The sequence below is a fragment of the Pseudomonas oryzihabitans genome, assembly GCF_001518815.1.
GTDB lineage: Bacteria > Pseudomonadota > Gammaproteobacteria > Pseudomonadales > Pseudomonadaceae > Chryseomonas > Chryseomonas oryzihabitans_E.
Genome location: NZ_CP013987.1, coordinates 3,217,078 through 3,272,611 on the forward strand (window position 1 = coordinate 3,217,078; position 55,534 = coordinate 3,272,611).

General features: G+C 63.1%; 58 protein-coding genes, 1 tRNA gene and 1 pseudogene (2 of these 60 running past the window's edge). 7 read left to right on the top strand and 53 right to left on the bottom strand.

Features of this window, described 5'->3' with window-relative positions; genetic code table 11:
- Position 1, top strand: partial view of an aspartyl/asparaginyl beta-hydroxylase domain-containing protein gene (locus tag APT59_RS14620; protein ID WP_059315531.1) — a 1-nt sliver only. Its footprint begins 923 nt before the window's first position; only 1 of the gene's 924 nt is visible here; its start codon lies off the left edge, out of view; the stop codon is cut by the window's left edge — 1 of its three bases falls inside, at position 1.
- 35 nt (positions 2-36) lie between these two features.
- Here the strand turns inward: APT59_RS14620 and APT59_RS14625 are convergent, their stop codons facing one another.
- The 14 genes from APT59_RS14625 to flhA all read right to left on the bottom strand — a co-directional run bounded on the left by APT59_RS14625 (position 37) and on the right by flhA (position 14,304).
- Positions 37-453, bottom strand: a complete 417-nt coding sequence (locus APT59_RS14625; RefSeq protein ID WP_059315532.1) for a DUF2802 domain-containing protein — start codon at positions 451-453, stop codon at positions 37-39.
- Positions 453-932 carry a chemotaxis protein CheW gene (locus tag APT59_RS14630; RefSeq protein WP_007160357.1) on the bottom strand — a complete coding sequence of 160 codons (480 nt, stop codon included), beginning with the start codon at positions 930-932 and terminating at the stop codon, positions 453-455. The genes APT59_RS14625 and APT59_RS14630 overlap by 1 nt, the downstream gene beginning before the upstream one ends.
- Before the next feature lie 73 nt (positions 933-1,005).
- Complete coding sequence (locus tag APT59_RS14635) at positions 1,006-1,926, bottom strand: chemotaxis protein CheW (protein WP_059315533.1); 921 nt, start codon at positions 1,924-1,926, stop codon at positions 1,006-1,008.
- A gap of 57 nt (positions 1,927-1,983) precedes the next feature.
- On the bottom strand, positions 1,984-2,772 hold the full coding sequence (locus APT59_RS14640; protein WP_059315534.1) for a ParA family protein: 789 nt from the start codon (positions 2,770-2,772) through the stop codon (positions 1,984-1,986).
- Positions 2,773-2,807: 35 nt separating this feature from the next.
- A complete protein-coding gene (motD, locus tag APT59_RS14645; protein WP_059315535.1) occupies positions 2,808-3,668 on the bottom strand; it encodes a flagellar motor protein MotD in 861 nt (286 codons plus the stop codon).
- An 11-nt stretch (positions 3,669-3,679) separates the two neighbouring features.
- A complete protein-coding gene (locus APT59_RS14650) occupies positions 3,680-4,420 on the bottom strand; it encodes a flagellar motor protein (RefSeq protein WP_059316913.1) in 741 nt (246 codons plus the stop codon).
- Between the two features lie 34 nt (positions 4,421-4,454).
- A complete protein-coding gene (locus APT59_RS14655; RefSeq protein WP_059315536.1) occupies positions 4,455-5,576 on the bottom strand; it encodes a protein-glutamate methylesterase/protein-glutamine glutaminase in 1,122 nt (373 codons plus the stop codon).
- 83 nt (positions 5,577-5,659) lie between these two features.
- Positions 5,660-7,909 (bottom strand): chemotaxis protein CheA, encoded by a 2,250-nt coding sequence (locus APT59_RS14660; RefSeq protein ID WP_059315537.1) that lies wholly within the window; start codon positions 7,907-7,909, stop codon positions 5,660-5,662.
- Between the two features lie 26 nt (positions 7,910-7,935).
- Complete coding sequence (locus APT59_RS14665; protein WP_059315538.1) at positions 7,936-8,724, bottom strand: protein phosphatase CheZ; 789 nt, start codon at positions 8,722-8,724, stop codon at positions 7,936-7,938.
- 19 nt (positions 8,725-8,743) lie between these two features.
- Positions 8,744-9,118 carry a chemotaxis response regulator CheY gene (locus APT59_RS14670; protein WP_169853335.1) on the bottom strand — a complete coding sequence of 125 codons (375 nt, stop codon included), beginning with the start codon at positions 9,116-9,118 and terminating at the stop codon, positions 8,744-8,746.
- Positions 9,119-9,205: 87 nt separating this feature from the next.
- Complete coding sequence (fliA, locus tag APT59_RS14675; protein WP_156428962.1) at positions 9,206-9,946, bottom strand: RNA polymerase sigma factor FliA; 741 nt, start codon at positions 9,944-9,946, stop codon at positions 9,206-9,208.
- Positions 9,943-10,773 (bottom strand): flagellar synthesis regulator FleN, encoded by an 831-nt coding sequence (gene fleN, locus APT59_RS14680; protein ID WP_059315540.1) that lies wholly within the window; start codon positions 10,771-10,773, stop codon positions 9,943-9,945. Before fleN ends, fliA begins: the two co-directional genes overlap by 4 nt.
- A gap of 92 nt (positions 10,774-10,865) precedes the next feature.
- Positions 10,866-12,194 (bottom strand): flagellar biosynthesis protein FlhF, encoded by a 1,329-nt coding sequence (flhF, locus tag APT59_RS14685; protein ID WP_059315541.1) that lies wholly within the window; start codon positions 12,192-12,194, stop codon positions 10,866-10,868.
- Between the two features lie 10 nt (positions 12,195-12,204).
- Positions 12,205-14,304 carry a flagellar biosynthesis protein FlhA gene (gene flhA, locus APT59_RS14690; protein ID WP_237140617.1) on the bottom strand — a complete coding sequence of 700 codons (2,100 nt, stop codon included), beginning with the start codon at positions 14,302-14,304 and terminating at the stop codon, positions 12,205-12,207.
- A 251-nt stretch (positions 14,305-14,555) separates the two neighbouring features.
- Here flhA and sodC point away from each other — a divergent pair, with 251 nt between their 5' ends.
- A complete protein-coding gene (gene sodC / locus APT59_RS14695) occupies positions 14,556-15,083 on the top strand; it encodes a superoxide dismutase family protein (protein ID WP_059315543.1) in 528 nt (175 codons plus the stop codon).
- On the opposite strand, the gene flhB is transcribed toward sodC, so the two are convergent.
- The 33 genes and pseudogenes from flhB to uvrB all read right to left on the bottom strand — a co-directional run bounded on the left by flhB (position 15,076) and on the right by uvrB (position 46,353).
- Positions 15,076-16,224 carry a flagellar biosynthesis protein FlhB gene (gene flhB / locus APT59_RS14700; protein WP_059315544.1) on the bottom strand — a complete coding sequence of 383 codons (1,149 nt, stop codon included), beginning with the start codon at positions 16,222-16,224 and terminating at the stop codon, positions 15,076-15,078. The two genes, sodC and flhB, sit on opposite strands and share 8 nt — an antisense overlap.
- Positions 16,225-16,236: 12 nt before the next feature.
- Positions 16,237-17,013: a flagellar biosynthetic protein FliR gene (fliR, locus tag APT59_RS14705; protein WP_059315545.1), complete on the bottom strand. Its 777-nt coding sequence runs from the start codon at positions 17,011-17,013 to the stop codon at positions 16,237-16,239.
- 3 nt (positions 17,014-17,016) lie between these two features.
- Positions 17,017-17,286 (bottom strand): flagellar biosynthesis protein FliQ, encoded by a 270-nt coding sequence (gene fliQ / locus APT59_RS14710; protein WP_027597972.1) that lies wholly within the window; start codon positions 17,284-17,286, stop codon positions 17,017-17,019.
- Positions 17,287-17,313: 27 nt separating this feature from the next.
- On the bottom strand, positions 17,314-18,111 hold the full coding sequence (gene fliP / locus APT59_RS14715; RefSeq protein WP_156428963.1) for a flagellar type III secretion system pore protein FliP: 798 nt from the start codon (positions 18,109-18,111) through the stop codon (positions 17,314-17,316).
- A complete protein-coding gene (gene fliO, locus APT59_RS14720; protein ID WP_059315546.1) occupies positions 18,108-18,521 on the bottom strand; it encodes a flagellar biosynthetic protein FliO in 414 nt (137 codons plus the stop codon). The genes fliP and fliO overlap by 4 nt, the downstream gene beginning before the upstream one ends.
- 3 nt (positions 18,522-18,524) lie before the next feature.
- Positions 18,525-18,980, bottom strand: a complete 456-nt coding sequence (gene fliN / locus APT59_RS14725; RefSeq protein WP_059315547.1) for a flagellar motor switch protein FliN — start codon at positions 18,978-18,980, stop codon at positions 18,525-18,527.
- A gap of 54 nt (positions 18,981-19,034) precedes the next feature.
- Positions 19,035-20,006, bottom strand: coding sequence for a flagellar motor switch protein FliM (gene fliM / locus APT59_RS14730; protein WP_007160377.1), 972 nt, complete (start codon positions 20,004-20,006; stop codon positions 19,035-19,037).
- Between the two features lie 8 nt (positions 20,007-20,014).
- On the bottom strand, positions 20,015-20,536 hold the full coding sequence (gene fliL, locus APT59_RS14735; protein ID WP_059315548.1) for a flagellar basal body-associated protein FliL: 522 nt from the start codon (positions 20,534-20,536) through the stop codon (positions 20,015-20,017).
- A gap of 119 nt (positions 20,537-20,655) precedes the next feature.
- Entirely contained in the window at positions 20,656-22,068 is a 1,413-nt protein-coding gene (locus tag APT59_RS14740; RefSeq protein ID WP_059315549.1) for a flagellar hook-length control protein FliK, read from the bottom strand.
- Positions 22,069-22,145: 77 nt separating this feature from the next.
- Positions 22,146-22,502 carry an Hpt domain-containing protein gene (locus tag APT59_RS14745; protein ID WP_059315550.1) on the bottom strand — a complete coding sequence of 119 codons (357 nt, stop codon included), beginning with the start codon at positions 22,500-22,502 and terminating at the stop codon, positions 22,146-22,148.
- Between the two features lie 66 nt (positions 22,503-22,568).
- The gene (fliJ, locus tag APT59_RS14750) at positions 22,569-23,012 is read right to left on the bottom strand and encodes a flagellar export protein FliJ (protein WP_059315551.1); all 444 of its coding nucleotides are present in this window, start codon (positions 23,010-23,012) and stop codon (positions 22,569-22,571) included.
- 6 nt (positions 23,013-23,018) lie between these two features.
- Positions 23,019-24,365, bottom strand: coding sequence for a flagellar protein export ATPase FliI (fliI, locus tag APT59_RS14755; RefSeq protein WP_059315552.1), 1,347 nt, complete (start codon positions 24,363-24,365; stop codon positions 23,019-23,021).
- Positions 24,355-25,134 (bottom strand): flagellar assembly protein FliH, encoded by a 780-nt coding sequence (fliH, locus tag APT59_RS14760; RefSeq protein WP_059315553.1) that lies wholly within the window; start codon positions 25,132-25,134, stop codon positions 24,355-24,357. The genes fliI and fliH overlap by 11 nt, the downstream gene beginning before the upstream one ends.
- A gap of 67 nt (positions 25,135-25,201) precedes the next feature.
- A complete protein-coding gene (fliG, locus tag APT59_RS14765) occupies positions 25,202-26,212 on the bottom strand; it encodes a flagellar motor switch protein FliG (protein ID WP_059315554.1) in 1,011 nt (336 codons plus the stop codon).
- Positions 26,199-28,007, bottom strand: coding sequence for a flagellar basal-body MS-ring/collar protein FliF (fliF, locus tag APT59_RS14770; protein WP_059315555.1), 1,809 nt, complete (start codon positions 28,005-28,007; stop codon positions 26,199-26,201). The genes fliG and fliF overlap by 14 nt, the downstream gene beginning before the upstream one ends.
- 14 nt (positions 28,008-28,021) lie before the next feature.
- On the bottom strand, positions 28,022-28,363 hold the full coding sequence (gene fliE / locus APT59_RS14775; protein ID WP_059315556.1) for a flagellar hook-basal body complex protein FliE: 342 nt from the start codon (positions 28,361-28,363) through the stop codon (positions 28,022-28,024).
- Between the two features lie 143 nt (positions 28,364-28,506).
- Positions 28,507-28,809 (bottom strand): ComEA family DNA-binding protein, encoded by a 303-nt coding sequence (locus APT59_RS14780; protein WP_059315557.1) that lies wholly within the window; start codon positions 28,807-28,809, stop codon positions 28,507-28,509.
- A gap of 59 nt (positions 28,810-28,868) precedes the next feature.
- Positions 28,869-29,783: a dTDP-4-dehydrorhamnose reductase gene (gene rfbD / locus APT59_RS14785; RefSeq protein WP_059315558.1), complete on the bottom strand. Its 915-nt coding sequence runs from the start codon at positions 29,781-29,783 to the stop codon at positions 28,869-28,871.
- Positions 29,780-30,316 (bottom strand): dTDP-4-dehydrorhamnose 3,5-epimerase, encoded by a 537-nt coding sequence (gene rfbC, locus APT59_RS14790; protein WP_059315559.1) that lies wholly within the window; start codon positions 30,314-30,316, stop codon positions 29,780-29,782. Before rfbC ends, rfbD begins: the two co-directional genes overlap by 4 nt.
- Positions 30,316-31,197 carry a glucose-1-phosphate thymidylyltransferase RfbA gene (gene rfbA, locus APT59_RS14795; RefSeq protein ID WP_059315560.1) on the bottom strand — a complete coding sequence of 294 codons (882 nt, stop codon included), beginning with the start codon at positions 31,195-31,197 and terminating at the stop codon, positions 30,316-30,318. Before rfbA ends, rfbC begins: the two co-directional genes overlap by 1 nt.
- A 72-nt stretch (positions 31,198-31,269) precedes the next feature.
- Complete coding sequence (rfbB, locus tag APT59_RS14800) at positions 31,270-32,334, bottom strand: dTDP-glucose 4,6-dehydratase (protein ID WP_059315561.1); 1,065 nt, start codon at positions 32,332-32,334, stop codon at positions 31,270-31,272.
- Positions 32,335-32,555: 221 nt separating this feature from the next.
- Positions 32,556-34,538 carry a polysaccharide biosynthesis protein gene (locus APT59_RS14805; RefSeq protein ID WP_059315562.1) on the bottom strand — a complete coding sequence of 661 codons (1,983 nt, stop codon included), beginning with the start codon at positions 34,536-34,538 and terminating at the stop codon, positions 32,556-32,558.
- A gap of 10 nt (positions 34,539-34,548) precedes the next feature.
- Entirely contained in the window at positions 34,549-35,598 is a 1,050-nt protein-coding gene (locus APT59_RS14810; RefSeq protein WP_059315563.1) for an MraY family glycosyltransferase, read from the bottom strand.
- Entirely contained in the window at positions 35,598-36,569 is a 972-nt protein-coding gene (locus APT59_RS14815) for an NAD-dependent epimerase/dehydratase family protein (RefSeq protein ID WP_059315564.1), read from the bottom strand. The genes APT59_RS14810 and APT59_RS14815 overlap by 1 nt, the downstream gene beginning before the upstream one ends.
- A gap of 139 nt (positions 36,570-36,708) precedes the next feature.
- On the bottom strand, positions 36,709-36,930 hold the full coding sequence (locus tag APT59_RS14820; RefSeq protein WP_059315565.1) for a hypothetical protein: 222 nt from the start codon (positions 36,928-36,930) through the stop codon (positions 36,709-36,711).
- A 244-nt stretch (positions 36,931-37,174) separates the two neighbouring features.
- A complete protein-coding gene (ihfB, locus tag APT59_RS14825; RefSeq protein ID WP_007160396.1) occupies positions 37,175-37,462 on the bottom strand; it encodes an integration host factor subunit beta in 288 nt (95 codons plus the stop codon).
- 189 nt (positions 37,463-37,651) lie between these two features.
- On the bottom strand, positions 37,652-39,331 hold the full coding sequence (gene rpsA, locus APT59_RS14830; protein WP_059315566.1) for a 30S ribosomal protein S1: 1,680 nt from the start codon (positions 39,329-39,331) through the stop codon (positions 37,652-37,654).
- Positions 39,332-39,471: 140 nt separating this feature from the next.
- Complete coding sequence (cmk, locus tag APT59_RS14835; protein ID WP_007160398.1) at positions 39,472-40,158, bottom strand: (d)CMP kinase; 687 nt, start codon at positions 40,156-40,158, stop codon at positions 39,472-39,474.
- Between the two features lie 20 nt (positions 40,159-40,178).
- Positions 40,179-41,093, bottom strand: a pseudogene (locus APT59_RS14840) (prephenate dehydrogenase/arogenate dehydrogenase family protein); the annotation flags it as partial.
- 1 nt (position 41,094) lies between these two features.
- The gene (hisC, locus tag APT59_RS14845) at positions 41,095-42,207 is read right to left on the bottom strand and encodes a histidinol-phosphate transaminase (protein WP_059315568.1); all 1,113 of its coding nucleotides are present in this window, start codon (positions 42,205-42,207) and stop codon (positions 41,095-41,097) included.
- Between the two features lie 159 nt (positions 42,208-42,366).
- Complete coding sequence (locus APT59_RS14850; protein ID WP_156428964.1) at positions 42,367-42,567, bottom strand: hypothetical protein; 201 nt, start codon at positions 42,565-42,567, stop codon at positions 42,367-42,369.
- 213 nt (positions 42,568-42,780) lie between these two features.
- On the bottom strand, positions 42,781-44,262 hold the full coding sequence (gltX, locus tag APT59_RS14855) for a glutamate--tRNA ligase (protein WP_059315570.1): 1,482 nt from the start codon (positions 44,260-44,262) through the stop codon (positions 42,781-42,783).
- Positions 44,263-44,343: 81 nt separating this feature from the next.
- The gene (gene uvrB / locus APT59_RS14860; RefSeq protein ID WP_059315571.1) at positions 44,344-46,353 is read right to left on the bottom strand and encodes an excinuclease ABC subunit UvrB; all 2,010 of its coding nucleotides are present in this window, start codon (positions 46,351-46,353) and stop codon (positions 44,344-44,346) included.
- Positions 46,354-46,600: 247 nt separating this feature from the next.
- On the opposite strand from uvrB, the gene APT59_RS14865 reads away from it, so the two are divergent.
- Both APT59_RS14865 and APT59_RS14870 read left to right on the top strand, forming a co-directional pair.
- Positions 46,601-47,803, top strand: coding sequence for an amino acid aminotransferase (locus APT59_RS14865; protein ID WP_059315572.1), 1,203 nt, complete (start codon positions 46,601-46,603; stop codon positions 47,801-47,803).
- 82 nt (positions 47,804-47,885) lie between these two features.
- Positions 47,886-47,961: transfer RNA gene (locus tag APT59_RS14870), tRNA-Asn, on the top strand.
- Positions 47,962-48,158: 197 nt separating this feature from the next.
- On the opposite strand, the gene APT59_RS14875 is transcribed toward APT59_RS14870, so the two are convergent.
- Positions 48,159-48,521 (bottom strand): response regulator, encoded by a 363-nt coding sequence (locus APT59_RS14875; protein WP_059315573.1) that lies wholly within the window; start codon positions 48,519-48,521, stop codon positions 48,159-48,161.
- Positions 48,522-48,785: 264 nt separating this feature from the next.
- On the opposite strand from APT59_RS14875, the gene APT59_RS14880 reads away from it, so the two are divergent.
- From APT59_RS14880 to APT59_RS14890, 3 genes are all read left to right on the top strand, one after another.
- Complete coding sequence (locus APT59_RS14880) at positions 48,786-49,799, top strand: sensor histidine kinase (RefSeq protein WP_059315574.1); 1,014 nt, start codon at positions 48,786-48,788, stop codon at positions 49,797-49,799.
- A gap of 78 nt (positions 49,800-49,877) precedes the next feature.
- The gene (locus APT59_RS14885; RefSeq protein WP_059315575.1) at positions 49,878-50,216 is read left to right on the top strand and encodes a zinc ribbon domain-containing protein YjdM; all 339 of its coding nucleotides are present in this window, start codon (positions 49,878-49,880) and stop codon (positions 50,214-50,216) included.
- A 74-nt stretch (positions 50,217-50,290) separates the two neighbouring features.
- Positions 50,291-50,833 carry an invasion associated locus B family protein gene (locus APT59_RS14890; protein ID WP_059315576.1) on the top strand — a complete coding sequence of 181 codons (543 nt, stop codon included), beginning with the start codon at positions 50,291-50,293 and terminating at the stop codon, positions 50,831-50,833.
- Between the two features lie 6 nt (positions 50,834-50,839).
- On the opposite strand, the gene APT59_RS14895 is transcribed toward APT59_RS14890, so the two are convergent.
- From APT59_RS14895 to APT59_RS14915, 5 genes are all read right to left on the bottom strand, one after another.
- A complete protein-coding gene (locus APT59_RS14895; protein ID WP_059315577.1) occupies positions 50,840-51,898 on the bottom strand; it encodes a Gfo/Idh/MocA family protein in 1,059 nt (352 codons plus the stop codon).
- Positions 51,899-51,960: 62 nt separating this feature from the next.
- On the bottom strand, positions 51,961-52,698 hold the full coding sequence (locus tag APT59_RS14900; protein ID WP_059315578.1) for a hypothetical protein: 738 nt from the start codon (positions 52,696-52,698) through the stop codon (positions 51,961-51,963).
- A gap of 158 nt (positions 52,699-52,856) precedes the next feature.
- Positions 52,857-53,615 carry an SDR family NAD(P)-dependent oxidoreductase gene (locus APT59_RS14905; RefSeq protein WP_059315579.1) on the bottom strand — a complete coding sequence of 253 codons (759 nt, stop codon included), beginning with the start codon at positions 53,613-53,615 and terminating at the stop codon, positions 52,857-52,859.
- 232 nt (positions 53,616-53,847) lie between these two features.
- The gene (locus tag APT59_RS14910; RefSeq protein WP_059315580.1) at positions 53,848-55,341 is read right to left on the bottom strand and encodes a CoA-acylating methylmalonate-semialdehyde dehydrogenase; all 1,494 of its coding nucleotides are present in this window, start codon (positions 55,339-55,341) and stop codon (positions 53,848-53,850) included.
- Positions 55,342-55,399: 58 nt separating this feature from the next.
- Positions 55,400-55,534 carry the 3' end of an aspartate aminotransferase family protein gene (locus APT59_RS14915; RefSeq protein WP_059315581.1) on the bottom strand. 1,212 nt of this gene lie beyond the right edge of the window, so only the last 135 of its 1,347 coding nucleotides appear in the window; its start codon lies off the right edge, out of view; the stop codon is at positions 55,400-55,402.

The window sequence follows — 55,534 nt, forward strand, 5'->3', positions numbered from 1 at the left end:
AGGCGGCGATCCTGCGCAGGCGGCGTCAAAGGCAGATTAGCCGGAGCGCTGCTGGCGCTGCCGATGCAGCCGGGCTACCAGCTCGGCTTCGGCCTGGGAGAGGCCACAGGCCTGGGTGAGATCGTCGGCGCTGGCGCCCAATCCCACCAGGCGCGCAGCCTGGGAAAAGGACAGACTGGTAGGGTCGCTCTGCTCGATCTGGGTCAACCGATCAGGCAAGGGCGCCACCACCTTGGCCAGTCCCTGCACCTGCTCACCCATGCGCACCTGCCCGGCCTGGTAGGTTTCCAGGCGCTTGAGCAGAATCTGCATACGCTTGTCGACAAGGGCGTCCCGCTCAACCTGTTTCGCTACCTGCTGCTGCTGGCGTTGCCAGAGCAGCCAGCAGCAACCACCGAGGCCGGCACAGGCCAGCCCCAGCGCGACGCTGAGCAGGATCAGCCCGACGAGCATCAGATGCTTTCCAGCTCCGACCACTCTTCTTCGGTCATCAGCTTGTCGAGCTCGACCAGGATGAGCAGCTCGCCGTTCTTGTTGCACACGCCCTGGATGAACTTGGCGGATTCGTCATTGCCGACGTTCGGTGCGGTCTCGATCTCCGACTGCCGCAGGTAGACCACCTCGGCCACGCTGTCGACCAGAATACCGACGACCTGCTTGTCGGCCTCGATGATGACGATACGGGTGTTGTCGGTCACTTCGGTGGGTAGCAGACCGAAGCGCTGACGGGTGTCGATCACCGTCACCACGTTGCCGCGCAGGTTGATGATGCCCAGCACATAGCTCGGCGCACCGGGGACCGGAGCGATTTCGGTATAGCGCAGGACTTCCTGGACCTGCATCACGTTGATGCCGTAGGTCTCGTTATCCAGGCGGAAGGTAACCCATTGCAGGACCGGATCTTCGGAACCCTGTGCGGACGTTTTTTTCATGTTCCCTAGCCTCGTCAAATACCGCACGTGCGGCGAAGCGGGCGAACCCGCTGGTTAGTTGCGGCGGGCAGCCCTAGCGACGGCCACCCACCACCTGTTCAGCGAGCGCCGCCACATCCAGCAGCGCACACATCTGATCGATCACCGTACCGGCCAGCCAGGGCCGGGTAGCGCGCTGATTCCGCCATTTGACCTCGGCGGGATCCAGTCGTACCGAATGGCTGACGCCATGCACGGCCAGGCCCCAGTCCAGACCTTGCAGCGATATCACGAATTTCAGGCCCTCACGGTAGTCGTCACGGTAACGTTCGGGCATCACCCAGCGCGCCGCATCGAGAACGCGCAGGTTACCTGCCTGGCAGGGTAGCAGGCCCAGGAACCAGTCTGGCTGACCGAACAGCGGCGTCAACTCTTCGTCGGCGAGTGGGTAGATGGAGCCCAGGCAGACCAAAGGCGCGGCCAGGGTCAAACCGGCGACGTCGAACAACAGGCATTCGAAGGGTTCCTCGCCCCATTCGGGCCGGCCCTCCAGCGCTACGCCACCGGGCGGTGCGCCGCCGACCAGCAGTGACGGCGAAGGCACATTGCCCACGGCGATGCCTTCCACGATGGGACGCGGCGGCTCGGCGACCGGGGCCAGTTCAGGGACGCGCCAATCCAACTCGATATCGGTGTCCGGCGCCGCCACGGGCAGGGTCACTGGCAACAGGACCTCCGCCGGGGAGCGCTCGGCCAGCGCAACGCCTGCGCGGCGTGCGGTCAACGGCACGACCCGGGGCTGTCGCGCGGCGTCGCGCTCGAGCTCTTCGCGCACGGCGGCGGCGAACTCGTCTTCGCTGACGCTGGCGATCGGCTCTGCGGGCACGACCACGGGCGCCACGGCAGGCGCGACTTCAGCGGTCGGCAGCTCCAGGAACGCATCCAGCAGCAGGGCATCGAGATAGCCCTGAAGGACACGCTGCGGACGATTGTCGAGGGACGTCGGTTGGCTCATGGCGATCTACGTGGGTGGGTTGTCCAGCCTATCGGCTGGAAGGATGGAAAACTTGAATCAGGCGACCTGGCTACTGGGCGCCCCTTCGAGCAGATGCCGTAGCAGCGCCCGGTAAGCGATGACACCGCGGCTGTTGAGTTCATAGCGTGACGGCACCTGCCCGGAGCGACTGGCATCGCGCAGCCGGGTATCGATGGGAATGAAGGCCTGCCACAACTGCGCGGGATAGGTATTGCGCAATACCTTCAACGTCCCGATGGAGGCCTGGGTACGGCGATCGAACAGGGTCGGCACTATGGTGTAGGGCAGCGCCTGCTTGCGCGAGCGGTTGATCATGGTCAGGGTGTTGACCATGCGCTCCAACCCCTTGAGTGCCAGGAATTCGGTCTGGGTGGGAATCACCAGATGCTGACTGGCCGCCAGAGCGTTGACCATCAACACCCCAAGCAGCGGTGGGCTGTCGATCAGCACGTGGTCGAAGTCGTTCCACAGTTGCGCCAGGCTCTTGGAAATCACCAGGCCCAATCCGCTCTGCCCAGGCGACTGGCGTTCCAAGGTAGCCAGGGCGGTACTGGACGGCAGCATCGACAACTGCGGATGGCTGGTCGGCAGCAGCAGACGCTTCGGCAGGCCTTCCGGGACCTGACCACCGTGTTGGAACAGGTCGAACACGCTGTGCTCGAGACTGTCCGGATCCTGACCGAAATAGCTGGTCAGGGAACCATGGGGATCCAGGTCCACCAGCAAGACGCGCTTGCCTTCATCGCCTAGCAACCCGGCGAGGGCAACGGTGGTGGTGGTCTTGCCCACCCCACCCTTCTGATTGGCGACAGCCCAGACTCTCATGTGCAGACTTCCTCCCGACGACATGACCGACCGGGTCAAGGGGCCGGCACAGAGGCCGGCGACGAAGATTTGACAGGCGCCCCCTTGGGCGTCAGCTCTCCAGGCGATGCTGCAGATTGTGTGCCAGTCGACGAATTTTGCAAGGTGCTCTGTGGCCGGAACAAGTCTAGATTGCGCGAGATCAGCAGAACCACCCGCCGATTGCGGGCTCGGTTGACGTCACTGGTGTTGTCGACCACCGGCTGATAGGCGCCATAGCCCACCACGGCCAAGCGCTGCGGGGCGATGCCATTGCCAATCAGCAGCCGCACGATACTGGCGGCCCGGGCCGCTGATAGTTCCCAGTTGGTGGGATACAGCGCCGTGCTGATGGGACGGTCGTCCGTGTAGCCCTGTACCTGGATTGGATTTTTGAACGGCGCCAGAATCTTGGCCACCTTTTCCATGAGGCCAAAGGCGGGATTGCTCGGCAGAGAGTCACCGCTGGCAAAGAGCAGGTTGGAGCTGAGCTCGATTTCCAGCCACATCTCACTGGCCTTGATGTTCAGTTGGTCGCCGGCGATGAGATCGCCGAAGGTGGATCGCACGCTGTCGGCGATCTGCTGCAGCGGATCGCTAGGCGTGCCCTTGGCGCTCTGGGCGGCGCTGGTGTCCATTACCGCAGGCGTCGTTCCTGCCGGACGCTGATCGCCGAGGGTGATAGGTTTGAGCGACCGCTCTGGCTGGCTGAAGATGCCTGACAGGCTGTCCGAGAGCACCTTGTACTTGCTCTCGTTCAACGAGGAAATGGAATACATGACCACGAAGAAGGCGAACAACAGGGTGATGAAGTCCGCGTAGGAGACCAGCCAGCGTTCGTGGTTCTCGTGCTCTTCGGGACGGCGGCGGCGAGGCATGCGGCGCTCTCCTAGTCCAGGAAACCTTGCAGCTTCATTTCGATGGACCGCGGATTCTCGCCTTCGCCGATGGACATCAGCCCTTCCAGCAGCATTTCCCGGTAGCGGGACTGCTGCTGGGCCAACGCCTTGAGCTTGTTGCCGATGGGCAATAGCAGCAGGTTGGCAAAGGCGACGCCATAGATGGTGGCGACGAAGGCCACCGCGATGCCGCTACCCAGCTGTGAGGGATCGGCGAGATTCTGCATGACGTGGATCAGGCCCATCACCGCACCGATGATGCCGACCGTGGGCGCATAGCCGCCCATGGCTTCATAGACCTTGGCGGCGGCGATGTCACGATCTTCCTGGCCGTAGAGGTCCACTTCCAGAATGCTGCGCAGGGTCTCAGGCTCAGTGCCGTCCACCAGCAGCTGCAGCCCCTTGGCGGCATAGGGATCGGCCTCGCGGGCGACCAGGGGCTCGAGACCCAACAGGCCTTCCTTGCGCGCCACGTTGCTCCAGTTGACCACCTTGCGAATGCCACCGGTGAGGTCCAGCGTTGGCGGCACGAACACCCACCCCAGCATGGTCAGGGCGCGGCGCAGCACCGGTAGCCGGGTCTGCAGCAGCACGGCACCGAGGGTCCCACCCACTACGATCAGCGCCGCCGGACCATTAGCCAGGGCGGCGAAGGAGCCGCCCTCCAGCAGATTGCCGCCCATGATGGCGGTGAATGCCAGCAGGATGCCGATAAGGCTGAGGACGTCCACGCTCAATGCCCTTCTGGCGAATGAACGCCTGCCGTCACGAACAGGCCTCGGTCAGGTGCCTGCCGATGTCTTCCAGGCCGTAGATGGCGTCGGCCAAGTTGGCCTTGGCGATGGCCATCGGCATCCCATAGATGACGCAACTGGCTTCGTCCTGGGCCCACACCTGGCTACCGACCTGCTTGAGCATCCGCGCGCCTTCGCGACCGTCGGCGCCCATGCCGGTCAGGACTACCGCCAGCACCTTGTCGGCGTAGGCCTTGGCGGCGGAGCCGAAGGTCACATCGACACAAGGCTTGTAGTTGAGGCGTTCATCACCGGGCAGGATCTTCACCATGCCGCGGCCGTCCACCATCATCTGCTTGCCCCCGGGCGCCAGCAGCGCCAACCCCGGACGCAGCTGATCGCCGTCCTCGGCTTCCTTGACGCTGATACGGCAGAGCTTGTCCAGACGCTCGGCGAAGGCCTTGGTGAAGGCGGCGGGCATGTGCTGGATCAGCACCAGCGGCGCCGGGAAATTGGCTGGTAGTTGGGTCAGCACTCGCTGCAGGGCCACTGGGCCGCCGGTGGACGTACCGATGGCCACCAGGCGGTAGTGCTTGCGCTTGGGCGGCGGCGAGACCGGAGCGGCGGGCGCATGCGTGGACTGAGCGCTGCTGGGTGCAGCCGGACGCGCTGCAGGCCGAACGGTCGCCGGAGTGGCAGCCGAGGCGCTTGTAGGAGTTGCCGGCGCGACACTGGGCGCCACCGCGAAGCGGCGATTGGAACGGGCGATATGGTGGATCTTCTCGCACAGCAGCTTCTGCACACTCGCCGGATTGCGCGAGATGTCCTCGAAATTCTTCGGCAAGTAGTCGACCGCGCCAGCATCCAGGGCATCCAGGGTGACCCGGGCGCCTTCATGGGTGAGCGAGGAGAACATCAGTACCGGAGTCGGGCACTTCTGCATGATATGGCGGACGGCAGTGATGCCGTCCATCATCGGCATCTCGTAATCCATGGTGATGACATCGGGCCGCAGTGCCAGGGCCTGATCGACCCCCTCACGCCCGTTGCTGGCCGTGCCCACCACCGAGATGTTGGGGTCGGCCGCCAGGATTTCCTTGAGCCGACGCCGGAAGAAGCCGGAATCGTCTACCACCAGTACTTTTACCGGCATACCTTGAAACTCCTAACCTGGGGCGGCTCAGGCCACCCGATGGCGCCGGGCACAGGACCCGACGCCGCTCGTACCTGGCCGACTCAGAGCCCGCGACGGGCGTAGCGCTTGAGCATGCTGGGTACATCGAGGATGAGCGCGATGCGGCCGTCGCCAGTGATGGTCGCCCCCGACATGCCGGGCGTGCCCTGCAGCATCTTGCCGAGTGGCTTGATGACCACCTCTTCCTGGCCCACCAGCTGATCGACCACGAAGCCGATACGCTGGGTGCCGACCGAGAGGATCACCACGTGCCCCTCGCCCTGCTCCACGTGGGCTGCACCAGGTACCAGCCAACGCTTGAGGTAGAAGAGCGGCAGTGCCTTGTCGCGCACCACCACCACTTCCTGGCCATCCACCACGTTGGTGCGGGACAGGTCGAGGTGGAAGATCTCGTTGACGTTGACCAGCGGGAAGGCGAAGGCCTGGTTGCCCAGCATCACCATCAGCGTCGGCATGATCGCCAGGGTCAGGGGTACCTTGATGACGATCTTGGAGCCCTGGCCCTTGGTCGAGAAGACGTTGAGGGTACCGTTGAGCTGGCTGATCTTGGTCTTGACCACGTCCATGCCCACGCCGCGGCCGGAGATGTCGGAGATCTCGGCCTTGGTGGAGAAACCCGGGGCAAAGATCAGGTTGAAGCACTCGGTCTCGGTCAGGCGATCGGCCGCGTCGCGGTCGAGCAGGCCCTTTTCCACCGCCTTGTTACGCAGCAGATCCGCGTCCATGCCCTTGCCGTCGTCGGAAATCGACAGCAGGATATGGTCGCCTTCCTGCTCGGCGGAAAGCACCACGCGTCCGGCGCGGGACTTGCCGTTGCCTTCACGCTCGGCCGGCCCCTCGATGCCATGGTCGACCGCATTGCGCACCAAGTGCACCAGCGGATCGGCCAGGGCCTCGACCAGGTTCTTGTCCAGGTCGGTTTCTTCACCGACCAGCTCCAGATTGATCTCTTTCTTCAGGCTGCGCGCCAGATCGCGGACCAGGCGCGGGAAGCGGCCGAAGACTTTCTTGATCGGCTGCATTCGGGTCTTCATGACCGAGGTCTGCAGATCCGCGGTGACCACGTCGAGGTTGGACACCGCCTTGGCCATGGCCTCGTCGCCGCTGTTCAGGCCCAGGCGTACCAGGCGGTTACGCACCAGCACCAGTTCGCCGACCATGTTCATGATCTCGTCCAGCCGCGCGGTATCGACCCGCACGGTGGTCTCCGCCTCGCTGGTGGGACGCTCGCCTGCCGCGGCAGGTGCCGCCGGCTTGGGCGCAGCGACCTCGGCGGCCGGTTTCGGTGCCGGTGCTGGGGCCGGGGCCGGAACGGGCTGAGGCGCGGCGACCGGTGTCGGCGCAGCGGCAACCGGTGCAGCTACGGGCTCGGCGGGGCCACTGAACCTGCCCTTGCCATGGAGTTCATCGAGCAGGGATTCGAACTCGTCATCGGTGATCTCATCACCACTCGCCGCCGCCGGAGCAGCCGTGACGGGTGCCGATGCGGCCGGCGCAGGAGCCTCGTTCGCGACGAACTTGCCCTTGCCGTGCAGCTCGTCGAGCAGGGCTTCGAATTCGTCATCGGTGATCTCGTCGCCACCCGTGGCGGCTGGCGCAGGTGCCGTGGCAGCCACCGGAGCCGCCGCTGGCGCCTCGTTGAACTTGCCTTTGCCATGCAGCTGATCGAGCAAGGCCTCGAATTCGTCGTCGGTGATGTCCTCGCCACCGGCGGCACTGGCGGTTTCCGCAGTGGCCCCCTGGTCGGCACCCGGCTCGCTGCCTAGGGCATCGAGCAGGTTTTGGAAATCGGCATCGCTCAGTTCCGGCTCGGCAGCCGCCGCGGCGGTCGGAGCGGGCTCTGCGGCAGCGACCGGGGCAGCAGCCACGGGCGCAACCGGAACCGGCGCCGGCTCACTGCCGGCGGGTTCGGCCAGGCGGGCCAGGGCCGCCAGTAATTCAGGCGAGGCCGGGGTCGGCTCTTCGCGTTCACGGACCTGACCGAACATTTCGTTGACGGAATCCAGTGCCTGCAGCACTACATCCATCAGCTCGGCATCCACGCGGCGTTCGCCTTTGCGCAGGATGTCGAACACGTTTTCCGCGATATGGCAGCACTCGACCAGGGTATGGAGCTGCAGGAAACCGGCACCGCCCTTTACGGTATGGAAGCCACGGAAAATGGCATTCAGCAGATCCATGTCATCCGGGCGGCTTTCCAGCTCGACCAATTGTTCGGACAACTGTTCGAGAATCTCGCCGGCCTCTACCAGGAAATCCTGGAGGATTTCTTCATCGGCGTCGAAGCTCATTCCTGCACTCCCCAAGAGGGTCTGGGTCAAAAGCCCAGACTGGATAGAAGATCGTCGACGTCGACCTGAGCGGCCACGACGTCTTCACGCTTATCGGCATGAATCTGCGGACCTTCACCCTTCATCGTCTTTTCTTTTCGATTCTGTTCGATCAGCGCGGTGTGATCGTGACTGAAGCCGGTATAGCGATCGACCTGACTGGCCATCATCACCAGCTTGACGAGGTCTTTCTCGATCTGCCCGACGAGATTGACGACCCGCTTGATCACCTGACCGGTGAGATCCTGGTAGTCCTGCGCGAGGAGAATGTCGTTGAGCTTGGCCGACAGCTGCTCGGCACTGCTCTCGCTGTGGCTGAGGAAGGCGTCGACGCGCTTGGCCAGTTCGCGGAATTCGTCCGCGCCCATTTCCCGGCGCATGAATTTCTTCCAGTCGGCATGCACGGCACGGGCCTCGTCGCCGAAGTTGCCTACCAGCGGTGCGCTCTCCTCCACCAGATCCATGGTCCGGTTGGCGGCGTTCTCGGTCATCTTCACCACGTAGGAGAGACGATCGGTGGCATCGCTGATCTGGGAGACCTCTTCGCCGGCCATGCCGCGCGGATCGATCTCGAAGTTGACGATGGCATTGTGCAGCTCGCGGGTCAGCTTGCCGACTTCCTGGTAAAGACCCCGGTCACGCAGTTGATTGAGCTCATTGATAACATGCACGGCCTGGGTGAAATCGCCGCTTTCCAGGCATTTCACCAGCTCTTGGGCGTGCTGTTTTAGATTCGACTCGAAGTCGCTGAAGCTGTTGGTGCCAAGCTGATCCATAACGTCCCCGCGGCTTTCTTCAGCCGTTCACCCGCTCGAAGATCTTGTCGATCTTTTCTTTCAGCACCTGGGCGGTGAAAGGCTTGACCACATAGCCATTCACGCCGGCCTGAGCGGCTTCGATGATCTGCTCACGCTTGGCCTCGGCGGTCACCATCAGCACCGGCAGGGTCTTCAGGCGCGCGTCGGCGCGGACCTGGCGCAGCAGGTCGATGCCGGTCATGCCAGGCATGTTCCAGTCGGTGACGAGAAAATCGAAGTTGCCGCTCTGCAGCATCGGCAGTGCGGTATTGCCGTCGTCTGCTTCGGCGGTATTGGTGAATCCCAGATCGCGCAGCAAATTCTTGATGATGCGTCTCATCGTGGAAAAATCGTCCACGATGAGGATTTTCATGTTCTTGTCCAAGTCGACCTCCGTCCTAATCCGCACACACGCCACAAGGCGCGTCTAAGCAATCGTAGTAGCCTGAGTACCAGCCGGTTAACGCGAACGCCATTCCGCCAGCCGCGCCCGCAGGCGTGCCGCGCATTGACTGTGAAGTTGGCAGACACGTGACTCGCTCACACCCAGCACCTCGCCGATTTCCTTGAGGTTGAGTTCCTCGTCGTAATACAGCGAGAGCACCAGACGTTCACGCTCCGGAAGATTGGCGATGGCCTCGGCCAGGGCCTTGCGGAAGCGCTCGTCTTCCAGACCGCGACCGGGCTCGAGTTCATGCGAACCACTCTCCTCGAGCCCATGCTCACCACCCTCCATGAGGTCGTCGAAGCTGAACAGGCGACTCCCCATGGTGTCGCCAAGGATGCCGTAGTACTCATCCAGACTCAATTTAAGTTCGGCCGCGACTTCGGAATCTTTAGCGTCACGACCAGTGCGCGCTTCCACTGCCCGAATGGCGTCGGTGACCATGCGCGTGTTGCGGTGCACCGAGCGCGGCGCCCAGTCGCCCTTGCGGACCTCATCGAGCATGGCACCGCGGATGCGGATGCCGGCGTAGGTCTCGAAGCTGGCGCCCTTGCCGGCGTCGTATTTGCGCGAGGCCTCCAGCAGACCGATCATGCCGGCCTGCATCAGATCTTCGACCTGTACGCTCGCCGGCAGGCGCGCCAGGAGATGGTAGGCGATGCGTTTCACCAACGGCGCGTAGCGGTTGATGAGCTGCTCCTGCTGGGTACGTTCCGAGGTTTTGCTGTACATGCGAAGCCCGCTGGATGCTGTCATGCGTGGGTACCGATGGCTGGTTGCACAAGGCGCTCGACAAAGAACTCGAGATGGCCGCGCGGATTGGCGGGCAGCGGCCAGCCATCGACTTTCTGAGCCACCGCACGAAAGGCCAGTGAGGCCTTGGCACGCGGAAAGGCTTCGTACACGGGGCGCTGTTTCTGTACCGCTTTGCGCACCGCTTCATCGAACGGAATGGCGCCCACGTATTGCAAGGCGACATCCAGGAATCTGTCGGTCACCTTGGTCAGCTTAGCAAAGAGATTGCGGCCTTCCTGGGGTGTCAGCGCCATATTCGCCAACACCCGGAAACGGGTGACGCCATGGTCGCGATTGAGCAGCTTGATCAGGGCGTAGGCATCGGTGATGGAGGTGGGCTCATCGCACACCACGACCAGGACTTCCTGGGCGGCGCGGACGAAGCTGACCACCTGGTCGCCGATGCCGGCAGCGGTATCGACGATGAGCACGTCGAGGTTCTCGCTGATGTCGCTGAAGGCCTGGATCAGACCGGCATGCTGGGCCGGCGTCAGATTGACCATCGCCTGGGTGCCCGAGGCTGCCGGGACGATGCGGATGCCGCCCGGCCCGTGCAGCAGCACGTCGCGCAGCTCACACTCGCCGGAAATGACGTCGGCCAGGGTGCGCTTGGGCGACAGCCCGAGCAGAACGTCGATGTTGGCAAGGCCCAGGTCGGCGTCGAGCAGCATGACGCGCCGCCCGATATCGGCCAGGGCCAAGGCCAGGTTGACCGACACATTGGTCTTGCCGACACCGCCTTTACCGCCCGTGACCGCTATGACTTGGACGGGATGCATGCTACCCATTGCCTGATACCTTTGATTGAAATCCGTCACACTTTAGACCAAGTGCATTTGGCGTGCCCAGGCATGCGATGCACCACTACCGTTCGTCGGCGCTAACCGGCGCGGCGGGCATTGCTCTGATACAGGCCGGCGAACATGCCGGCCATGGTTTCTTCGCTCGGCTCTTCGGACGCCTGCAGGCTCACAGCGCGGCTCACCAGCTGGTGGCTGCGAGCCGGATGCAGATCGTCCGGGATGCGCGGACCGTCGGCGATGTAGGCCACCGGCAGGCGCTGGCTGATGGCCAGGCCCAGGGCTTCGCCGAGGCTGGCGGCCTCGTCCAGCTTGGTCAGCACGCAGCCGCTCAGGCCGCAGCGCCGATAGCTGTGATAGGCCGCCTTGAGCACCTGGCTCTGGCTGGTGACACCCAGCACCAGGTAATTGCGAATCTTCAGCTGGCGGTTCGCCAGGGCTTCGAGCTGCGCCTTGAGCGCCGGATCGTTGGCGGGCATGCCCGCGGTATCGATCAGCACCAGACGCTTGCGTGCCAGGGGCGCCAGGGCCTGCGCCAGGGACTGGCCCGGATCGACCAGGGTCACCGGTACGTCGAGGATGCGGCCCAGGGTCTTGATCTGCTCCTGGGCACCGATGCGGAAGCTGTCCATGCTGACCAGCGCCAGACTCTGGGGACCGTACTTGAGCACGTAGTTGGCGGCGAGCTTGGCCAGGGTGGTGGTCTTGCCCATTCCGGCCGGGCCGACGAAGGCGACGATGCCGCCCTCCTCCAAAATCTTGGCGTCAGTGGTCTTGGCCAGCTGGGCGAAGTTGGCCAGCAGCATGCGCCAGGCATGGCGCGGGTCCTGGATCTTGGCCACGCTGTCGAGCAGGTGGCGGGCCAGGTCGGCCGGCAGCCCCATGCGTTGCAGACGGCGCCAGAGGCCGGCCTGCTCCGGACGGGTGGACTGCACCTGCGTCCAGGCCATGGAGCCCAGCTGGACTTCCAGCAGTTCACGCAGGCCACTGAGTTCGCTGCGCATGGCTTCCAGGGCGCGGCGGTCTTCCGATGCGGCGCTGGCGGCAGCTGCCGCAGCAGCCGGTTGGGGGGCACGCGGCGGGGCGATCACCGGCTCGCGACGACTGTCGGCGGCACTGATGGCGCCGAGCAGCTGCTTGTCCTTGGGCGCGGCCGAGGGCACGCCCGGCGCGCGGATGCTGAGGTCGGCATGGGCCTGGGCGATCTTCGCATGTGTCTTGCGCAACTCCGCCTGCAGCTCCGCGTTGGGCGCAGCCGGTGCCGGAGCCTGGTAGTCCAGCGCCGCGGTCAGCTCGACCCCGCCGGCGACCCGGCGGTTGCTGAGGATGGCGGCATCCGGGCCCAGCTCGTCGCGTACCAGCTTCATGGCTTGACGCATATCGGCAGCGAAGAAACGTTTGACTTGCATGATCTAGACCTCAGCCATTCTGGCCAACGGTAGCGACGATGGTGACCTGCTTGTTGTCCGGAATTTCCTGGTAGGCCAGTACACTCATGTTCGGCGCTGCCATCCGGGCGAAGCGGGACATCATCCCGCGGATCGCACCAGCTACCAGCAGCACCACTGGCTTACCCATCATTTCCTGACGCTGCGCTGCCTCGATAAGGGAACGCTGCAGTTTTTCAGCCATGCCAGGCTCAAGGAACATACCGTCCTCGGCGCCCTGACCGGCCTTCTGCATACTACTTAGCAACATCTGTTCCAACCTTGGCTCAAGGGTGATAACAGGCAGCTCAGGCTCCATTCCTACGATGTTCTGGACGATTGCGCGGGACAACGCGACTCGTACGGCACCGGCGATGGCGGCGGGATCTTGACTCCGCGGACCGACGTTGGCGATGGCTTCGGCGATGGTGCGGATGTCGCGGACCGGTACCTGCTCCTGCAGCAGCTGCTGGAGGATCTTGAGCAGGGTCGACAGGGAGACGATGCCGGGCACCAGTTCTTCGGCCAGCTTGGGCGAACTCTTGGCCAGCACCTGCAGCAATTGCTGGACTTCTTCGTGACCAATCAGCTCGTGGGCATGCTTGAAGAGGATCTGGTTGAGGTGGGTGGCGACCACGGTACTGGCGTCCACCACGGTGTAACCCAGGGATTGGGCCTGGTCACGCTGGGTGACGTCGATCCAGACGGCTTCCAGACCGAATGCCGGATCCTTGGCGGCGACGCCATTGAGGGAGCCATAGACCTGACCGGGGTTGATCGCCAGTTCGCGGTCGGGATAGATCTCGGCCTCGGCCACGCTCACGCCCATCAACGTCAGACGATAGGCATTGGGCAGCAGGTCCAGGTTGTCGCGAATATGGACCGAGGGCATAAGAAAGCCGAGGTCCTGGGACAGCTTCTTGCGCACGCCCTTGATCCGCGCCAGCAGTTGGCCACCCTGGTTGCGATCGACCATGGGGATCAGCCGGTAGCCGACTTCCAGACCCACCATGTCCACCGGGGTCACGTCGTCCCAACCCAGCTCCTTGGCCTCGGCCGGGCGCTGCACGGGGGCCAGGTCCTGCTGCTTCTTGGCTTCGACTTCGGCGGTCTGCTTGGCCTGGCGCTGGCGCTTGTAGATCAGCCAGGCACCGGCGGCGGCACCACCGCCCAGACCAAGGAACGGCAGGTGCGGCATGCCCGGCACCAGGCCCATGGCGATGATGATGAAGGCCGATACCGCCAGCGCTTTGGGCGAGGCAAACATCTGACGATTGACTTGCTGACCCATGTCCTCGGCGGAAGAGACGCGGGTCACCATGATGGCGGCGGCGACCGACAGCAGCAGCGACGGGACCTGGGCCACCAGGCCGTCACCGATGGTCAGCAGGGCGTAGATGCGGGCAGCGTCGCCGAACGACAGACTGTGCTGGGCCATGCCGATGGCCATGCCGCCGATGAGGTTGATGAAGAGGATCAGCAGGCCGGCGACGGCGTCACCGCGCACGAACTTGCTGGCACCGTCCATGGAGCCGTAGAAATCGGCTTCCTGGCCCACTTCGGTCCGGCGCTTCTTGGCTTCGTTCTGGTCGATGATGCCGGCGTTGAGGTCGGCGTCGATGGCCATCTGCTTGCCGGGCATGGCATCCAGGGTGAAGCGCGCCGACACCTCGGAGATGCGGCCGGCACCCTTGGTCACCACCACGAAGTTGATGATCATGAGGATGGCGAACACCACCGCACCGACCACGTAGTTGCCGCCGACCACCACCTCACCGAAGGCCTGGATGACCTTGCCCGCGGCGTCGTGGCCATCCTGGCCGTGCAGCAATACCACGCGGCTCGAGGCCACGTTCAGCGCCAGGCGCAACAGGGTCGACACCAGCAGGATGGTCGGGAAGACGGCGAAGTCCAGCGGCCGCAAGGCGTAGACGCTGACCAGCAGGACCACGATCGACAAGGCGATGTTGAAGGTGAACAGCACGTCCAGCAGGAACGGCGGCATCGGCAGGGTCATCATGGCGAGCATCGCCAGGACGGCCAGCGGCACGCCCAGGTTGCCGCGAGCCAGACCGCGCATGTTGCCCATCATCAGGGATTTATCGACTTTCACACCCATTCCTCGCTTGCCGGTGCCGTCGTCACGGAAAGTTGACGCAGCGCACTGTTCGCAGAGGCCTGAGCAAGCTCCGGGCCAACTGCCCAACAGCTTGAATCCGCAAGGTTTTCCGGAGGCGATACAGGACTGGTTACGGATCGGTGGAGCGGCGGGCTGAACCCCAGGTGAAAGACGCGAGTCTGTCTAGGGACCTGCGCTAGCGCGCCTATCCGAGGAGCATCATGATGAAAATCTGGACCGCGACGCTGTTGGCCACCTGCCTGGCCGGCACTGCCCAGGCGGCTGAATCCCTGACGATTCCCGTGAACAAGGTCACGACCGACGGTGTGGGTGAAAGCGTCGGCAGCGTGCAGGTGACCCGCTCGAAATATGGCCTGGTCTTCACCCCCGACCTCAAGGGCCTGGAGCCGGGGATCCATGGTTTCCACGTCCATACCAAGCCCAACTGCGGCCCGGCCGAGGTGAATGGCACCTTGACCGCTGGCGGCGCCGCGGGTGGTCATCTTGATCCGCGCAACACCGGCAAGCACAGCGCGCCCTGGTCGGACGATGGTCACCTGGGCGAACTGCCGGCGCTCTATGTGACCGCCGACGGCCAGGCCACCCAGCCGGTGCTGGCGCCACGCATCAAGCGTCTCGAAGAGATCAAGGGCCATGCCCTGATGGTACATGCCGGAGGCGACAACTACTCCGATCAGCCCAAGCCCCTGGGCGGTGGCGGCGCCCGCGTCGCCTGCGGCGTCATCAAGTAGGCGCCTTCCCCTCCTCGTCCCGCCGCAGATCCGGCGGGATGGGCAGGTCTGACAGCTTGGGCTTGCGGCCACGTCCGGCGCGGAATTGCCTGAGCTGATAGACATAGGCCAGGACCTGAGCCACGGCCACATAGAGCCCGGCCGGAATCTCCTGATCCACATCGGTTGAGTAATACACCGCCCGCGCCAGGCCGGGTGATTCCAGCAGCGAGACCTGGTGTTCCTGGGCGATCTCGCGAATCTTCAGCGCAGTGAAATCGCTGCCCTTGGCCACCAGCACCGGCGCCCCGCCCTTGGCCGCATCGTACTTGAGGGCCACGGCGAAGTGGGTCGGGTTGGTGATGACCACATCGGCATTGGGCACCTCGGCCATCATCCGCTGCTGCGCCATCTGCCGCTGCATCTGGCGAATCTTGCCCTTGACCTCCGGCTTGCCCTCGCTGTCCTTGTATTCGTCCTTGATCTCCTGCTTGGTCATCATCAGTTTCTTGCGATTGCTGAAGATCTGGAAGGGCACGTCCACGGCTGCGATGATCAACAATCCCAGCGCCAGCAGCAGCGTGGCATGCCCCACCACCTGCATACTGTGCAGCAGCGCCTGCTCCAGCGGCAGCTTGGCGATCTGCAGCAACGCCGTGCGCTCGCTCATCAGCACCAGCACCGACACGCCGAGGATGATGAAGAACTTGCCCAGCGCCTTGAGCAGCTCCACCAGGGAGTTCTTGGAGAACATGCGTGTGATGCCGGACAGCGGATTCATCCGACTCGGCTTGGGCGCCAGCACCTTGCCGGAAAACAGGAAGCCGCCCAGGGCGATATGGCCGACGATGGCGGCGATCACCACCAAGACAATCATTGGCACCATCCCCAGCATCGCCGCCTTGCCCGAGGCCAGCAGGAAGGTGCCCATGAAGCGTTCGTCCATGACCTCTTCGCGTCGCAACGAGAAGTTGCTGCGCATCACCTCCAGCAGCTTGCCACCGAGGAAGGCGCCGTACATCAGCAGGCCGCCAACACCCGACAGCATGACTGCCACCGTACCGAGTTCGCGTGATCGCGGGAGCTGCCCCTCCTCCCGAGAATCACGCTTGCGTTTCTCGGTGGGGTCTTCTGTGCGGTCTTCGCCATCGGATTCAGCCATGCGGCATACCTCCTAGCGTTCGCGGGCGAGTTCGCGCAGCCATTGCAGCGCCTCGCTGGCGAGACTTTCGTAGTGGGACAGGATATCGGCGGTGCCAAGCCAGACGATCACCATGCCCAGCACCACGATCAGCGGCATGCCGACGGAAAAGATGTTCAGCTGCGGCGCCGCGCGGGTCATGATGCCGAAGGCGATGTTGACCACCAGCAGCGCGGTGATGGCTGGCAGGACCAACAGGATGCCGGCACCCAGTACCCAGCCCAGCCGGCCGGCGATCTGCCAGAAATGCTCGACGCTCAGGGTATCCCCTACCGGCAGGGTGACGAAGCTCTCGGCAAGGATCTCGAACACCACCAGATGACCGTTCATGGCCAGGAACAGCAGCGTCACCAGCATGGTGAAGAACTGCCCCATGACCGGGGCCGAGGCGCCGTTGACCGGATCGATCATGGACGCGAAGCTCAGACCCGCCTGGGTCGAGATGATCTGCCCGGCCACCACGAAGACATGGAAGAACAGCTGCAGGCTGAAGCCCATCACGGCGCCGATGAGGATCTGCTCGACGATCAGCGGCAAGGCCTGGACGCTGATGGCATCCACCTGTGGCATCGGGGGCAAGGTGGGTACCAGCACCAGGCTCAACGCCAGGGCCAGGTACATCCGCACCCGCACCGGGACCAGGGTGGTGCCGATGATCGGCATGGTCATGAGCAGCGCGGCGATGCGAAACAGCGGAAACAAAAAGCTGCCGACCCAGCCGCCGATCTGGGCGTCGCTGAGCGCGAGCATGGGCTAGCCGATCAGCCGCGGAATATTGGCGACCGAGGTCTGGATGAACTCCATCAACTGCCTGACCATCCAGGGCCCCAACACGATCAGCGTCAACAGGGTGACGATCAGGCGCGGCAGGAAGCTCAGGGTCTGTTCGTTGATCTGGGTCGCCGCCTGGAACACCGCCACGATCAGGCCAACGATGAGGCTGGGTACCACGAGCACGGCCACCAGCAGCGCGGTAAGCCAGAGGCCCTGGCGGAACAGGTCGACGGCGACTTCAGGGGTCATTTCGCTTCTCCACGCAAAGGGGCACCGCTAGACGGTACCGAAACTGCTCGCCAGGGTGCCCATGATCAGCGCCCAGCCATCCACCAGCACGAACAGCATCAGCTTGAACGGCAGCGAGATGATCATGGGTGACAGCATCATCATGCCCATGGCCATCAGTACGCTGGCGATCACCAGGTCGATGACCAGAAAGGGAATGAAGATCATGAAGCCTATCTGGAAGGCGGTCTTGAGTTCGGAGGTGACGAAGGCCGGCACCAGGATCGACAGCGGTGCCTGATCAGGGCTGGCGATGTCGGTGCGCTTGGACAGGCGCATGAACAGGTCCAGGTCCGATTGCCGGGTCTGACCCAGCATGAAGTCCTTCATCGGCACCTGTGCCCGATCGATGGCATCCTGGGCGCTGAGCTGCTCCTTCAGGTAAGGCTGTACGGCGGTAGTGTTGATGCGGTCGAACACCGGCGCCATGATGAACAGCGAGAGAAACAGCGCCATGCCCACCAGCACCTGGTTGGAGGGCGTGGTCTGCAGCCCCAGCGCCTGGCGCAGGATGGCGAAGACGATGACGATGCGGGTAAAGCTGGTCATCAGCATGACGAACGCCGGGATGAAGCTCAGCGCCGTCATGATCAGCAGGATCTGCAGGCTGACCGAATATTCCTGCTGCCCCTGACCGTTGGTACTCAAGGTGATGGCGGGTATCGACAACGGGTTGGCCTGCCCGGCCTGCTGTGCCAGCGCCAGGGGCGCGAACAGCAGCACGGCCAGTCCCAGCAGCCAGCCCAGGGTACGCCCCAGGCCGGCCGGTAGACGCAAAGGGGTCATGGTTTCGCCTTGGGATCGCGGCTGATGAGTTCCAGCAGGCGCTGGGCGAATTCTGGCGGCGGCGCCTCCGTCTCGCCCAGGCGAACCGGTTCGCGCAGGCTGTGCAACGGCGTGATGCGCCCTCCGGCGACGCCGATCAGCAGCTGCTCCTGACCGACCTGTACCAGCACCAGCCGCTCGCGCGGTCCGAGGTGCTGGGTCGAGATCACCTTGATCGCCTGCTGGCCGCGCGGGCCCTGTTGCTGCACGCGACGCACCAGCCAGGCCAGGCCGAGGATCAGGCCGATCACCAGCAGCAGGCCCAGCAGCAACTGGCCGAGCTGAGCCCCCACGTCCAGCCCGGGACTGGTGGCTTCGGCGGCACGCACGGTCAGGGGAAGCAGACCCAGCGGCAGGAGCAGACTCTTCATGGATCACCGCAGCTTCTTGATACGTTCCGTGGGACTGATGACGTCGGTCAGGCGGATCCCGAACTTCTCGTTCACCACCACCACTTCACCATGGGCGATCAGCGTACCATTCACCAGCACGTCCAGTGGCTCGCCAGCCAGACGGTCGAGCTCGATGACCGAGCCCTGGTTGAGTTGCAGCAGGTTGCGGATGGAGATGTCGGTGTGGCCGACCTCCATGGAGATGGTCACGGGGATGTCCAGGATCACATCCAGGTTGGGACCTTCCATACCGCTCACCGCCAAACCTCCACTGCTTTGTCCGAATTCTTCGACCGGTGCCTTGGGCGGCTTGGGCGGTTCTACCTGGGTACCCTGGGCCATCAGGGCATCGATATCGTCCTGACTGGCATCGCCGGCTTCGGCCAGGGCCGCGGCCCATTCGTCCGCCAGGGCTTGTTCTTCGGGGTTCTCTTCCATCGTCTAGGTCTCGTGCTACGCCGGGCCGCGGCCCGGACGGGAAAACATTGCCGCTCAGCGGCCGCGGCTGACCGGTTCGAGAATCTGTAGGGCCAAATTACCCTTGCGCGCGCCCATCTTGACCTTGAAGGTGGGCATGCCGTTGGCTCTCATGAGCATCTCTTCCGGCATCTCCACCGGAATCACGTCGCCAGGCTGCATGTTGAGGATATCGCGGAGTTTGAGTTGCCGCCGGACAACCGTCGCTTCCAGGGGAACCCGGACATCGAGCAGATCCTCGCGCAGGGCCTTGACCCAGCGTTCGTCCTGGTCGTCCACGTCCGACTGGAAACCGGCGTCGAGCATCTCGCGAATCGGCTCGATCATCGAATAAGGCATGGTCACGTGCAGCTCACCGCCACCGCCATCCAGTTCGATGTTGAAGGTGCTCACCACCACCACTTCGCTGGGGCTGACGATGTTGGCCAGCGCCGGGTTGACCTCGGAATTCATGTACTCGAACTGGCAGTCGAGCATGGCGCCCCAGGCTTCCTTGAGGTCGATGAAGCACTGGTCGAGCACCATGCGCACCACCCGCAATTCGGTGGGGGTGAATTCGCGACCTTCGATCTTGGCGTGACGGCCGTCACCGCCAAAGAAGTTGTCTACCAGCTTGAACACCAGCCGGGCGTCGAGGATGAACAGCGCGGTACCGCGCAATGGCTTCATCTTGACCATGTTGAGGCTGGTAGGCACGTACAGCGAGTGGATGTATTCGCCGAACTTGGTGACCTGCACCCCGCCCACGGATACATCCGCCGAGCGCCGTAACAGGTTGAACATGCTGACCCGGGTATAGCGGGCGAAACGCTCGTTGATCATCTCAAGGGTCGGCATCCGCCCGCGGACGATACGATCCTGACTGGTAAGGTCGTAGCCCTTGATGGTGCCCGGCTCGGCATCGGTCTCGGTCTCGACGATGCCATCGTCGACCCCGTGCAGCAGGGCATCGATTTCATCCTGGGAGAGCAGATCTTGCACGGCCATGGTGTTACCTATTGCAGGACGAGATTGGTGAACAGTACCTGTTCGATGGTGGTCTGGCCGGTCAGTTTCTTCGCCAGCTCCTGAACCTTGCTGGTAGCCTGCTGACGCAACATTTCCTTGCCCACCGGCGTGAGCAGGCTATTGAAGTCCTGCCCGGAAAACTGCATGACCAGCAGATTCCGCACCTGCGGCAGCTGCGCCTTGAGCGCGTCCATCTGCGCCTGGTCGCGCCCCATCAGGGTCACCGTGACCTGCATGTAACGCTGCCGACCATCGGCGTTGTAGTTGACCACGAACGCCGGCACCAACGGCTGATAGACCGCAGCCAGATGCACCGGTGCCGCCGGAGTAGCGGGCGCAGCGTGCTCGGGCTCGGCGTTCTTCTTGCCCAGCAGGAACCAGGTCGCTCCCACGGAGGCGCCGATGACCAGCAGCAGGGCCACGACGATGATGATGATGAGCTTGAGCTTGCCTTTGCCCTTGCCTTCCGCGGCTGCACCCTCTGCCGCGGGCGCCTGCTTCTTCGCCATAAGTGCTCGACCGAATCCTGTGCTGCGCGTCACCCTTGTCGAGTGACGCAGCTAACCTATTGATACGAAGGGGATATAGCAGGTGCGGCCCAGGCTGTCACCTGGGAGCCGGTGGCCTGTCACGCGTAGTAGTCGACCAGACTGCGCGCCGCGAGCGTCGCCGAGCCGCGGGTTTCGGCGACGTTCGCCACCGCTTCATCCTCGCCGCCGCTCGCGGCACCACCGCGACCTCGGCGTGATCCCTCGTTCTGAGCGCCCTGCTGCGACTGCTGCCAGGCCTGGCCCGACGACTGGTCGGAGACGTTTACATTGGCCAGGTTCATGCCCTGCTGGGCGAAGAGCTCACGCAAGCGCTGGCTGCCGTTTTCCAGCGCCTCGCGCACATCGGCGTGGGGACTGGCGAAGGTGACCTGGGTCTGGTCCTGGGTCATGTCGATCCGTACTTCCAGTTTGCCCAATTGCGCCGGTTCCATCTGGATGTCGGCGGTCTTGAGGTTCTGGCTGGACATCCACATGACCTTGTCCACCACGGCCTCACTGAAGTTGCCGGCCTGTGGGCTGAGCGGCTGGCCAGGCACCGTAGCGGTAACCGGACGGGCGGTTTGCGCCGGCGTGCTCATGGCTTGCGACAGGGCAGTGAGCTTGTCGGCGAAGGCGTCGGTCTTGGTCGGCATCGCCGCGTCCTGATCGCCCCCCTGATCCAGCGTCAAGGCCAGGGCGGCACTGGCCGCCTGATCGGCCGCCGGAACCGCCGCGCTGGCATCCGGCATCATGCCCTGCAACTGCGTCGCCGCCAGGTTGTTGGCAGTGGTGGCTGCCTTGCTGGCATCTGTCTGAGCCTGAGGCACCTGGCCCAGCATTTGCGCCAGACCATCGTCCGAGACCTGCTCGCCAGCTTTGGCCGGGGTCGCCGCTGCACCCGTGCCTGCACCCGTAGCGGTCGCCGGCATGGCGGTGGCCACGGCGCCGCCCAGCAAGGCCGCCGGATCCAAGGCCTGAGTGGTGGCAGTGGTAGCGGCGGTAGCGGCCTCTGCCGCCGTTCCGGTCGGGACCTGGGGTGTTGGCGCCGGCATGGCTACCGGTTGCGGGAGCTGACCGGTCATGCCGAACATGAACAGCGGATCCAGTACCGCGTCGACCGGCGCCTTGGTCTCTTCGCCCTGGGCCACCGGCAAGGTTTTGCCGCTGTCGTCGGTCGCGGCTGCCGACTGCTCACCGCTCTTGGCAGTGGTGTCGGCCTGAGGCTTGGCGTCCGCCGTGCGGTCGTCATCGCCAGCGCGTTTCACCCGGTCATCGCCATCCCGGGCGCGCGCGGGTTCGTTCCTGCGCGCCTGACTGGACGCCTTGCTATCGCTGGAGTCCCGCGGCTTTTCGCTGCGTACCGCTTCCCGCGGTTGTTCCTGGGCAAAGACGTCGGCAAATCGTTCCTGAGTCGGAGAGCGATCCTGGGGAGAGGGGGTTTTGACCGCAGTCCTGCCAGGCGTGGCCGGAGAGCTTGCGGCGTTGAGAAGAAAATCGGGCACGACGGCCATGGAAGGCTCCAAGCGACGGGTTTTCCAGAAACTTGCAAGTTGCGCGCCAGCCACAAACGCCAGCACTTTGACGAGACTCAGGTCGTGTAGCGTTGCCGCTCGACCTTGAACAAGATGCGCACGATGGCGAACTCACGCTCCATCGCGGAGACGCCCATGGCCAGCTCGGCGGTGGAGGCCCGGCGCCGGGCGCCCTCCTCCACGTCCCGGCACAGTTGCGCCAAAGGCGCGGCACCCATGTTGCCGGCGCTACCCTTGAAGCTGTGCGCCAGCTGGCGAACCTGCTCGGCATCGCCACCAATCAGGCTACGCTTGAGTTCCGCGATGCGTTCTTCACAGTCCACGAGAAAGGTATCGATGAGGTCGACGTACTCCTCCTCCATGCAGTCGCGCAGGGCGGCGAGCGTTTCCGAATCAAGATGGGTGGAAAACATCGATACTCTCACTGACAAGGGCACTGGTACTGACGAGGCAACAAACACCCCGCAGGTCTGCGGGACCTATAGATAGGTCGAACGCGCCCGCTGCGCATATTCGTCCATCTGCTTCTGCTCGCGCTTGTCCTCGACCAGGCGCTGCTCCTGCTTGTAGCGCTCGACCAGCTTGCGCAGGCCTTCGAGCCGGGCATAGCGCTCCTGCCACTGCGCGCGCGCCTTGGCGACCACGTCGCGGTGCCACTGAGCATTACGCTCCTGCTGGCCGATCGCCTCTTCCAGCTGACTGAGAAAACGCTGATAGCCGATCAGCCATTGCCCGGTGACACCCTGACTGCCGTTGGCCACCAGCCGCTGCTGGTAGTCCTCGCGATAGCGCTGCAATTCGCCCAACTTGAACTCGGCCTGGGCCAGTTGCTGCTGGCACTGCCCCAGGCGCTGGGCGGCGTCGCGCTCGTCGCGCTCACTCATCTCCACCACGGGGCCCAGACGTTCGGCTCTGCCTTTCATGATCTATCAGCCTCCCAAGACAGCCTGGAGATTGGCGGCGCTTTGCTCCAGCGACTCGCTTTCGCGCAACCCTTGGCGCAGGAACTGCTGCATGGGGGCGTAACGGGCGATCGCCAGATCGGTTTCGGCATTCCCGCCAGGCACATAGGCGCCAACGCTGAGCAGGTCCTTGGCCTGCTGGTAGAGCGACCAGAGCTGCTTGACGCGCTGGGCGTTGCGCAGATGCTCCGGACTGACCACCTGGGGCATCACCCGGCTGATGGACGCCTCGATGTCGATCGCCGGATAGTGGCCTTCCTCGGCCAGGCGCCGCGACAGCACGAAGTGACCATCCAGCACCCCCCGCGCCGAGTCGGCGATGGGATCCTGCTGATCGTCGCCCTCCGATAGCACAGTATAAAACGCCGTGATCGAACCCCCACCCTTTTCTGCATTGCCGGCGCGCTCCACCAGCCGCGGCAGCTTGGCGAACACCGAGGGCGGATAACCCTTGGTGGCGGGCGGCTCGCCGATGGCCAGGGCGATTTCCCGTTGCGCCTGGGCATAACGGGTCAGGGAATCCATCAGCAGCAGGACGTTCTTGCCCTTGTCGCGAAAGTATTCGGCGATGCGGGTGCAATACATGGCCGCTCGCAGGCGCAGCAGGGGCGCATCGTCCGCTGGCGAGGCCACGACCACCGCTCGCTTGATGCCCTCCTCGCCAAGGATATGCTCGATGAATTCCTTCACCTCGCGGCCCCGCTCGCCGATCAGCCCGACCACGATGATCTCGGCCTTGGTCAGCCGGGTCATCATGCCGAGCAGCACGCTCTTGCCCACCCCGGTACCGGCGAACAGGCCCAGACGCTGGCCACGTCCTACCGTCAACAAACCGTTGATGCTGCGGATACCCACGTCCAGGGGTTCGCTGATGGGTTCGCGCTTGAGCGGGTTGATGGTGGGGCCGTCCATGGGCACCCAGTCTTCGGCGCGCATGCGGCCCTTGCCGTCCAGGGCATTGCCCAGACCATCCAGCACGCGACCGAGCATGGACATGCCCATGGGCAGGCGGCCGGTATCCGGCACGGGCACTACCCGGGCGCCGGGAGCGATGCCGGCCAGGCTGCCCACCGGCATGAGAAAGGTCTTGTTGCCATTGAAGCCCATCACCTCGGCTTCGACTTCCACGGGCTGGTAGCCCCCACCATTGATCAGGCGGCAGCGGCTGCCAACGGCCGCGCGCAGGCCTTCAGCCTCCAGCGTCAATCCGACCATGCGCAGCAGGCGACCTTCGATCACCGGCTGCTGCTCGACCCGGATGGCTTCATCGTAACCGCCAAGACGGCGTTCGAAACTCAGGCGCTCAAGACGCATGGGAGGCATCCTCGATGTCGATGTGCAGGTCGGCTTCCTGGGGCTGGGTCGCCTGGTGGCGTTGCTGTTCGGCCAGTTGCGTCAGTGCCTGGGTCAGGCGAGTCTCGATGCTGGCATCGATCACACTGCTCTCGGTCTCGATCCGGCACCCGCCAGGCATCAGCGTCTCGTCTTCGAGGATACGCCAACTCTCTTCATGTCGGTCACGCAGGGCCTTCATCAGTTCGAAATCCTGGGGGCTGACCTGGATGCGGATGTTCTCGGCACCCATGGGCAACAGCTTCAGCGCCGTGCGCACCACTTGCCCCAACTGACTGGAATCCATCTGCAGTTCGCGCTGGATGACCTCGCGGGTGATGTGGCGGATCAGCTGTACCATACCGGCTTCCAACGCCTGGTCCTGATCGCCGATCGGATCGAGCAGATGGGTCATCAGGGTTTCCAGGCTGGCCAGCCGCGCGGTCAAGGCTGCTTCGGCCTCCTGGCGGGCCTTGAGCTGACCGGCGTGATAGCCATCGCGCTCGCCGGTCACGAAGCCCTCGTTGTAGGCCTCCTGACGAATCGCCTCGAGTTCTTCGAGGGTAATCGGCTGGACCTCTTCGACCGGCACCTCCTCGATCAGGGTCTCAGGCTGAGGCTCCGGCTCGGGTGCTGCGGGCGCAGGGATCTCCTCGGGCTCGTCGAAGCTGTCGAAGGCCGGCAACCGCCAGACATCGAACACTTCCAAGTCCCGCGCCCTGATCAGTTCGCTCGCCGATTCTTTGCTCATTACCTGTCCGTCAGAAAACCGCTACTGACAGGACATTAGCAAAGCCCAGGCCAACCCCTGCAACCTGTCAGACCATTTCCTCGCCACCCTTGCCACCCAGGACGATCTCCCCGGCATCGGCCATGCGCCGGGCGACGCTGAGCACCTCTTTCTGCGCCCCCTCCACCTCGGACAGCCGCACCGGCCCCTTGGCTTCCAGGTCGTCGCGCAGCAGTTCGGCCGCGCGCTTGGACATGTTGCGGAAGAACTTCTCCTTGATGCCCTCGTCGGCGCCCTTGAGCGCCAGCACCAAGACGTCGGACGACACCTCGCGCAGCAAGGCCTGGATACCGCGGTCGTCGACATCGGCCAGGTTGTCGAAGACGAACATCAGGTCTTCGATCTGCCCCGACAGATCCTGATCCGCGTCGCGGATCGCCTCCATCAGCGGGCCTTCGACCGAGCTGTCCAGGTAGTTCATGATGTCAGCGGCGCGCTTCACACCACCCAGGGCGGTACGGGTGGTACTCGCGCTGCCGGAGAACTGCTTCTCCAGGATCAGGTTCAGTTCCTTGAGCGCCGCCGGTTGTACGGTGTTGAGCGAGGAGACACGCAGGACGATGTCCAGGCGCACCTTGTGGTCGAAGTGCCCAAGCACCTCGGCGGCCTGATCGGGATCCAGATAGGCCACCACGATCGCCTGGATCTGCGGGTGCTCGTAGCGGATGACATCCGCCACCGCCCGCGGCTCCATCCACTTCAGGCTGTCCAGACCGCTGGTGTTGCCGCCCAGCAGGATACGGTCGATCAGGCCACTGGCCTTGTCCTCACCCAGCGCCTGGGTCAGCATCTTGCGGATGTAGCCATCGGCGCCTACGCCCAGGCTGGTTTGGTCACCCACCACCTCGATGAAGTCGCCCAGCACCCGCTCGACCTGCTCGCGGTTGACGTTGCGCATCTGGGCCATGGCGGTGCCGACCTTCTGTACTTCCTTGGGTCCCATGTGACGCAGGATCTGCGCAGCATCGGCCTCACCCAGCGACAGGAGGAAGATGGCGGCCTTCTCGACTTTGGAAAGTTGCGCGTCATTCGTCGCCATTGATCCAATCCTTCACTACCTGGGCGACACGGCCCGGATCATCGTTGACCAACTGCTTGATGGCCGTCAGCTGAGCATCATAGCCCTCGCTGGGGCTAGGCAGCAGCAGCGGCGCCGGACCTGCCAGACTCACCTTGTCGTCGGCCAGATCATCCCCCAAGCCATCCAGACCACCGACCCCCAGGGCACCGGCGCCACCGGCGGCGGCCAGAGCGGCGGCGTCCTTGGTGTTGCCGCCGGACAGATTCTTCAGCACCGGACGCAGCACCCCAAAGACTAGCACCAGGATGAACAGCACACCGAGCGCCTGCTTGACCACACCCCAGAACCAGGGCTGCTGGTAGAAGGGAATGCTTTCGATCTCTTCCTGCTGCACCGGCGCGAAGGGCGCGTTGATCACGCTCACGCTGTCGCCACGGCTGGCGTCGAAGCCCACGGCATCCTGCACCAGGCGGGTAAAGCGAGCCAGGTCTTCGGTGGTCCAGGGCTGGTGAGTGACCTTGCCGGCCGCATCGACCTTGACCTGGTCATCCAGTACCACCGCGACGGAAAGTCGACGCAGGCGGCCCTGTTGCTGACGGGTGTAGCTGATGCTGCGGTCCAGCTCGTAGTTGCGGGTATTCTGCTCACGCTTGTCGGTCGGGTACGGCAGGGTCGCCGGCAGGCTGGTCTTGCTGTCATAGATGTACTGGTCGTTGGCGTCGCGCAGCGGCTGGCCCGGAGCGATGTAGTTCGCGCCGCCACCCTGGGCACCGGCCTTTTCGGGGGTCGAGGACGGACCGGGCGGCTGGTTGGACAGTGCACCGGGCACACCCTGGGCGCCGCCGCCGGAAGTCTGACGTTGCTCGCTGTTCTGCTGCTCGCTACGTAGGGCAGGTTGATCCGGGTTGAACTGCTCCGACGTCGACTCCACGGCGTTGAAGTCCACGTCGGCGGCCACCTCGGCTTTGAAGCGGCCGTTGCCGAGCACCGGCTGCATGATGTTCTGCACGCGCTGGGTCAGGGAGCCTTCCATCTTGCGGGTATAGTCCAGCTGCTTGCCAGCGATCGACAGCTCGGACAGGTTCTGCTGATCGGATAGCAGCTGGCCTTTCTGATCGACGATGGTGACCTGGGACTTGTCCAGCTCAGGCACGCTGGTGGCGACCAGATTGATGATCGCCATGACCTGACCGGCATCCAGGGTACGGCCAGCATACATCTCGACCAACACCGAGGCGCTCGGCTTGCGCTCGTCACGGACGAACACCGAACTCTTCGGAATCGCCAGGTGCACCCGGGCACCCTTGATGTTGTTGAGGCTGGAGATGGTGCGGGCCAGTTCGCCCTCCAGGCTACGACGATAGTTCGCCGCCTCCATGAACTGGCTGGTGCCCAACGGCTGCTCCTTGTCCAGCAGTTCGAAGCCTACGTTGCCGTCGGTGGGGGTAATGCCGGCGGCGGCCATTTTCATGCGCGCACGACCGAGATCGTCGGACTTGACCAGCAGAGCGCCGGAATTGGGATCGACCTTGTAGCCGATATCGGCTGCGCCAAGGGCCTGCAGGACCTGATTCGCGTCCAAACCATTCATGCTGGTGTACAGCGGCCGATAGTCGGGCTGCTGGGTCCAGAGCACCACTGCGAAACCCAGGGCGACACTGGCCGCCAGGCCGATCAGCAGACCCAGCTGACGCAGCAGTGGCATATCTGACAGGTTGTCGAGAAAGCTGAGGCCCAGCAGCGACTTCTTCGGCTTGTCTTCAGCCTCCGGCTTGGTCGTGGGGACGGGTGCGTTGGTAAGAGCGTCAGCCATTTTCTAGCCCGTCCTCAAATCGACATTTGCATGATGTCTTGGTACGCCTGGACAAACTTGTTGCGTACCTGGGTCAAGGCCTGTACGGAGATGCTGGCCTTCTGCGAAGCGATCATGACTTGAGTGAGGTCGACGCCACCCTGCCCCAGCTCGAAGGCCTTGGCCATCTCGCCAGCAGTCTGCTGGGTTTCATTGACGGAGCCCACGGCCTTGCTGAGCATGTCGGCGAAGCTCGGACCTTGGACCTGCTCGGCGCCAGCAGCAGGGGCTGCTACGGCTTTCGGCCGGGCCATGGCCTCGGTCTGCATGGAACGCATTTCCAGCATCAACCGATTGAACTCGACACCTTGAACCATTTGCTCTGCTCCTCTGGCACGGGAAATTGACGCCGTACCCACTCGTGTCAGAGATAGAGCAATGCCTGTGCCAGATCCTGAAAATCAAGCTAAAACAATAGCTTGGAGATAGGCACAGAGAGATGATTAAAGTTTGTCGACAATCAGTCGACGGTGAGCAAGGTGCGATTGCGTTGCAGCAGGGCCTTTCCGATACCCTTGACCTCGAGCAGCTCGTCCACCGAGGCAAAGGCGCCATGAGTCTGGCGATGCTCGACGATGGCCTGGGCCTTGACGGCCCCGATTCCCCGCAGCCGTTGCAGCGCGGTGACGTCGGCGACATTGATGTTCAGCGACGCCTGCTCAAGGCTAGAAATGACTTTGGCGGCGCTGCCGCGGTCGGTTTCGCAGGCGCTGGCCCAGGGGCTGAGCAGGACCAACAACGTCACTATCCAGATGAATCTCATAGAGGAACCTCCGTGTTCCACTGTGTCATCCGGGAAGCTTAAACCGCTCCGTCAAAAGGTCAACTCACCAGCGACCCCGCCTGGGCGTGCTCGGTCTTGAGCGCCAGGAGGGTCTGGCGGACGCCTTGACGCCAATCGCTGGGCGCTATGCCGAACTGCTGCTCCAGCACGCTGGAATCCAGCATGGAATAGGCGGGCCGCTTGGCCAGCGTCGGAAATTCGGAGGTCGCGATCCCGGTAATGAGAGGGGTTCGCTGCAGCATGCCGAATTCCTCTCCGGCATCGACGATATAGCGCGCGAAATCGCACCAGCTCAGGCCGCTGTCACCACCGAAATGGTAGAGCCCATAGGCCGCCTGATCCGGCTGGGCCTGGACCTTGGCTGCGATCTGCAGCAGCGCATCGGCGATATGACCCGCATAGGTCGGGCAGCCGACCTGATCCCTCACCACCCGCAACTCATCGCGATCAGCCGCCAGGCGCAGCATGGTCTTGAGGAAGTTGTTGCAGTGTTCGCTAAACACCCAGGCCGTTCTCAGCACCACCGATCGGGGGCAGGCGGAGAGCACGCGATTCTCCCCTTCCAGCTTGGTCATGCCGTACACGCCGGAGGGGCTGACGGGATCCTCGACCTGATAGGGCTCGGTGGCCGTACCGTCGAATACATAGTCGGTGGACAGGTGCAGCAGCGCGATACCGGCCGCCCCACAGGCCTGAGCCAGTACCGCAGGGCCTTCGATATTGCCGCGCGCGGCAATCTCCGGCTCCTGCTCGGCCTTGTCGACCGCCGTATAGGCGGCCGCATTGATCACCACGTCCGGCGCGAACCGCTGGAGATGGCTGGTTACCGAGCCTTCGTCAGCAATATCCAGAGTGACACGTCCATGGGCCTCCCATGCCAGTTCTGAACGCTGAAGCCGGTCGGTCAGACAACGTCCGACCTGACCGTTCGCTCCGGTAACCAGTATCTTCATCTATACAGCTCCGCCAATCGAAGTCCTTGTGCATCTTTGGCGGACAGGATGGGATCCTTGACCCGCCAGTCGATATTCAGATCCGGATCATTCCAGATCAAAGACCCTTCATCAGAGGGATCGTAATAATCTGTGCACTTGTATTCAAAATCAGCGGTTTCCGACAGCACCACGAAGCCGTGGGCGAGGCCCGGCGGTATCCACAGCTGGCGCTTGTTGTCCTCGGAGAGGATTTCGGCCACGACATTGCCAAAGGTGGGCGAACCGCGACGAATGTCGACGGCCACGTCCAGTACCTCGCCACGCACGACCCGCACCAGCTTGCCCTGCGGCTTGCTGCGCTGGAAATGCAGACCACGCAGGACGTTTCTAGCTGAACGCGAGTGGTTGTCCTGCACGAATGGCAGGGTGATTCCTGCCTGCTGGGCATAGCGATCGGCCTGGAAGGACTCCAGGAAGAACCCGCGGTCATCACCGAAGACCTTGGGCTCGATCAGCTTCACATCGGGAATCGCGGTGTCGAAGACTTGCATCAGTCCTGCTCCTTGCACAGCCGCGCCAGGTACTGACCGTAGCCGGTCTTGCTCAGGGCTTCGGCCTGCAGGGCCATCTGCTCGCAGGTGATCCAGCCTTTCTGGAAGGCGATCTCTTCAAGGCAGGCGACCTTCAGACCCTGACGTTTTTCGATGGTCTGCACGAAATGGCCAGCTTCCAGCAAAGCGTCGTGGGTACCGGTATCCAGCCAGGCGAAACCACGGCCCAGCAGGGACACGTTCAGCGAACCACGGCGCAGGTACTCGTTGTTGACGTCGGTGATTTCCAGCTCGCCGCGAGGCGACGGCTTGATATTGGCGGCGATGTCCAGCACGTCGTTGTCGTAGAAATACAGACCGGTGACGGCGTAGTTGGATTTCGGCTTCTTGGGCTTCTCTTCGATACTCAGGGCCTTGCCCTGAGCATCGAATTCGACGACGCCAAAACGCTCGGGATCTCCTACATAGTAGCCAAAAACAGTGGCACCCTTTTCCAGGCTCGCTGCCTTGAGCAGCGTGTCACTGAAATGCTGACCATAGAAGATGTTGTCGCCCAGGACCAGGCAAACGTTGTCATCGCCGACGAATTCGCGACCGATGATGAAAGCTTGGGCCAAGCCGTCCGGGCTGGGCTGCTCGGCATAGCTCAGCTGCATGCCGAAATGGCTGCCGTCGCCGAGCATGCGCTGGAAGCCAGGCAGGTCGTCTGGCGTCGAGATGATCAGCACTTCCTGGATACCGGCCAGCATCAGCACGGACAGCGGATAGTAGATCATGGGCTTGTCGTAGATCGGCAGCGACTGCTTGGACACGCCCAGGGTAATGGGGTGCAAACGGGTACCGGATCCGCCGGCCAGCAGAATTCCCTTGTATTTGCTCATGGCAATCGTCCTCTGAAAATTGGCTGTTGCTGTCGGTCGGACACGCCCAGGGGCGTGTCCGCGATAGGATCGTTAAACGGCTTCGCCGAGACGCTCGAGACGATAGGCGCCGGACAGTACCCGCTGCCACCACTCACGATTGTTCAGGTACCAGGTTACGGTCTTGCGCATGCCGGTCTCGAAGGTCTCCTCCGGCGTCCAGCCCAACTCGCGGCCGATCTTGCTGGCGTCGATCGCGTATCTCATGTCGTGACCGGGACGATCCTTGACGAAGGTGATCAGGTCGCGATAACGCTCCACGCCTTCGGGCTTCTCCGGCGCCAGCTCTTCGAGCAGGTCGCAGATGGTCTCGACGACCTGCAGGTTGCGCTTCTCGTTGTGACCGCCAATGTTGTAGGTCTCGCCGATCTCGCCCTGGGTCACCACGGTATAGAGAGCCCGGGCATGGTCTTCGACGAACAGCCAGTCACGCACCTGAGAGCCGTCGCCATAGACCGGCAGCGGCTTGCCATGGATGGCATTGAGAATGACGTGGGGAATCAGCTTCTCGGGGAAGTGATAGGGGCCGTAGTTGTTCGAGCAATTGGTCACCAGCACCGGCAGACCGTAGGTCCGACCCCAGGCGCGCACCAGATGGTCGCTGCCGGCCTTGCTGGCCGAATAGGGCGAGCTCGGCGAATAGGGCGTGGTTTCGGTAAAGAGGTCGTCGGTGCCATGCAGGTCGCCGTACACCTCGTCGGTGGAGATATGGTGGAAACGGAAGGCTGCCTTGGCTTCCGGTTCCAGCTCGTTCCAGTAGGCACGAGTCACTTCCAGTATGACGCCGGTGCCGACCACATTGGTCTGGATGAAGGCGGCAGGGCCCTCGATGGAGCGGTCCACGTGGGACTCGGCTGCCAGATGCATGACTACGTCGGGCTGGAAGGACACGAAGACCTGCTGCAGAGCGGCGAAGTCGCAGATGTCCACCTGATGGAACTCATAGCGGTCGGAGTCGGCGACTTCGGCCAGGGAATCCACGTTACCGGCGTACGTCAGTTTGTCGACGTTGGCAACCTTGCATTGGGTCTCGTTGATAAGAAAACGTACTACGGCGGAACCAATGAAACCCGCGCCACCTGTTACCAGTACCTTCATCCTGAATCCTGCCTATATCGATTTGTACATCATCGCGCCCAGCGCCGCGGGCGAGACATCGGAGGACGGCGCAGCCATCCCTGGCTCAGGCGTTAGCCACAGCTATCCGCCCAAAGACCTGAGTTAAACAGTAACAGTAAAGGAAAGTTCAGCTCAGAGACAGGAGGGTGCCGCTTCTGTGCTCGGCTTCAAATCCGTGCCTGGTAAAACCGTGGCAGGAATCACTCAATAGATCTTTTGCCATGCAGCCAATCGACGATATCACCCTCTGGAGAGTAACCAGTAACGGTCTCACGGAGCAGTTGCCGCACCCGAACATAATCCCCTGCATCAATAGCGGCACTTAGCTCCACAATAGTCGTCCTGAAAGAATCCCAGACCAAAAAGTCCTCGCTAGCACGCATAATTTTGGGATGGGACGTTGGACTTACGTCATCACCGATAAGCAACTCTTCGTAAAGTTTCTCGCCAGGACGCAGTCCGGTGAACTCGATTGCCACATCGCCATGGGGATTGTTTGGGGAGCGCACGCTCAAGCCTGACAGCTTGATCATCTGCTCGGCCAGCTCGACGATCCGTACCGGCTCGCCCATGTCGAGCACGAAGACGTCACCACCCTCTCCCATGGCACCCGCCTGGATGACTAGCTGGGCAGCCTCGGTAATAGTCATGAAGAAGCGCGTGATCTTGGGATGGGTGACGGTCACCGGCCCACCTTTGCGGATCTGGGTACGGAACAGCGGGATGACCGAGCCGGACGAGCCCAGCACGTTGCCGAATCTCACCATGGTGAAACGGGTGCGATTGACCTGATGGATACCATCCGCCTGACCGTGCAGCACGGGCGCGGCCTCGCGGCTCAGCGCCTGGAGGATCATCTCGGCCAGCCGCTTGGTACTGCCCATGATATTGGTGGGCCGAACCGCCTTGTCGGTTGAAATCAGCACAAAGCTGGTCACGCCAGCCTGAATGGCCGCCTGGGCGGCGTTGAGGGTTCCCAACACATTGTTGCCGAATCCCTCGGCGATGTTGTGCTCGACCATGGGCACATGCTTGTAGGCTGCCGCATGATAAAAGGTAGCCACCTTCCAATGTCGCATTACCTGCAAGAGCAATGGCGCATTACGAACTGAGCCCAGCACGGGTACCAGGGTGACCGGTAGGGCTTCGCGCTGGATATAGGCGTCCAGCTCACGATGGATGCTGTAGAGATTGAATTCGGCATGGTCAAGCAAGATCAGAGCGCGCGGCTTCTGACCAATGATCTGCCGGCAGAGTTCGGCACCGATGGAGCCCCCGGCCCCCGTCACCATCACAACTAGGCCAGTGATGCAACGGGCAAATAGCTCCGGCCTAGACGCAACCGGGTCACGCCCCAGCAGGTCTGCGATGTCGACTTCCTGCAAGTCATCCATTTGCACCTTGCCGCAGGCCAAGTCACTGATTCGAGGTACGGTCCTGACATGCAATGGGTAAGGCTCCAACAAGCCGAGCACCTCACGCCGTCGTGCACGAGTAGCTGACGGGATCGCAAGAAGAACCTCCTCGGCGCCTGTTTCCTCAATCATCTGTTGAATGTGCTTAGGAGTGTAGACTTTGAGCCCAGCGATGATGCGGTTGGCGATACTTTTGTCATCATCAATGAAGGCCACCGGGCGCATGGCCCGGCCCATGCGCAGGGCAGCGACCAGTTGGTTGCCGGCCGACCCGGCGCCATAGATGGCGACCCGCGGCAACTCATCAGGCTGCTTGATGAAGGGCACTGTGATGGCGCGATACCAATCGCCCAGAAAGTACTGACGCAGCGCGAGGCGCAGCCCCCCGATCAGGATCAGGCTGACGATCCAGTAATTGAAGATCATCGAGCGCGGCACAATCTCTGGCAGATCGCGATACCAGTAGATGACCACGGACAATAGCAGCACAGACAATGTTACCGCTTTGGCGATGGCGATCAGCGCATCATTGCCTAGATAACGCATGACCGCGCGGTACATGCCGAAGCGGATGAACAGCGGGATCGCGATGGCCGGCGCTGTGATGAACAGCCACGCATGACCACCAAAGGGCTCGATCATATGCGCAGAACCGAGACGCAGATAGAACGCTAGCCACAAGGAGATCCAGATCAATATCAAATCAACTGTGACTTGAATAGTTCGCTTGGTACGCCGGTCCAGCTTGACCAAATGGTCACGCAACATATCAGTGTCCCTAATCCCTGATTCCGGTGGACTGCGCAGCCGCGGCTACCTCATCGGTCCCAGCATGGTATCGAAGGGCCAGGCAAAGCAAAGGCCCATAGGCAAGCAAGAGGCCCAGTATGGCACTTAAATTCCCGGTGCCCACCAGCAAAGCGATAGGCAGCAACCCGCACAGATTGATCACCAACACGGCCAGGGTCACCGGCCGGTGCTCGCCATGCCGGCGAGACGCCCACTGATAGGCATGGGTGCGATGGGCTTCGTAGGGTTTCTTGCCGCGACTCAGCCGGCGCAGCAGCGTCCAGGTCGCATCCACCACGAAGACACCAAGCAGGATCAGCCAGGCCCAGAACAGCGACAGATCGGTCAGCGCCGCCTGCAGCGAAAGAATGCCGAGGACCAGGCCGAGGAAGCCGCTACCCGCATCGCCCATGAAGATTCGGGCAGGCGGAAAATTCCACAACAGGAACCCGCTGACCGCTGCCGCCAACAGCAGCGGCGCCGCCACCAACTGGCTCTGACCGACGAATACATACACCAGCGCCATACCCAGACAGACAGTCAGGGCTTCCACGGCGGCGATACCATCGATACCGTCCATGAAGTTGTAGAGGTTCAGCAGCCAGACCAGATACAGACACCCCAGAGCAATTATCAGCCAACCGGGCAACCCGAGCGACCCGGCCAGAGTATCAGGCAGGACGCCATAGCCACCCAGCCACAGCAGGGTGCCCAGGGCGGCAAGAAAATGGCCGAGCAACCGCCAGCCAGCACCGACATGACGATGATCGTCAACGAAGCCCAGTACCGCCACCAGCAACCCTGCCCCTGTCAGCACACCACAGAACGAAGGTTCTAGCCGTCCCAGCAGCAGCAGGACTGCGCAGCCGAGCAGAAATACCACGACGATCGCCAGGCCGCCGCCACGAGGTGTCGCCACCTGATGCGAACTACGGGCATTGGGTTCATCGAGCAAACCGCCGGACAAGGCATAGCGCCTGAGTGCTGCGGTACCCAGCCAGCTGCAGCCAACGGCTGCTATCAACAACAGCAGCAGCATCACCTGCCCTCCGGGTGTGCTTGCTGCGCTCCCAGCGCCCGAAGCGCAATGCGCGCCGACAGCGGAGGCTGCCAGCCGAGCAAGGCCTTGGTAGGCTGAATATCGACTTGCAGTGAACCACAGAGTCTTTGCGCTACATCGCCGCGACCCAGCAGCCGAGCGCCCCATTCGAGCCAGGCAGGTGGAATCGGCATCAACCGGGCATTGCGCCCCAAGCCTTCGGCCAGTAGCTGCAGCAATTCGGCAGTAGATACGTCCTCGTCGTCACTGGCCAGCAGGATGGCGCCCGCGGCCTTGGGCGCCTCGATGCACAGGATCAACAGATCGACCAGGTTCTCCAGGGCCAGCAGGCTGCGCCTGTTATGGCGGACACCGCCCAAGGGCAGAGGTACACCACGAGCCAGGGTGTCCAGCAGGCGAGCCACATTGGCTTTTACTCCAGGCCCATAGATCAGCGGCGGTCGCACGATGACCACTTCCAGCCCAGTCTCGGCCATCAGCACCAGCAGCTGCTGTTCGGCGGCCGCCTTCGAACGTGCATAGGCGTCACTGGGCGCAGGAGGATCGTCAGCGCGAAAGGGCCGACCGGGCTGAGTCCAGTCGCCGTTGACCTTGATACTGCTGACAAAGATGAAGCGGCGAACGCCGACGGCAGAGGCGTCCCGTGCCAGCTTCAGCGTGGCAGCTCGATTCACTTCGTCGTAGCGCCTTTCGCTCTCCGCGCCCGGCTGTTCGCCCAACTGGTGGACGCGCGCCGCGAGGTGAATGACCGTGTCCACCCCTGCCAGCGCTGCACACCAATCGGTATCGCTGGACAGCTCCTGGATCACCGTCGTGATGCCACCCACGGTAGAAGCCGCCGACGCCTGGCGTTGCGCTGCGATCACCGGATACCCCTTGGTCTGCAGCTGCCTAACCAGGGCGGCACCCACGAAGCCTCTCGCACCCGTCACCAGAATCTTGCGTTCCATCAATGCGTTGCGCCGTGCCAGTCAGCCAGGAAAGGGGGCTTATGGTAAGACATTGCCCCGCGAGGGCCTAGCCGCGCAAAACGCGGGCATAAAAAAGCCCGCCAAGCGTGAGCCTGGCGGGCAGTAAAACGGTAAAGCTTTAGAACGTCTTGGCAGTCGCCCGCACTTCAACGGCCTGGAAACGAGCGGCCGGAGAAGCAACGTAGTGACGGGAGAAGCTCTCAACGCGCTGAGCGGGCTGCAGGAACAGAGCTACCATCCAGCTGCCAGCCAGAGCAGCGACGGCCAGGAAGGGATGCCCAAGTTGCATGCTGGTAAAGCAGGCGGCGATACCAATCCAGATGAAAAGATAGTGGCGCATGACAACTTCCTCACTCGGCGTGGACTACGAGGTCACCCAAGACCTTATGTGAAGGAAGTCTCATACAAAAATCGGAACTCGTCTACAAAAATATCAAAACGCCTTGACTTTTTTTTTAAACGTCAAAATACCGATGAAAAATGAATAAACAACGCTTTTTTGACGATTCTAGCTCAGATTAAAAAGGCAGCAGAATCAATAGCTTAGAGTGAAATCGAGCAGACAGAAGAGTTGGGCGACGGCTTTATGGCTCTAACTCGTTGACCCTGTCTCTCAACTCCTTGCCCGGTTTGAAATGCGGCACGAACTTTCCGTCCAGCAATACCGACTCGCCTGTCTTGGGATTGCGACCGGTCCGAGGCGCCCGATAATGCAGAGAAAAGCTGCCGAAGCCCCTGATTTCGATGCGATCACCTGTGGAAAGCGCCTGGGCCATCTGCTCCAGCATGGTCTTGATAGCCAGCTCGACGTCCCTGGACGAAAGTTGCCCCTGGTAGGACACGATGCGCTCGATCAACTCCGACTTGGTCATGGATTTTTTCCTTCGTTATCAAGCGGCTAGATCACCTTCAAGGACTTTTAGCACGCTGGCCGATTTTTGAAAAGTCAAGCAGGTCGCTTTCGCCTCGGTAACTTTTACGTCTCATGACCACCCTGCTTCCCTTTCTGCAGAGCAAAAAAAAGCGACCCCGAAGGGTCGCCTTTTCATTCAAGCTCGAACTTAGTTCTGGCTTTCCATCTGCGCCTTGATCAGGTCGCCGATGGTGGTGGGGCCAGCAGCAGGCTCTTGCTTGCTACGCAGGGAGCTCATGGCTTCCTTCTCGTCGTCGACGTCCTTGGACTTGACGGAGAGGCTGATCACGCGGCTCTTGCGATCGATGCTGATGATCTTGGCTTCGACTTCGTCGCCTTCCTTCAGCACGTTACGGGCGTCTTCGACGCGATCACGGCTGATTTCGGACGCCTTCAGGACGCCTTCGATCTCGTTGCCCAGGGTGATGACAGCGCCCTTGGCATCGACTTCCTTGACGGTACCGCGCACGATGGTGCCTTTCTCGTTCAGGGAGGCGTAGTTGGAGAACGGATCGTCTTCCAGCTGCTTGATGCCCAGGGAGATACGCTCGCGCTCCGGGTCAACGGACAGGATCACGGTGTCCAGCTCGTCACCCTTCTTGAAGCGACGCACGGCTTCTTCGCCGGTTTCGTTCCAGGAGATGTCGGACAGGTGTACCAGGCCGTCGATGCCGCCTTCCAGACCAATGAAGATACCGAAATCGGTGATCGACTTGATGGTGCCGGAGATGCGGTCGCCCTTATTGAACTGACCCGAGAACTCTTCCCACGGGTTAGCGCGGCACTGCTTGATGCCCAGGGAGATACGACGACGCTCTTCGTCGATATCCAGGACCATGACTTCCACTTCGTCGCCGACCTGAACGACCTTGGACGGGTGGATGTTCTTGTTGGTCCAATCCATTTCGGACACGTGTACCAGGCCTTCCACGCCCTCTTCCAGCTCGGCGAAGCAGCCGTAGTCGGTGAGGTTGGTGACGCGCGCCTGAACGCGGGTGCCTTCCGGGTAACGAGCCTTGATGGCGACCCACGGATCTTCGCCCAGCTGCTTCAGACCCAGGGAAACGCGGTTGCGCTCGCGGTCGAACTTCAGCACCTTGACGTCGATCTCGTCGCCGACGTTGACGATTTCCGACGGATGCTTGATGCGCTTCCAGGCCATGTCGGTAATGTGCAGCAGGCCATCCACGCCGCCCAGGTCGACGAACGCACCGTAGTCGGTGAGGTTCTTGACGATACCCTTGACCTGCTGACCTTCCTGCAGGGATTCCAGCAGAGCTTCACGCTCGGCGCTGTTCTCGGCTTCCAGGACGCTACGACGGGAAACGACAACGTTGTTGCGCTTCTGGTCCAGCTTGATGACCTTGAACTCGAGTTCCTTGCCTTCCAGGTGAGTGGTGTCACGCACCGGACGGACGTCGACCAGGGAGCCCGGCAGGAACGCGCGGATACCGCTGACGTCGACGGTGAAACCGCCCTTGACCTTGCCGTTGATGACACCCTTGACCACTTCGTCGGCGCTGAACGCTGCTTCCAGGACCAGCCAGGACTCGGCGCGCTTGGCCTTTTCGCGAGACACTTTGGTTTCGCCGAAACCGTCTTCGACGGCATCCAGGGCTACGTGGACTTCGTCACCCACGTTGATGGTCAGCTCGCCTTGTTCGTTGTAGAACTGCTCGAGCGGAACCAGGCCTTCGGATTTCAGGCCGGTATCGACCACAACCCAGTCGCCATCGATCGACACCACGGTGCCGACGATGATGGCGCCCGGCTGCATGTCGAGGGATTTCAGACTTTCTTCAAAGAGTTCTGCGAAGCTTTCGCTCATGTTTATACCTGTTGTATGGATACCCGATGTATCCGGCTACCGCATGACCAGCCCATGCGGGGTGAGTGGTAACCATCCGGCTACCGGGATGTGACTGGTTCCCGGCAGCTTTCACCGACGACTCGAATGAGCCTCGGCCTTCATCCTGCCAGGTCGCGCTCGGCGGCCAGGGTCAGGATGCGTTCCAATACCTGTTGTATGGAGAGATGCGTGGAATCCAGCTCGACGGCGTCGTCGGCAGGCTTGAGCGGAGCAACGCTACGCTGACTATCGCGGGCGTCCCGCTCACGGATCTCTTCCAGGAGGGCAGGCAAACTAACATTTTCGCCCTTTTGCTTCAACTGAAGATAACGCCTCTGTGCCCGTTCCTCGGCACCGGCGGTCAGAAAGATCTTCAGCTCGGCATCCGGGAAAACCACGGTGCCCATGTCACGACCATCGGCCACCAGGCCGGGCGCTTCGCGGAAGGCCTGCTGGCGCTGCAGCAGGGCATCACGAACGGCAGGCAGCGTGGCGACCTGGGAGGCGCCGGCACCGACTTCCTCGGTGCGGATGACGTCAGTGACGTCCTCACCTTCGAGGATGATGCGCTGGCCGTGCTCGTGCCCCGCGAGGAACTGGACGTCCAGATGGGCCGCCAGCAGTTTGAGCGACTCCTCATTGGTGTAGTCGACGCCATGGTTACGCGCGGCGAAGGCCAGCAGCCGATAGAGCGCGCCGGAATCCAGCAGGTTCCAGCCGAGCTGGCGGGCGACCAGCGCCGCGAGGGTGCCCTTCCCCGAACCGCCGGGGCCGTCGAGGGTGATGACGGGTGCGGTACTGCTCATGAGTGCCCCTCCGTAAGGGAATGATGGCTGGCGGCCTGAGCGCCGGCCTGGGTACGACTGGCGAGGATGCGCCCGAAATATTCGCGCGCGCCCCGCGCATGGGTCAGCACCTCCATGAGGAACTGACCATCGCCGGCCTGAATGGCACCGCGCAGTTCGTCGAGATCGGTGCGGTAGGTGTCCAGCGCCTGCAGCACGGCTTCGCGATTGGCGATGAAGATGTCGTGCCACATGGTCGGATCGCTGCCGGCGATACGGGTGAAGTCGCGGAAACCGCCCGCGGCATAGTGGAAGATCTCGCGGTTCTCGCTGCGCTTGGCCAGGGAGTCCACCAGATTGAAGGCCAACAGGTGCGGCAGATGACTGGTGGCGGCGAGAACCTGATCGTGATGTTCGACGGTCATGTGCTCGACGTCGGCGCCGATGGCGCGCCAGAGGCGATCGATCTTGTCCAGGTCGGCCGGCAGGGTTTCTTCCAGTGGCGTGAGGATGACCTTGTGACGATTGAACAGGGCCGCATTGGCCGCGGTGACGCCACTGCGTTCGGAACCGGCGATGGGATGCCCCGGGACGAAACGCAGCGACTGGCCGGCAAAGGCGCGGCGTGCGGCGCGCACCACGTTGCCCTTGGCACTGCCGACATCGGTGAGAATGGCGCCCTGCAGCGACAGTGCCGCCAGATCGGCCAGCACGCGCTCCATGGCCAGGATGGGCACGGCGAGCTGAATGACATCGGCGCCGGGACAGGCCTCGGCGAGTTCGGCGACGCAACGGTCGACCACGCCCAGCTCCACCGCCTGGCGCCGGGTATCCGGATCCCGGTCGATCCCGACCACTTCACGGCAAAGACCACTGGCGCGAGCACCCTTGGCGAAGGAGCCGCCGATCAGCCCCAGGCCGACAACGACAAGACGTTCGATCACGGGGGCGGCCATGTCAGCCACGCCCCAGCACCTTGCCCAGTGCTACCAGGAAGCGGGCGTTTTCCGCCTCGGTACCGATGGAGACGCGCAGGAAGGTCGGCATGCCGTAACCGGCAACGGGGCGAACGATGACGCCTTCCTGCAGCAGGCCCTGGTTGATCGGCCCGGCATCACGACCCAGGTCGACGGCGATGAAATTGCCGCGTGAAGGAATCCATGCCAGGCCGAGGTCGCGAAAACCCGCTTCCAGCTGGGCCATGCCGGCGTCATTCAGGGCGCGGCTGCGGGCCAGGTAGTCGCTGTCGGCCAAGGCCGCACAGGCCGCGGCCTGGGCCAGGCTGTTCACGTTGAACGGCTGGCGTACCCGGTTGAGGACATCGGCCACGGTCGGCGAGGAGAAGGCATAGCCCACGCGCAAGGCGGCCAGGCCATAGGCCTTGGAGAAGGTCCGCGACACCACGAGGTTGGGATACTGCGCGAGGAAGGCCAGGCCGTCCGGCAGCTCGTTGCCTTCGGCGTATTCGATGTAGGCCTCGTCCAGCACTACCAGGACGTGTTCGGGCACGCGGGTGAGGAAGCGTGCCAGGGCTTCGCTGTCGAACCAGGTGCCGGTGGGGTTGTTGGGGTTGGCGACAAAGACCACCCGGGTGTCGGCATCGATGGCGGCCAGCATGGCGTCGAGGTCATGACCGTAGTCCTTTGCCGGGACGCTGCGACCTTCCGCACCGATGGCCAGGGTCACCAGCGGATAGACGGCGAAGGCATGCTCGCTGAACACGGCGTTGTAGCCGGGTGCCAGGTAGGCTCGGGCGACCAGTTCGAGAATGTCGTTGGAGCCGTTGCCCAGGGTGATGCCATTGGCGGCCACGCCGAAGCGCTTGCTCAGGGCCTGCTTGAGGTCGAAGCCGCCGCCATCGGGATAGCGGGTCAGGTCGGCCAGCTCGGCGCGGATGGCTTCGAGGGCCTTGGCACTCGGGCCGAGGGGATTCTCGTTGCTGGCGAGCTTGACGATGCTGGCGGGCGCCATACCCAGCTCGCGGGCCAGTTCATCGACAGGCTTGCCGGGCACGTAGGGCGAAAGTTTCTGTACGCCGGGAAGGGCTTGCGCCAGGAAATCGCAGCTCATGGAGACCTCTTCAACTTGCGATGACGACGGCCGGGCCGCCGAAAATGGGCGCCATCTTAAAGCCAAGGCGGGTCGCGGACCAATCGAAGTTGCGATCGCGCGACGGAAAGCCCGTAGTCGATCCCACTGTAACGACCTGGGCGAGGATCGATCGCCGGGTCAGATAAGGATCGCGGCGGCCAGGAGGGAAATGAGAATGGCGCCGGACTCGACAACGAACCGGGCCAGGTGAACGCTCAGGCAAGCGATACCCTTCCGCACCTTGCCCACCCGCCAACCGTAGCGCTGCTGCAAAGAGTGCACAACGATGTTGATACCACCAAGACTGGCATGATGACGAAGGCGAATCAGCACCGGCATGCCTTGGGGACCGCGGCCTCGCGCGGCCGGGATTGGTCCGGCGAGCAGGGATACGGGCGTCGCGGTCGCCGGAATGAAGGTCCAGCCTAGGCGTGGTACCGCCAGCCAATCTGGCTTCCAGGCCAGTGTGGTACGGAGGATTCTTGGAGGTCATGTGGCCATCCTGGCGCGAGAAAGAAGCCGACCCCAACGACGGGGTCGGCCGGAGGGCTGTCAGCCGAGTTCGGCCAGCAGCTTCTCCCACTCCTTGGTTTCTTTCTTGGAGGGTGCACCCAGCAGCTCGACCGCCTGCCGCAGGCGGAAGCGCGTGAGGTCCGGACCCAAGATTTCCATGGCGTCCAGCACCGAGACCGAGCTGGCCTGGCCGGTAATGGCGGCGAACAGCAGCGGCATCACGTCACGCAGCTTGAGCTGCTGGTGCTCGGCGACGGCCTGGATCACTGCGGTGATGCGCTCCTTGTCCCACTGGCGCAAGGCTTCGAGCTTCCACAGCAGCAGTTGCATGACCAGGCGGACCTGGTCGGCGGACAGCTTCTTGTGCTGGAACAGCGCCGGATCCAGATTGAGCGCACCGCTGAAGAAGAAGCCGGCCAGCGGGGCGATCTGGCTGAAGGTCTCGACGCGCTGCTGCACCAGGGGTGCGATCTTGAGCAGGTAGTCGGGATTGAGCGCCCACTGCTGCACCTCGGCGGCGAAGCGTTCGGGGCTCAGTTCGCGCAGCCACTGGCCGTTGAGCCAGGAGAGCTTCTCGACGTCGAAGATCGGACCGCCCAGGGACACACGCTGGAGGTCGAAATGCTCGACCATCTCGTCCAGGGTGAATTTCTCGCGCTCGTCGGGCATCGACCAGCCCATGCGTCCAAGGTAGTTGAGCATGGCTTGGGGCAGGTAGCCCATGCGCTGGTAGAAGGTCACCGAGGTGGGATTCTTGCGCTTGGAAAGCTTGCTCTTGTCCGGATTGCGCAGCAGCGGCATGTAGCACAGCTGGGGCTGCTCCCAGCCGAAGCACTCGTAGAGCTTGATCAGCTTGGGTGCCGAAGGCAGCCACTCTTCGCCGCGCAGGACGTGGGTGATGCCCATCAGGTGGTCGTCGACCACGTTGGCCAGGAAATAGGTGGGCAGGCCGTCGGCCTTCATCAGCACCTGCATGTCCATGCGATCCCAGGGGATCTCGACATCACCGCGCAGCAGGTCGGGGACGACGCAGACGCCCTCCTCCGGCACCTTCATGCGGATCACATAGGGCTGACCCGCGTCCAGGCGCTGTTGCACCTCGTCCTGGCTCAGGCGCAGGCCGCGACCGTCGTAGCGCGGGGTTTCACCACGCGCCTGCTGTTCGGCACGCATCTGGTCGAGTTCTTCCGGAGTAGCGAAGCAGTAGAAGGCGTGACCTTTCTCCACCAGCTCCCGGGCGTACTTCCAGTAGATCTCGCCGCGCTCGCTCTGCCGATAGGGGCCATGGGGACCGCCAACATCCGGGCCCTCGTCCCACTCGATGCCCAGCCAGCGCAGGGCATCATAGATCTGCTGTTCGGACTCGCGAGTCGAGCGAACCTGGTCGGTATCCTCGATGCGCAGGATGAACTGACCGCCGTGCTGACGGGCGAAGCAGAGATTGAACAGGGCGATATAGGCGGTACCGACATGCGGGTCGCCGGTGGGCGACGGCGCGATGCGCGTGCGAACGGTGGTCATCGGCTTTCTCGAAAAACGCGAAGGGACAAAGGCGGAATGGTAGCAGCGCCGGGGTCAGCGCTGCCAGTTGAGCCCATCACCTTAAACCTGGACCAGGCGCTCGCGGAGCGCCTGTATCTCGTCGCGCAGCTGGGCTGCGGACTCGAACTGCAGGTCGCGCGCCAGCTGCAGCATCTTCTCTTCGAGCTGACGGATGCGCTTGCCGATCTCGCTGGGCGAGCGCAGTTCGGCGGCATATTCGCCCTTGTCCTCGGCAGCCTTGGCCACGCGACGCTTGCCCTTACCACCTGGCGCGGCGGCGCCTTCCATGATGTCGCGGATGTCCTTCTTGATGCCCTGGGGCACGATGCCGTGCTCTTCGTTGAACGCCAGCTGCCGATTGCGGCGGCGCTCGGTCTCGTCGATGGCGCGCTGCATGGAGCCGGTCATGTTGTCGGCATAGAGGATGGCCTTGCCGTTGAGGTTACGCGCCGCCCGGCCGATGGTCTGGATCAGCGAGCGTTCGGAACGCAGGAAACCCTCCTTGTCGGCATCGAGCACCGCCACCAGGGAGACCTCGGGCATGTCCAGGCCTTCGCGCAAGAGGTTGATGCCCACCAGCACGTCGAAGGTGCCCAGGCGCAGGTCGCGGATGATCTCCACCCGCTCCACGGTGTCGATGTCCGAGTGCAGATAGCGCACCCGCACATCGTGATCGGCCAGGTAGTCGGTGAGGTCCTCGGCCATGCGCTTGGTCAGGGTGGTACAGAGCACCCGCTCCTCCTGGGCTACGCGCAGGCGGATCTCGGAGAGCAGATCGTCCACCTGGGTGGTGGCCGGACGGATCTCGATGATGGGGTCGACCAGGCCGGTGGGCCGCACCACCTGCTCGATCACGCGGCCGGCATGTTCCTCCTCGTAAGGGCCGGGGGTGGCCGAGACGAAGATGGTCTGGGGCGCGCCGGCCTCCCACTCCTCGAACTTGAGCGGTCGGTTGTCTAGCGCCGAGGGCAGGCGAAAGCCGTACTCCACCAGGGTTTCCTTGCGCGAGCGATCACCCTTGAACATGGCACCGATCTGCGGAACGGTGACGTGGGATTCGTCGATCACCAGCAGGGCATTGCTCGGCAGGTAGTCGTAGAGGGTGGGCGGCGGCTCGCCCGGACCACGCCCCGACAGGTAGCGGCTGTAGTTCTCGATGCCGTTGCAGTAGCCCAGTTCGAGGATCATCTCCAGGTCGAAGCGAGTACGCTGCTCCAGGCGCTGGGCTTCGAGCAGACGATTCTGGCTGCGCAGCCATTCGAGGCGGTCGGCGAGCTCCAGCTTGATGTTCTCGATGGCGCCCAGCAGGGTCTCGCGCGGCGTGGCGTAGTGGGTCTTGGGATAGAAGGTGAAGCGCGGCAACTTGCGGATCACCTCGCCGGTCAACGGATCGAAGGCCGACAGACTCTCTACTTCATCGTCGAACAGCTCGATGCGCACCGCTTCCAAGTCGGATTCCGCCGGGAAGATGTCGATGACGTCGCCGCGCACGCGAAAGGTGGCGCGGGCGAATTCCATGTCGTTACGGCTGTACTGCAACTCGGCCAGCCGGCGCAGGATGGTGCGCTGGTCGATGCGATCGCCGCGATCCAGGTGCAGGACCATCTTCAGGTAGGCCTCGGGACTGCCCAGGCCATAGATGGAGGACACCGAGGCGACGATGATGGCGTCCTTGCGCTCGAGCAGCGCCTTGGTAGCAGAGAGGCGCATCTGCTCGATGTGGTCGTTGATGGACGAGTCCTTCTCGATGAAGGTGTCCGACGACGGCACATAGGCTTCCGGCTGGTAGTAGTCGTAGTAGGAGACGAAGTATTCCACCGAGTTGTTCGGGAAGAAGGCCTTGAATTCGCCATAGAGCTGGGCGGCCAGGGTCTTGTTCGGCGCCAGCACCATAGTCGGGCGCTGCACCTGGGCGATGACGTTGGCAATGCTGAAGGTCTTGCCCGAGCCGGTCACGCCGAGCAGGGTCTGGTGCGACAGGCCCGCCTCCAGGCCTTCCACCATCTGGCGAATGGCTTCGGGCTGGTCGCCGGCCGGGGTGTAGCGGGTGGAAAGCTGGAATGCGGACATGGCTGCCTCAGTAGCGCGGAAATGCACGGACACCACCACGCTAACGCAAGGTCAGGGCGGTGTGGACGAGGAAAAGGCTGGAAGCCCCTAGATGAGGTCGCATGCGCCCCTTTGCAATCCGCCTGCGGCGCCGCACGTCAGGAAATCTCCTACCGAGGTCGGGTCGCGATGGTGCCTGCAGGGGGCTATACTCCTGGTTCCTAAGCGTTCCGCCCTTCCCTTCACCTCTCATTCGAGCCCCTGCCCCATGAGTTTGTTCTCCGCCGTCGAAATGGCACCCCGCGACCCCATCCTTGGCCTGAACGAGGCCTATAACGCCGACGCCCGTCCGCACAAGGTCAATCTGGGCGTGGGGGTCTACTACGACGAGCAGGGCCGCATTCCGTTGCTGCGCGCCGTGGCCGAGGCCGAGAAGCAGCGCGTGGCCGCCCAGGCGCCGCGTGGCTACCTGCCCATCGAGGGCATCGCCGCCTACGACCAGGCCGTGCAGCACCTGCTGTTCGGTGCCGAATCGAGTCTGGTGCGCGAAGGTCGCGCCATCACCGTGCAGGCCGTCGGCGGTACCGGCGCCCTGAAGATCGGTGCCGACTTCCTCAAGCGCCTGCTACCGGACGCCGTGGTCGCCATCAGCGATCCGAGCTGGGAAAACCACCGCGCCCTGTTTGAGAGCGCCGGCTTTCCCGTGCAGAACTATCGCTATTACGACGCCGCCAGCAATGGCCTGAATCGCGAAGGCTTCCTGGCCGATCTCAAGGCATTGCCAGAGCGCTCGGTTGTGGTGTTGCACGCCTGCTGCCACAACCCCACTGGCGTGGATCTGCAGCCGGCCGACTGGCAAGCGGTGCTGGACGTGGTCAAGGCGCGCAACCTGGTGCCCTTCCTCGACATCGCCTACCAGGGCTTTGGCGACGGCATCGAGGAAGACGCCCAGGCCGTACGCCTGTTCGCCGATTCCGGCCTGACCTTTTTGGTCTCCAGCTCCTTCTCCAAATCCTTCTCGCTGTACGGCGAGCGGGTCGGCGCCCTGACCCTGGTCAGCGAGAGCCGCGAGGAAAGCGCCCGGGTGCTGTCGCAGGTCAAACGGGTGATCCGCACCAATTACTCCAACCCACCGACCCATGGCGCCACCATCGTCGCCACCGTGCTGAGCAATCCCGAGCTGCGCGCCCTGTGGGAAGCCGAACTGGGAGAAATGCGCCAGCGCATCCGCACCATGCGTAACGCCCTGGTGGGAGGCCTGGCCGCTGCCGGCGCCACCCGCGACTTCGCTTTCGTCAACGCCCAGCGCGGCATGTTCTCCTACTCCGGCCTGACCGCCGAGCAGGTCGAGCGGCTGAAGAGCGAATTCGGCATCTATGCGGTCAGTACCGGACGCATCTGCGTGGCCGCGTTGAACGAGCGCAATCTGCAGCCCACCATCCAGGCCATCGCCGCGGTATTGAAGGGCTGACGAAGGGCTTTCGGCGGCCCGTTTTTCTGGTGCCGCCGAGGCTTGACTTCCCGTTATCTATCAGTAAGATACGCCCCGTTGTTCCGCGATAGCTCAGTCGGTAGAGCAAATGACTGTTAATCATTGGGTCCCTGGTTCGAGTCCAGGTCGCGGAGCCAAAATCTGAAAAAGCCCGTAGCGGGTAACCGCTGCGGGCTTTTTGTTTGGGTGCGATTTTCATCGTATAGACGCTGTACCACCTCGGCTGCCAGGGAAGATCCGCGACTATCCCTCGCTGTTTCGCGAAGACCTTGGGGCCCCAGCGATTCGCCATGTGGCTCAGGATCAACGCGACCGCAGTCGCCCAGACAGCGAGCTACTGCGTAACGGGCTGGGGACAACTACGGTGCAGCATCTCCAGATCCCAGGGCTTGGGCAGAAAGGTGGCACGAGCCGCAGAAGCCGGATTTTCGTCGCAATAGCCCGAGGTGATGACGATGGGCAGGCCCGCCTGGCGGTCACGTGCCTGAAGTGCCAGATCGACACCGCTCAGCAGGCCCGGCATCCGCACATCGGTAAAGAGCAGATCCAGCGTGGGCTGCGCTTCCTGCAGGAAGGCACAGGCCGCGTCGGCACTGCCGAAGGCATCCACCTGATAACCCCAGCCTTCGAAAAGCTCCTGCAATAGCTCTCGCAGAACAGGCTCATCCTCGGCGACTAGCACACGCTGGCGATTCATGAGCGGATCCTGTGATTGAAAGATTTGCAATGGTTTGACCATAGCAATTCGCTAGCGTCCTCAGCTATACGACCAAGGGCACTGTTGTACAAGAAAGGTACCCGCCTGGTCCGCGAGTCGACGAAACGGCTGAAGCGGTCCAAGTCTTGTACAGGATGCCGCCGTCGGACCGGGCAAAGGCGCCTTTGATGCGCCCGCCCCCCCTAAGCGAGACGGCTTTGCGTTAAGCTTGCGCCGCCGTTATCTACACCACAGGTTAGAGCCTTGGATCCGTCGTCTCGTCGTCATTGGATCAGCGATCTCAGCAGTACGATCCGAGCTCGTCCGGCGCAGGCTTACGGCCTCGCTCTACTGGCCTTCGCCCTGGCCTTGGGCGCACGTTTCGCCCTGGCCGATATCCTGATGCAGGGCTTTCCTTACCTGACCTTCTTTCCGGCGGTGATCCTGACCGCCTTCTTCTGCGGCACGCGTGCCGGCGTCCTCTGTGCAATGCTTTCCGGTCTCGCGGCCTGGTACTTCTTCATTCCTCCGGGCTGGACCTTCGATGTCGGTGCCCAGGGCTTTCTGGCCCTGGCCTTCTACGTCGTCATCGTCGGAGTGGACATCGCCCTGATCCACTACATGCACAGGGCAAGCGCCCGACTGCGCGCCGAGCAGCAGGTGATCCACGACCTCTACAACGTCCAGACGACGATGTTCCAGGAATTGCAGCACCGGGTGGCCAACAACATCCAGTTCATCGCCTCGCTGCTCATGCTGCAGCAGCTCAAGCTGCCCGGTGACAGCCAGGCCTCCCAGGCCCTGGAAGAGGCGCGCTCGCGACTGGAAAGCATCTCGCGCATTCATCGGCGCCTGCACGACCCCGCCGATGCCGACCAGCCAGTGGCTCACCACCTGCAGCTGCTCACCAGCGATCTGCTGGCCGCGGCAGGACAGTCCAACGTGTCCTGCGCCATCAACGCCGAGCCGCTGAATTTCGATCTCTCGCGCCTGACCACCCTGTCGATGCTGGTGGCGGAGGTGGTCACCAATTCCCTCAAGCATGCCTTCGAGGACAGCCAGCGCGGCCTGATCAGCATCAGCCTGCAACGTGAAGAAGATCAGCGCCTGCTGCTGCGTATCGCCGACAACGGTCGCGGCATGCCGCAGCAGTTCAATCCGCGCACCAGCCAGCGCCTGGGCTTCAAGATCATCAACAGCCTGGCCGAGCAGCTCGGTGGCGAGGCGCGCTATCGAAATGACAATGGCACCGTCGTCGAGGTGCAGCTCGTAGCCTAGAGGCGGAGGCGTACCCAGGCACCAGACAGGGCAAAAACCCTATACAATGCGCGGCTTTTCCAGCCAGGTGCCCCCGCCATGACCGCTCTACCGCCCTGCCCCCTCTGCGCATCCGAATACACCTATGCCGACGGTGATCAACTGATCTGCCCGGAATGCGCCCATGAATGGACGCCCGGTGAAGCCGGCGCCGCCGATGAAACCAAGGTGATCCGCGATGCCGTCGGTAACCCTCTGCAAGACGGCGACACCGTCAGCGTGATCAAGGACCTCAAGGTCAAGGGCTCGTCCTTGGTGGTCAAGGTCGGCACCAAGGTCAAGAACATCCGCCTGGTCGATGGCGATCACGACATCGACTGCAAGATCGATGGCATAGGTGCGATGAAGCTCAAATCCGAGTTCGTCAAAAAGGTCTGATCGTCGTACCGGGGTGTTCGCTGGCGGAGCGATGGCCTACCCTTGAGGCTCTTTTTCCCTGCCAAGGACTCTCCATGTCTTATCGCTTCCTCCGCCCGGCCCTGTTCCTTGCGCCTCTGCTGCTCGCCGGCCAGGCCTTCGCCCAGTCGGCGCCCAACAACGCCCAGGAACCGCAGCCGTCGGTCACGGAGAAGTATGGCGACTGGCAGGTGATCTGCCGCATCGCCCGCAACGCGGAGCGCTCCGCGCAGCTCTGCGCCCTGACCCAGCAGAAGGACAGCGCCAAGGGCCAGCGCATGCTGGTCACCGAACTGCGCCCCAATCGCGAAGGCGTGGACGGCATCCTGGTGCTGCCGTTCGGCGTGGCCGTGACCAAGCCGATCTCGCTGCAGATCGACAAGCGCAGCCTGGAGAATCGCCCCTTCCATACCTGCATTCCCCAGGGTTGCGTGGTGCCGGTGGAGTTCGTCGGCGATGTCTTCAAGCAGCTGCAGCGCGGCGGTCGCCTGACCGTGACCACGCCGGTCGCCAATGGCGAGACCGCCAGCGAAAGCCTGTCGCTCAAGGGGTTCTCCAAGGCCTACGACCGGGCCAAGGAACTGACGAAGCCGCTGTAAGGACCTCTAGTCTGGCAAGGGTGCTGCCGGGTGCTGCGCCGTGCCGCTGGCGGCGGCACGCTCCACGGCGGCCACCAGCGCCAGGGTACGGGCGGCATCCTCGGCACTGACCAGGGGGGCCTCCAATCCCCGCGCGACCCGCACGAAGTGCTCCAGCTGCAGACGCAAGGCCTCGTCCGGGGTCGCGGCCCGCATCTCTGCTCCAAGCGGCTGGTGCCAGCCGGCGCCCGGCTCGGCATAGTGCCAGAGGCGCAGCTGCGGCACGCTCAGGGCGCCTTCGGTCCCGGCGAAGAGGTAGCAGGACTGGTCCGGCTGGTGGGGATAGACCGGATTCTCGCCACTGGTGAGCTCCCAGCTCCAGGGCGCGACGGCGCCGTCACTGGCGGTGAGACTGCACAGGGCGCCGCTCTCGAATTGCAGGCTGATCACGGCACTGTCGGCATTGGCGTAGCCGCGCAGGGCGTTGTCGGTGAAAGCCTGGACTTGGCGCACCTCGCCACAGAGATGACGCAGCAGGTCGAGGTCATGGATCAGGTTGGTGAGCAGCATCCCGGCCCCCGCTTCGCGGCGCCAGGCACTCTCGAAATAGCTCTCAGGCTTCTGCAGTTGCCACAACGCGGTGACGGTGACCAGACGGCCAAGCACGCCCTTGCGCAACAATTCATGAGCCCTGGCGATCAGCGGATTGTGACGACGATGATGACCGACCAGCAGTGCCACGCGCCGGTCGCGCTGGGCGTGCAGCAGCTGAGCCACCTCTTCTGACGTGGTTCCCACGGGCTTCTCCAGCAGCAGCGGGATGCCGAGGGCCAAGCAATCAAGGGCGGTGGCGACGTGCAGGGCATTGGGATTGGCGACGATCACCGCTTCCGGGCGCACGGTTTCCAGCAGCTGGCGATGATCGCGGAAATGCGGCACGGCCCATTGCGCGGCGAGTTCGGCCGCCATCGGATCGGGATCGGCCAGGCCGCACAGCCGAGCACTCGGCACGGATTGAAGATGATGCAGGTGCTGGCGGCCCATGTTGCCGGCGCCGATGAGGGCGATGCGCAAGGCAGCGACCATGACAGAACCTATTGTTATGGTTGTGAGGTCTCTCGACTCTAAGGGACGCCCTGTCGAAGGCGCTACTGCACCGGCAGGAAATTGATGAACAGCAGACTCTGGGCGTAGTTGACGCCGATGCGCCGGTAGCGCTCGTCCAGCAACTGGGCGAGCAGGTCCAGCCGGGCGACGATCTTGCCGAACTCGGTGGCGAAGCTGAGGTTGCTGCCCTCCTCCGAGATCTCGTTGGCGAACAGCAGGGGTTCGCCGTCGGCATTCTTGCGCTGGCCCAGCAGCCAGGTGGCCTTCTCGATGTTGCGGGCGGCGTTGTTGACGAAGCGCGCATTCACCACATCGGTGATGTAGAACTCGGTGCGATTGCCATGGGCGGCGATGATCATGCTGCCGATGGCATAGATGAAGGCACCGACGCGGTCGCCCTGGTAATCATCGCCCAGCACGTAGCTCAGGGCCGCCACGTCCTTGCGTCCCCCTAATGCCGGCAGGCTGCGGCGCTGCTCGATGGCCGTGCGGATCTCCCGCTCGGCGCTGGCGGCATCGGGCAGGCCGGTCTTCTTCCACTCGGCCGGATTGCGCAGATAGAGCTTGTTCATCAGCAGGTACAGGCTCTGTAGATTGGCCTGCATGGCGAGGGTAGCCATGCGATCGGAGCTGGTCTGCAGGAATTCGCTGGGGCGGGTCTTGCCGAATTGCTGGGCGATATCCTGGGCAGCTTGACGGCTGCAGCCGCTCAGACTCGCGAGTAGGAGGCCAATCACACACCCGAGACGGGCGACGGCTGTGAAGGTAGGGGCAGGCATGGAAGCTTCGGCAATGGAGGGCAGCCGAAGGGTAAAGCCTTCCTTGGCCGGCCTGCTGTGCGGCAGGCCAAGGAATGGGTTTTTCTAACGTTCAGTCGTTGCTGCGGAAAACGATTAGCGGTGCCGCCTCACTGCCACGGGTGAAGATGCAGGCATTGTTATCGGATGTAGCTCCCACCATTGATATCAAGAGTGGCGCCGTTTAATGAGCGCTGCGAAGTCCGTAGAACAAAGGCTACCAACTCGGCAAGTTCTTCCAGGGCAACAGCCCGGCCTATCGGAATATCCCGCGTCACAGCTTGTTGACCATGAATAGCCATGAAGCTTTCTGCCATTTCGGTACCCACCCAGCCAGGCGCTATAGCTACAGCAGTGATCCCGTCAGCGCCGAATGAGGTAGCAATGGATTTGGTCAGATTGATGAGTGCCGCTTTCGACGCCCCATACTGCATGGCGTCAGCGGAATAGCCCCGATGCGCGGCCCGGCTTGCCATATTGACGATGCGGCCACCTCCGTTCGACCTGAAATGGGTTATGGCCTCCTTGCATAGGTCCGCAGCGGCAAAGAAATTGATCTGAAACTCTCTCCGCCAAGTCCTCTGCCATTCCGCAGGGGCAGCCTCCACCGAAACCTCGTTGCGGACACCGGCATTATTCACCAAGGCATCTATACGACCCGTGATCGCCATAGCTTGGTGCCACAACTCGAGAGGCCCACCCTCGGTTCCTAGGTCGCCACAAACGAGATGCCCAGCGCCACCGATACTGGCGAGCAGATGTTCGGCACGTCCTCTATCTCTACTGTAATGGATGATGACCTCGGCCCCTTGGCCAGCTATCTGCCGAACGATGGCCCCTCCAATGTCGCCAGATGCGCCAGTGACCAATACCGTCTGACCAAGCAAGGGTTTGTTCATCTTTTTCTCAGGCAATAAGCGTCTGAACAGAAAGCATGCACTGGGTGGCACGCCGCTCCACCAGCCAAGACAGGGAGTGTCCAGCCTTGACTGGAGTCATAGCCGTCGAGGAAGTCCATGCGCGAGAAAGAAGCTTCAATTCGCCTCAATTCAACTGCCAGCAGGACGTTGGAGAGTGCTGAAGCAGCAAAGCTGGCGCCTGTGACGCCAGCTTTGCCACCACCCGCTTGACTCAGCCGTTGCTGGGAAAAGCGAACTGCGAGGCCTCATGGGTCTCACGTTGCGGCCAGCGCTGGGTGATTGTCTTGCGGCGGGTGTAGAAGCGCACACCATCGGGGCCATAGGCGTGAAGGTCGCCGAACAGCGATCTCTTCCAGCCGCCGAAGCTGTGGTAGGCCACCGGCACCGGCAGGGGCACGTTGATGCCGACCATGCCTACTTCGATCTGGTCGGCGAACAGCCGGGCCGCTTCGCCATCGCGGGTGAAGATGCAGGTGCCGTTACCGTATTCGTGGGCGTTGATCAGGGCGATGCCCTCTTCCAGGCTCCTGACCCGTACCACGCAGAGTACCGGCCCGAAGATCTCTTCCTTGTAGATGCGCATCTCCGGGGTGACCTGATCGAACAGGCAGCCGCCGAGGAAGAAGCCGTCCTCGTGATCGGCGACCTTGAGGCTGCGGCCGTCCACCACCAGCTTGGCACCCGTGGCCACGCCATCGGCGACGTAGCCGGTGACCTTGTCCAAGTGCGCGCCGGTCACCAGCGGGCCCATGTCCAGGCCACATTGGGTGCCCGGACCGACCTTGAGTTTCTCGATCTCCGGTACCAGGCGGGCAATCAGCGCATCGGCGACCTGATCACCGACGCAGACCGCCACCGAGATGGCCATGCAGCGCTCGCCGCAAGAGCCGTAGACGGCACCCATCAGGGCATTGACGGTGTTGCCCAGGTCGGCATCGGGCATGACCACCGCGTGGTTCTTGGCGCCGCCCAGGGCCTGGACGCGCTTGCCCTTGGCCGTGCCGCGGGCATAGATGTACTCGGCGATGGGGGTGGAGCCAACGAAGCTCAGCGCCTTGACCTCGGGGGCGTCGATCAGGCCGTCCACGGCTTCCTTGTCGCCATGCACCACGTTCAATACCCCCTTGGGCAGACCAGCTTCTTCGAACAGCTGGGCGATGGCCAGGGTGGAACTGGGGTCGCGCTCGCTGGGCTTGAGGATGAAGGTATTGCCGCAGGCGATGGCCAGCGGATACATCCACAGCGGCACCATGGCCGGGAAGTTAAAGGGGGTGATGCCGGCCACCACGCCCAGGGGCTGGAAGTCGGACCAGGTGTCGATGCTGGGACCAGCATTGCGGTTGTACTCCCCCTTGAGCAGCTCGGGGGCGGCAGTGGCGTATTCGACGTTCTCGATGCCGCGACGCAATTCGCCGGCGGCGTCTTCCAGGGTCTTGCCGTGCTCCTCGCTGATCAGCTGGACCAGGCGCTCTTCGTTGCTCTCCAGCAGTTGCTTGAAGCGGAACAGCACCTGGGCGCGCTTGGCCGGCGGGGTGTTGCGCCAGGCCGGAAAGGCGGCCTGGGCGGCATCGATGGCCTGTTGCAGGGTGGCGGCATCGGCAAGGGGCACTTCGCGGATCACCGCGCCAGTGGAGGGGTTGTAGACCGGCGCGCGGCGGCTGCCACCGTCGACCAGCTGGCCGCCGATGAGATGCTTGAGACTCATGAAGGGACTCCTTGTACGAGAGGTTGGCGCTCCCCAGGGGAGCGCCGAAAAAGGGAGATCAGTCGAGGCGGTTGAGGACGTCGCCGACGGCGGCGAAGACGCGATCCAGGTCCTCGGGCTTGGCATTGAAGGTAGGCCCGAATTGCAGGGTGTCGCCCCCGAAGCGGACATAGAAGCCGGCCTTCCAAAGGGC

What these genes read in the sequence shown, in the direction of transcription:
- APT59_RS14625 (WP_059315532.1), bottom strand. Translation starts at nt 453, where the DNA reads ATGCTCGTCGGGCTGATCCTGCTCAGCGTCGCGCTGGGGCTGGCCTGT.
- APT59_RS14630 (WP_007160357.1), bottom strand. Translation starts at nt 932, where the DNA reads ATGAAAAAAACGTCCGCACAGGGTTCCGAAGATCCGGTCCTGCAATGG.
- APT59_RS14635 (WP_059315533.1), bottom strand. Translation starts at nt 1,926, where the DNA reads ATGAGCCAACCGACGTCCCTCGACAATCGTCCGCAGCGTGTCCTTCAG.
- APT59_RS14640 (WP_059315534.1), bottom strand. Translation starts at nt 2,772, where the DNA reads ATGAGAGTCTGGGCTGTCGCCAATCAGAAGGGTGGGGTGGGCAAGACC.
- motD (WP_059315535.1), bottom strand. Translation starts at nt 3,668, where the DNA reads ATGCCTCGCCGCCGCCGTCCCGAAGAGCACGAGAACCACGAACGCTGG.
- APT59_RS14655 (WP_059315536.1), bottom strand. Translation starts at nt 5,576, where the DNA reads ATGCCGGTAAAAGTACTGGTGGTAGACGATTCCGGCTTCTTCCGGCGT.
- APT59_RS14660 (WP_059315537.1), bottom strand. Translation starts at nt 7,909, where the DNA reads ATGAGCTTCGACGCCGATGAAGAAATCCTCCAGGATTTCCTGGTAGAG.
- APT59_RS14665 (WP_059315538.1), bottom strand. Translation starts at nt 8,724, where the DNA reads ATGGATCAGCTTGGCACCAACAGCTTCAGCGACTTCGAGTCGAATCTA.
- APT59_RS14670 (WP_169853335.1), bottom strand. Translation starts at nt 9,118, where the DNA reads ATGAAAATCCTCATCGTGGACGATTTTTCCACGATGAGACGCATCATC.
- fliA (WP_156428962.1), bottom strand. Translation starts at nt 9,946, where the DNA reads ATGACAGCATCCAGCGGGCTTCGCATGTACAGCAAAACCTCGGAACGT.
- fleN (WP_059315540.1), bottom strand. Translation starts at nt 10,773, where the DNA reads ATGGGTAGCATGCATCCCGTCCAAGTCATAGCGGTCACGGGCGGTAAA.
- flhF (WP_059315541.1), bottom strand. Translation starts at nt 12,194, where the DNA reads ATGCAAGTCAAACGTTTCTTCGCTGCCGATATGCGTCAAGCCATGAAG.
- flhA (WP_237140617.1), bottom strand. Translation starts at nt 14,304, where the DNA reads ATGATGGGCAACATGCGCGGTCTGGCTCGCGGCAACCTGGGCGTGCCG.
- sodC (WP_059315543.1), top strand. Translation starts at nt 14,556, where the DNA reads ATGAAAATCTGGACCGCGACGCTGTTGGCCACCTGCCTGGCCGGCACT.
- flhB (WP_059315544.1), bottom strand. Translation starts at nt 16,224, where the DNA reads ATGGCTGAATCCGATGGCGAAGACCGCACAGAAGACCCCACCGAGAAA.
- fliR (WP_059315545.1), bottom strand. Translation starts at nt 17,013, where the DNA reads ATGCTCGCGCTCAGCGACGCCCAGATCGGCGGCTGGGTCGGCAGCTTT.
- fliQ (WP_027597972.1), bottom strand. Translation starts at nt 17,286, where the DNA reads ATGACCCCTGAAGTCGCCGTCGACCTGTTCCGCCAGGGCCTCTGGCTT.
- fliP (WP_156428963.1), bottom strand. Translation starts at nt 18,111, where the DNA reads ATGACCCCTTTGCGTCTACCGGCCGGCCTGGGGCGTACCCTGGGCTGG.
- fliO (WP_059315546.1), bottom strand. Translation starts at nt 18,521, where the DNA reads ATGAAGAGTCTGCTCCTGCCGCTGGGTCTGCTTCCCCTGACCGTGCGT.
- fliN (WP_059315547.1), bottom strand. Translation starts at nt 18,980, where the DNA reads ATGGAAGAGAACCCCGAAGAACAAGCCCTGGCGGACGAATGGGCCGCG.
- fliM (WP_007160377.1), bottom strand. Translation starts at nt 20,006, where the DNA reads ATGGCCGTGCAAGATCTGCTCTCCCAGGATGAAATCGATGCCCTGCTG.
- fliL (WP_059315548.1), bottom strand. Translation starts at nt 20,536, where the DNA reads ATGGCGAAGAAGCAGGCGCCCGCGGCAGAGGGTGCAGCCGCGGAAGGC.
- APT59_RS14740 (WP_059315549.1), bottom strand. Translation starts at nt 22,068, where the DNA reads ATGGCCGTCGTGCCCGATTTTCTTCTCAACGCCGCAAGCTCTCCGGCC.
- APT59_RS14745 (WP_059315550.1), bottom strand. Translation starts at nt 22,502, where the DNA reads ATGTTTTCCACCCATCTTGATTCGGAAACGCTCGCCGCCCTGCGCGAC.
- fliJ (WP_059315551.1), bottom strand. Translation starts at nt 23,012, where the DNA reads ATGAAAGGCAGAGCCGAACGTCTGGGCCCCGTGGTGGAGATGAGTGAG.
- fliI (WP_059315552.1), bottom strand. Translation starts at nt 24,365, where the DNA reads ATGCGTCTTGAGCGCCTGAGTTTCGAACGCCGTCTTGGCGGTTACGAT.
- fliH (WP_059315553.1), bottom strand. Translation starts at nt 25,134, where the DNA reads ATGAGCAAAGAATCGGCGAGCGAACTGATCAGGGCGCGGGACTTGGAA.
- fliG (WP_059315554.1), bottom strand. Translation starts at nt 26,212, where the DNA reads ATGGCGACGAATGACGCGCAACTTTCCAAAGTCGAGAAGGCCGCCATC.
- fliF (WP_059315555.1), bottom strand. Translation starts at nt 28,007, where the DNA reads ATGGCTGACGCTCTTACCAACGCACCCGTCCCCACGACCAAGCCGGAG.
- fliE (WP_059315556.1), bottom strand. Translation starts at nt 28,363, where the DNA reads ATGGTTCAAGGTGTCGAGTTCAATCGGTTGATGCTGGAAATGCGTTCC.
- APT59_RS14780 (WP_059315557.1), bottom strand. Translation starts at nt 28,809, where the DNA reads ATGAGATTCATCTGGATAGTGACGTTGTTGGTCCTGCTCAGCCCCTGG.
- rfbD (WP_059315558.1), bottom strand. Translation starts at nt 29,783, where the DNA reads ATGAAGATACTGGTTACCGGAGCGAACGGTCAGGTCGGACGTTGTCTG.
- rfbC (WP_059315559.1), bottom strand. Translation starts at nt 30,316, where the DNA reads ATGCAAGTCTTCGACACCGCGATTCCCGATGTGAAGCTGATCGAGCCC.
- rfbA (WP_059315560.1), bottom strand. Translation starts at nt 31,197, where the DNA reads ATGAGCAAATACAAGGGAATTCTGCTGGCCGGCGGATCCGGTACCCGT.
- rfbB (WP_059315561.1), bottom strand. Translation starts at nt 32,334, where the DNA reads ATGAAGGTACTGGTAACAGGTGGCGCGGGTTTCATTGGTTCCGCCGTA.
- APT59_RS14805 (WP_059315562.1), bottom strand. Translation starts at nt 34,538, where the DNA reads ATGTTGCGTGACCATTTGGTCAAGCTGGACCGGCGTACCAAGCGAACT.
- APT59_RS14810 (WP_059315563.1), bottom strand. Translation starts at nt 35,598, where the DNA reads ATGCTGCTGCTGTTGTTGATAGCAGCCGTTGGCTGCAGCTGGCTGGGT.
- APT59_RS14815 (WP_059315564.1), bottom strand. Translation starts at nt 36,569, where the DNA reads ATGGAACGCAAGATTCTGGTGACGGGTGCGAGAGGCTTCGTGGGTGCC.
- APT59_RS14820 (WP_059315565.1), bottom strand. Translation starts at nt 36,930, where the DNA reads ATGCGCCACTATCTTTTCATCTGGATTGGTATCGCCGCCTGCTTTACC.
- ihfB (WP_007160396.1), bottom strand. Translation starts at nt 37,462, where the DNA reads ATGACCAAGTCGGAGTTGATCGAGCGCATCGTGTCCTACCAGGGGCAA.
- rpsA (WP_059315566.1), bottom strand. Translation starts at nt 39,331, where the DNA reads ATGAGCGAAAGCTTCGCAGAACTCTTTGAAGAAAGTCTGAAATCCCTC.
- cmk (WP_007160398.1), bottom strand. Translation starts at nt 40,158, where the DNA reads ATGAGCAGTACCGCACCCGTCATCACCCTCGACGGCCCCGGCGGTTCG.
- hisC (WP_059315568.1), bottom strand. Translation starts at nt 42,207, where the DNA reads ATGAGCTGCGATTTCCTGGCGCAAGCCCTTCCCGGCGTACAGAAACTT.
- APT59_RS14850 (WP_156428964.1), bottom strand. Translation starts at nt 42,567, where the DNA reads ATGCCGGTGCTGATTCGCCTTCGTCATCATGCCAGTCTTGGTGGTATC.
- gltX (WP_059315570.1), bottom strand. Translation starts at nt 44,262, where the DNA reads ATGACCACCGTTCGCACGCGCATCGCGCCGTCGCCCACCGGCGACCCG.
- uvrB (WP_059315571.1), bottom strand. Translation starts at nt 46,353, where the DNA reads ATGTCCGCATTCCAGCTTTCCACCCGCTACACCCCGGCCGGCGACCAG.
- APT59_RS14865 (WP_059315572.1), top strand. Translation starts at nt 46,601, where the DNA reads ATGAGTTTGTTCTCCGCCGTCGAAATGGCACCCCGCGACCCCATCCTT.
- APT59_RS14875 (WP_059315573.1), bottom strand. Translation starts at nt 48,521, where the DNA reads ATGAATCGCCAGCGTGTGCTAGTCGCCGAGGATGAGCCTGTTCTGCGA.
- APT59_RS14885 (WP_059315575.1), top strand. Translation starts at nt 49,878, where the DNA reads ATGACCGCTCTACCGCCCTGCCCCCTCTGCGCATCCGAATACACCTAT.
- APT59_RS14890 (WP_059315576.1), top strand. Translation starts at nt 50,291, where the DNA reads ATGTCTTATCGCTTCCTCCGCCCGGCCCTGTTCCTTGCGCCTCTGCTG.
- APT59_RS14895 (WP_059315577.1), bottom strand. Translation starts at nt 51,898, where the DNA reads ATGGTCGCTGCCTTGCGCATCGCCCTCATCGGCGCCGGCAACATGGGC.
- APT59_RS14900 (WP_059315578.1), bottom strand. Translation starts at nt 52,698, where the DNA reads ATGCCTGCCCCTACCTTCACAGCCGTCGCCCGTCTCGGGTGTGTGATT.
- APT59_RS14905 (WP_059315579.1), bottom strand. Translation starts at nt 53,615, where the DNA reads ATGAACAAACCCTTGCTTGGTCAGACGGTATTGGTCACTGGCGCATCT.
- APT59_RS14910 (WP_059315580.1), bottom strand. Translation starts at nt 55,341, where the DNA reads ATGAGTCTCAAGCATCTCATCGGCGGCCAGCTGGTCGACGGTGGCAGC.